Source organism: Streptomyces canus, assembly GCF_041435015.1.
Taxonomy (GTDB): Bacteria; Actinomycetota; Actinomycetes; order Streptomycetales; family Streptomycetaceae; genus Streptomyces; species Streptomyces canus_G.
Window position 1 is genome coordinate 7,301,479 of record NZ_CP107989.1, and the last position, 57,032, is coordinate 7,358,510.

The 57,032-nt window shown below is 69.2% G+C and carries 56 protein-coding genes and 1 pseudogene (2 of these 57 only partly in view); 34 read left to right on the top strand and 23 right to left on the bottom strand.

Features of this window, described 5'->3' with window-relative positions; translation table 11 throughout:
* From OG841_RS33330 to OG841_RS33370, 9 genes are all read left to right on the top strand, one after another.
* Positions 1-1,170, top strand: partial view of an extracellular solute-binding protein gene (locus OG841_RS33330; RefSeq protein WP_328637990.1) — the 3' portion only. Its footprint begins 99 nt before the window's first position; 1,170 of the gene's 1,269 nt are visible here — the last part of the coding sequence; the start codon falls outside the window, past its left edge; the stop codon is at positions 1,168-1,170.
* A gap of 133 nt (positions 1,171-1,303) precedes the next feature.
* A complete protein-coding gene (locus OG841_RS33335) occupies positions 1,304-2,308 on the top strand; it encodes a carbohydrate ABC transporter permease (RefSeq protein WP_328637989.1) in 1,005 nt (334 codons plus the stop codon).
* 13 nt (positions 2,309-2,321) lie between these two features.
* Positions 2,322-3,230, top strand: a complete 909-nt coding sequence (locus OG841_RS33340; protein ID WP_371567766.1) for a sugar ABC transporter permease — start codon at positions 2,322-2,324, stop codon at positions 3,228-3,230.
* A gap of 188 nt (positions 3,231-3,418) precedes the next feature.
* Entirely contained in the window at positions 3,419-5,080 is a 1,662-nt protein-coding gene (locus tag OG841_RS33345; RefSeq protein WP_371570895.1) for a glycoside hydrolase family 13 protein, read from the top strand.
* A gap of 128 nt (positions 5,081-5,208) precedes the next feature.
* A complete protein-coding gene (locus tag OG841_RS33350) occupies positions 5,209-5,775 on the top strand; it encodes a dihydrofolate reductase family protein (protein WP_328637986.1) in 567 nt (188 codons plus the stop codon).
* Positions 5,776-5,897: 122 nt separating this feature from the next.
* Complete coding sequence (locus OG841_RS33355; protein WP_328637985.1) at positions 5,898-7,283, top strand: alpha-amylase; 1,386 nt, start codon at positions 5,898-5,900, stop codon at positions 7,281-7,283.
* 125 nt (positions 7,284-7,408) lie between these two features.
* On the top strand, positions 7,409-12,808 hold the full coding sequence (gene pulA / locus OG841_RS33360) for a pullulanase-type alpha-1,6-glucosidase (protein WP_371567770.1): 5,400 nt from the start codon (positions 7,409-7,411) through the stop codon (positions 12,806-12,808).
* 73 nt (positions 12,809-12,881) lie between these two features.
* Positions 12,882-14,501, top strand: coding sequence for a SpoIIE family protein phosphatase (locus OG841_RS33365; protein WP_371567772.1), 1,620 nt, complete (start codon positions 12,882-12,884; stop codon positions 14,499-14,501).
* Positions 14,502-14,529: 28 nt separating this feature from the next.
* Positions 14,530-14,883, top strand: a complete 354-nt coding sequence (locus OG841_RS33370; RefSeq protein ID WP_328637982.1) for a 5-carboxymethyl-2-hydroxymuconate Delta-isomerase — start codon at positions 14,530-14,532, stop codon at positions 14,881-14,883.
* On the opposite strand, the gene OG841_RS33375 is transcribed toward OG841_RS33370, so the two are convergent.
* The 3 genes from OG841_RS33375 to OG841_RS33385 form a co-directional block, all read right to left on the bottom strand.
* On the bottom strand, positions 14,880-15,569 hold the full coding sequence (locus OG841_RS33375) for a TetR/AcrR family transcriptional regulator (protein WP_328637981.1): 690 nt from the start codon (positions 15,567-15,569) through the stop codon (positions 14,880-14,882). The two genes, OG841_RS33370 and OG841_RS33375, sit on opposite strands and share 4 nt — an antisense overlap.
* 64 nt (positions 15,570-15,633) lie before the next feature.
* Complete coding sequence (locus OG841_RS33380) at positions 15,634-17,574, bottom strand: hypothetical protein (RefSeq protein WP_328637980.1); 1,941 nt, start codon at positions 17,572-17,574, stop codon at positions 15,634-15,636.
* Between the two features lie 49 nt (positions 17,575-17,623).
* Entirely contained in the window at positions 17,624-18,133 is a 510-nt protein-coding gene (locus tag OG841_RS33385) for a tetratricopeptide repeat protein (RefSeq protein ID WP_328637979.1), read from the bottom strand.
* Positions 18,134-18,261: 128 nt separating this feature from the next.
* Between OG841_RS33385 and OG841_RS33390 the strand changes: the two genes are divergently transcribed.
* Positions 18,262-18,672: a hypothetical protein gene (locus tag OG841_RS33390; RefSeq protein WP_328637978.1), complete on the top strand. Its 411-nt coding sequence runs from the start codon at positions 18,262-18,264 to the stop codon at positions 18,670-18,672.
* 63 nt (positions 18,673-18,735) lie between these two features.
* Here OG841_RS33390 and OG841_RS33395 read toward each other — a convergent pair whose 3' ends face one another.
* The 3 genes from OG841_RS33395 to OG841_RS33405 form a co-directional block, all read right to left on the bottom strand.
* Positions 18,736-20,301, bottom strand: a complete 1,566-nt coding sequence (locus OG841_RS33395) for a DUF1996 domain-containing protein (RefSeq protein WP_371567779.1) — start codon at positions 20,299-20,301, stop codon at positions 18,736-18,738.
* Between the two features lie 182 nt (positions 20,302-20,483).
* Entirely contained in the window at positions 20,484-21,137 is a 654-nt protein-coding gene (locus OG841_RS33400; protein ID WP_365118259.1) for a response regulator transcription factor, read from the bottom strand.
* Positions 21,128-22,393 (bottom strand): sensor histidine kinase, encoded by a 1,266-nt coding sequence (locus OG841_RS33405; protein WP_328637975.1) that lies wholly within the window; start codon positions 22,391-22,393, stop codon positions 21,128-21,130. The genes OG841_RS33400 and OG841_RS33405 overlap by 10 nt, the downstream gene beginning before the upstream one ends.
* Positions 22,394-22,651: 258 nt before the next feature.
* On the opposite strand from OG841_RS33405, the gene glnII reads away from it, so the two are divergent.
* The 3 genes from glnII (at position 22,652) to OG841_RS33420 (ending at position 25,651) form a co-directional block, all read left to right on the top strand.
* Positions 22,652-23,680 carry a glutamine synthetase gene (gene glnII / locus OG841_RS33410; protein WP_371567783.1) on the top strand — a complete coding sequence of 343 codons (1,029 nt, stop codon included), beginning with the start codon at positions 22,652-22,654 and terminating at the stop codon, positions 23,678-23,680.
* Positions 23,681-24,022: 342 nt separating this feature from the next.
* Positions 24,023-24,583 (top strand): winged helix-turn-helix domain-containing protein, encoded by a 561-nt coding sequence (locus tag OG841_RS33415; protein WP_328637974.1) that lies wholly within the window; start codon positions 24,023-24,025, stop codon positions 24,581-24,583.
* Between the two features lie 60 nt (positions 24,584-24,643).
* Entirely contained in the window at positions 24,644-25,651 is a 1,008-nt protein-coding gene (locus OG841_RS33420; protein WP_371567787.1) for an SDR family oxidoreductase, read from the top strand.
* Between the two features lie 24 nt (positions 25,652-25,675).
* Here the strand turns inward: OG841_RS33420 and OG841_RS33425 are convergent, their stop codons facing one another.
* Positions 25,676-26,125 (bottom strand): MarR family winged helix-turn-helix transcriptional regulator, encoded by a 450-nt coding sequence (locus OG841_RS33425; RefSeq protein WP_328637972.1) that lies wholly within the window; start codon positions 26,123-26,125, stop codon positions 25,676-25,678.
* 66 nt (positions 26,126-26,191) lie between these two features.
* Here OG841_RS33425 and OG841_RS33430 point away from each other — a divergent pair, with 66 nt between their 5' ends.
* Positions 26,192-27,058 carry an alpha/beta fold hydrolase gene (locus tag OG841_RS33430; protein WP_371567791.1) on the top strand — a complete coding sequence of 289 codons (867 nt, stop codon included), beginning with the start codon at positions 26,192-26,194 and terminating at the stop codon, positions 27,056-27,058.
* 2 nt (positions 27,059-27,060) lie between these two features.
* Here OG841_RS33430 and OG841_RS33435 read toward each other — a convergent pair whose 3' ends face one another.
* Together OG841_RS33435 and OG841_RS33440 are read right to left on the bottom strand one after the other, a co-directional pair.
* Entirely contained in the window at positions 27,061-27,699 is a 639-nt protein-coding gene (locus tag OG841_RS33435) for a hypothetical protein (RefSeq protein WP_328637970.1), read from the bottom strand.
* A 107-nt stretch (positions 27,700-27,806) separates the two neighbouring features.
* Positions 27,807-28,169 carry an arsenate reductase family protein gene (locus OG841_RS33440; protein ID WP_328637969.1) on the bottom strand — a complete coding sequence of 121 codons (363 nt, stop codon included), beginning with the start codon at positions 28,167-28,169 and terminating at the stop codon, positions 27,807-27,809.
* Positions 28,170-28,333: 164 nt separating this feature from the next.
* Here OG841_RS33440 and OG841_RS33445 point away from each other — a divergent pair, with 164 nt between their 5' ends.
* Positions 28,334-28,648, top strand: coding sequence for a hypothetical protein (locus OG841_RS33445; RefSeq protein ID WP_057611735.1), 315 nt, complete (start codon positions 28,334-28,336; stop codon positions 28,646-28,648).
* 41 nt (positions 28,649-28,689) lie between these two features.
* Here OG841_RS33445 and OG841_RS33450 read toward each other — a convergent pair whose 3' ends face one another.
* Positions 28,690-29,889, bottom strand: coding sequence for a winged helix DNA-binding domain-containing protein (locus tag OG841_RS33450; RefSeq protein WP_328637968.1), 1,200 nt, complete (start codon positions 29,887-29,889; stop codon positions 28,690-28,692).
* A gap of 184 nt (positions 29,890-30,073) precedes the next feature.
* Between OG841_RS33450 and OG841_RS33455 the strand changes: the two genes are divergently transcribed.
* The gene (locus OG841_RS33455; RefSeq protein ID WP_371567795.1) at positions 30,074-31,414 is read left to right on the top strand and encodes a DUF2252 domain-containing protein; all 1,341 of its coding nucleotides are present in this window, start codon (positions 30,074-30,076) and stop codon (positions 31,412-31,414) included.
* A gap of 116 nt (positions 31,415-31,530) precedes the next feature.
* On the top strand, positions 31,531-31,818 hold the full coding sequence (locus tag OG841_RS33460; RefSeq protein WP_328637966.1) for a hypothetical protein: 288 nt from the start codon (positions 31,531-31,533) through the stop codon (positions 31,816-31,818).
* A 4-nt stretch (positions 31,819-31,822) separates the two neighbouring features.
* On the opposite strand, the gene pspAB is transcribed toward OG841_RS33460, so the two are convergent.
* The 8 genes from pspAB to OG841_RS33500 form a co-directional block, all read right to left on the bottom strand.
* A complete protein-coding gene (pspAB, locus tag OG841_RS33465; protein WP_328637965.1) occupies positions 31,823-32,407 on the bottom strand; it encodes a PspA-associated protein PspAB in 585 nt (194 codons plus the stop codon).
* A 2-nt stretch (positions 32,408-32,409) separates the two neighbouring features.
* The gene (gene htpX / locus OG841_RS33470; protein ID WP_328637964.1) at positions 32,410-33,333 is read right to left on the bottom strand and encodes a zinc metalloprotease HtpX; all 924 of its coding nucleotides are present in this window, start codon (positions 33,331-33,333) and stop codon (positions 32,410-32,412) included.
* 97 nt (positions 33,334-33,430) lie between these two features.
* Complete coding sequence (locus OG841_RS33475) at positions 33,431-34,846, bottom strand: hypothetical protein (RefSeq protein ID WP_365118272.1); 1,416 nt, start codon at positions 34,844-34,846, stop codon at positions 33,431-33,433.
* 25 nt (positions 34,847-34,871) lie between these two features.
* On the bottom strand, positions 34,872-35,129 hold the full coding sequence (locus OG841_RS33480; protein ID WP_328637963.1) for an SCO2583/SCO2584 N-terminal domain-containing protein: 258 nt from the start codon (positions 35,127-35,129) through the stop codon (positions 34,872-34,874).
* A gap of 277 nt (positions 35,130-35,406) precedes the next feature.
* On the bottom strand, positions 35,407-36,345 hold the full coding sequence (locus OG841_RS33485; RefSeq protein ID WP_371567801.1) for a reverse transcriptase family protein: 939 nt from the start codon (positions 36,343-36,345) through the stop codon (positions 35,407-35,409).
* A gap of 136 nt (positions 36,346-36,481) precedes the next feature.
* On the bottom strand, positions 36,482-37,183 hold the full coding sequence (locus OG841_RS33490; RefSeq protein ID WP_371567803.1) for a hypothetical protein: 702 nt from the start codon (positions 37,181-37,183) through the stop codon (positions 36,482-36,484).
* An 88-nt stretch (positions 37,184-37,271) separates the two neighbouring features.
* Positions 37,272-38,024, bottom strand: coding sequence for a hypothetical protein (locus OG841_RS33495; protein WP_371567806.1), 753 nt, complete (start codon positions 38,022-38,024; stop codon positions 37,272-37,274).
* A gap of 56 nt (positions 38,025-38,080) precedes the next feature.
* A complete protein-coding gene (locus OG841_RS33500; protein WP_371567809.1) occupies positions 38,081-38,926 on the bottom strand; it encodes a sigma factor-like helix-turn-helix DNA-binding protein in 846 nt (281 codons plus the stop codon).
* A gap of 471 nt (positions 38,927-39,397) precedes the next feature.
* Here OG841_RS33500 and OG841_RS33505 point away from each other — a divergent pair, with 471 nt between their 5' ends.
* The 14 genes from OG841_RS33505 to OG841_RS33570 all read left to right on the top strand — a co-directional run bounded on the left by OG841_RS33505 (position 39,398) and on the right by OG841_RS33570 (position 50,181).
* Positions 39,398-39,694 (top strand): DUF6284 family protein, encoded by a 297-nt coding sequence (locus OG841_RS33505; protein ID WP_371567812.1) that lies wholly within the window; start codon positions 39,398-39,400, stop codon positions 39,692-39,694.
* A complete protein-coding gene (locus OG841_RS33510) occupies positions 39,691-39,885 on the top strand; it encodes a hypothetical protein (RefSeq protein ID WP_371567815.1) in 195 nt (64 codons plus the stop codon). Before OG841_RS33505 ends, OG841_RS33510 begins: the two co-directional genes overlap by 4 nt.
* Positions 39,882-40,784, top strand: coding sequence for a DUF2637 domain-containing protein (locus OG841_RS33515; protein WP_371567818.1), 903 nt, complete (start codon positions 39,882-39,884; stop codon positions 40,782-40,784). The genes OG841_RS33510 and OG841_RS33515 overlap by 4 nt, the downstream gene beginning before the upstream one ends.
* Complete coding sequence (locus OG841_RS33520) at positions 40,784-41,173, top strand: RRQRL motif-containing zinc-binding protein (protein ID WP_371567820.1); 390 nt, start codon at positions 40,784-40,786, stop codon at positions 41,171-41,173. The genes OG841_RS33515 and OG841_RS33520 overlap by 1 nt, the downstream gene beginning before the upstream one ends.
* Before the next feature lies 1 nt (position 41,174).
* Positions 41,175-41,492 carry a hypothetical protein gene (locus tag OG841_RS33525; RefSeq protein WP_371567822.1) on the top strand — a complete coding sequence of 106 codons (318 nt, stop codon included), beginning with the start codon at positions 41,175-41,177 and terminating at the stop codon, positions 41,490-41,492.
* Positions 41,483-41,665, top strand: coding sequence for a pRL2-8 (locus OG841_RS33530; RefSeq protein ID WP_371570897.1), 183 nt, complete (start codon positions 41,483-41,485; stop codon positions 41,663-41,665). The genes OG841_RS33525 and OG841_RS33530 overlap by 10 nt, the downstream gene beginning before the upstream one ends.
* Before the next feature lie 147 nt (positions 41,666-41,812).
* Positions 41,813-43,939 carry an FtsK/SpoIIIE domain-containing protein gene (locus OG841_RS33535; RefSeq protein WP_371567825.1) on the top strand — a complete coding sequence of 709 codons (2,127 nt, stop codon included), beginning with the start codon at positions 41,813-41,815 and terminating at the stop codon, positions 43,937-43,939.
* Positions 43,940-44,146: 207 nt separating this feature from the next.
* Entirely contained in the window at positions 44,147-44,650 is a 504-nt protein-coding gene (locus OG841_RS33540) for a hypothetical protein (protein WP_371567827.1), read from the top strand.
* A 9-nt stretch (positions 44,651-44,659) separates the two neighbouring features.
* Positions 44,660-45,022 carry a hypothetical protein gene (locus OG841_RS33545; RefSeq protein ID WP_371567830.1) on the top strand — a complete coding sequence of 121 codons (363 nt, stop codon included), beginning with the start codon at positions 44,660-44,662 and terminating at the stop codon, positions 45,020-45,022.
* 91 nt (positions 45,023-45,113) lie between these two features.
* On the top strand, positions 45,114-45,851 hold the full coding sequence (locus tag OG841_RS33550; RefSeq protein ID WP_371567833.1) for a DNA methylase: 738 nt from the start codon (positions 45,114-45,116) through the stop codon (positions 45,849-45,851).
* Positions 45,848-46,696 carry a bifunctional DNA primase/polymerase gene (locus OG841_RS33555; RefSeq protein ID WP_371567836.1) on the top strand — a complete coding sequence of 283 codons (849 nt, stop codon included), beginning with the start codon at positions 45,848-45,850 and terminating at the stop codon, positions 46,694-46,696. Before OG841_RS33550 ends, OG841_RS33555 begins: the two co-directional genes overlap by 4 nt.
* Before the next feature lie 2 nt (positions 46,697-46,698).
* On the top strand, positions 46,699-48,174 hold the full coding sequence (locus tag OG841_RS33560; RefSeq protein WP_371567839.1) for an ATP-binding protein: 1,476 nt from the start codon (positions 46,699-46,701) through the stop codon (positions 48,172-48,174).
* Between the two features lie 430 nt (positions 48,175-48,604).
* A complete protein-coding gene (locus tag OG841_RS33565; protein WP_328783315.1) occupies positions 48,605-48,844 on the top strand; it encodes a helix-turn-helix domain-containing protein in 240 nt (79 codons plus the stop codon).
* A 71-nt stretch (positions 48,845-48,915) separates the two neighbouring features.
* On the top strand, positions 48,916-50,181 hold the full coding sequence (locus OG841_RS33570; protein WP_371567843.1) for a tyrosine-type recombinase/integrase: 1,266 nt from the start codon (positions 48,916-48,918) through the stop codon (positions 50,179-50,181).
* Positions 50,182-50,331: 150 nt separating this feature from the next.
* Here OG841_RS33570 and glnA read toward each other — a convergent pair whose 3' ends face one another.
* On the bottom strand, positions 50,332-51,741 hold the full coding sequence (gene glnA, locus OG841_RS33575) for a type I glutamate--ammonia ligase (protein WP_266565829.1): 1,410 nt from the start codon (positions 51,739-51,741) through the stop codon (positions 50,332-50,334).
* A gap of 200 nt (positions 51,742-51,941) precedes the next feature.
* Between glnA and OG841_RS33580 the strand changes: the two genes are divergently transcribed.
* Both OG841_RS33580 and OG841_RS48660 read left to right on the top strand, forming a co-directional pair.
* Positions 51,942-52,412, top strand: coding sequence for an RDD family protein (locus OG841_RS33580; protein WP_371567846.1), 471 nt, complete (start codon positions 51,942-51,944; stop codon positions 52,410-52,412).
* Between the two features lie 93 nt (positions 52,413-52,505).
* Positions 52,506-52,791, top strand: a pseudogene (locus OG841_RS48660) (lipase family protein); the annotation flags it as partial.
* Between the two features lie 63 nt (positions 52,792-52,854).
* Here OG841_RS48660 and OG841_RS33585 read toward each other — a convergent pair.
* From OG841_RS33585 to lipB, 4 genes are all read right to left on the bottom strand, one after another.
* Positions 52,855-53,556 (bottom strand): DUF4191 domain-containing protein, encoded by a 702-nt coding sequence (locus tag OG841_RS33585; RefSeq protein WP_266565835.1) that lies wholly within the window; start codon positions 53,554-53,556, stop codon positions 52,855-52,857.
* 65 nt (positions 53,557-53,621) lie between these two features.
* The gene (locus OG841_RS33590) at positions 53,622-53,834 is read right to left on the bottom strand and encodes an SCO2195 family GlnR-regulated protein (RefSeq protein ID WP_328637961.1); all 213 of its coding nucleotides are present in this window, start codon (positions 53,832-53,834) and stop codon (positions 53,622-53,624) included.
* Positions 53,835-54,124: 290 nt separating this feature from the next.
* A complete protein-coding gene (gene lipA, locus OG841_RS33595; protein ID WP_266525806.1) occupies positions 54,125-55,090 on the bottom strand; it encodes a lipoyl synthase in 966 nt (321 codons plus the stop codon).
* A gap of 74 nt (positions 55,091-55,164) precedes the next feature.
* Positions 55,165-55,965, bottom strand: coding sequence for a lipoyl(octanoyl) transferase LipB (lipB, locus tag OG841_RS33600; RefSeq protein WP_328637960.1), 801 nt, complete (start codon positions 55,963-55,965; stop codon positions 55,165-55,167).
* A gap of 243 nt (positions 55,966-56,208) precedes the next feature.
* On the opposite strand from lipB, the gene OG841_RS33605 reads away from it, so the two are divergent.
* Positions 56,209-57,032, top strand: partial view of a regulator gene (locus tag OG841_RS33605; protein ID WP_328637959.1) — the 5' portion only. Its footprint extends 610 nt past the window's final position; only the first 824 of its 1,434 coding nucleotides appear in the window; the start codon lies at positions 56,209-56,211; its stop codon lies off the right edge, out of view.

Consider the following 57,032-nt stretch of genomic DNA (forward strand, 5'->3'; position numbering starts at 1 on the left):
GTGACCATCACCTGGTGGGACACCTCCAACGCCACCAATGAGGCGCCGACGTACCAGGCCCTGATCAAGGACTTCGAGGCCGCCAACAAGGGCATCAAGGTCAAGTACGTCAACGTGCCCTTCGACCAGGCGCAGAACAAGTTCGACACCGCCGCCGGCGCGAGCGGGGCCCCCGACGTGCTGCGCTCCGACGTCGGCTGGACGCCCGCCTTCGCCAAGAAGGGCTACTTCCTGCCCCTCGACGGCACCGAGGCCCTCGCCGACCAGGCCAAGTTCAAGCCGAACCTGATCAAGCAGGCCCAGTACGACGGCAAGACCTACGGCGTGCCGTTCGTCACCGACACCCTCGCCCTGGTCTACAACAAGCAGCTCTTCGAGAAGGCCGGCGTCGAGGCCCCCAAGACCTGGGACGACCTGAAGGCCGCCGCCGCCACGATCAAGTCGAAGACCGGCGTCGACGGCTACTGGGGCTCCACCGCGGCCTACTACGCCCAGACCTTCCTCTACGGCGAGGGCACCGACACCGTCGACGCCTCCGCAAAGAAGATCACGGTGAACTCGGCCGCCGCCAAGAAGGGCTACGGCACCTGGCTGAGCCTCTTCTCCGGCAAGGGCCTGCACAAGGCCGACACCACCGCCGACGCCTACGCCCACATCCAGGACGCGTTCGTCAACGGCAAGGTCGCCGCGATCGTCCAGGGTCCGTGGGAGATCACCAACTTCTACAAGGGCACGGCCTTCAAGGACAAGAACAACCTCGGCATCGCCACCGTCCCGGCCGGCTCCAGCGGCAAGGCGGGCGCCCCGACCGGCGGCCACAACCTCTCGGTCTACGCCGGCTCGGACTCCGCGCACCAGAAGGCGGCCGAGAAGTTCGTGGGCTTCATGACCTCCGCGAAGTCGCAGACGCAGATCGCGCTGAAGAACTCCACGCTGCCCACCCGCGACGACGCCTACACCGCCGAGGTCAAGGCCGACCCGGGCATCGCCGGATACCAGTCGGTCCTCTCCTCCGCCCAGCCGCGCGTGGCCCTGCCGGAGTACAGCTCCCTGCTGACCCCGCTGGACACCGAGCTGCTCAAGATCGCCGGTGGCAAGGAGTCCCTGGACAAGGGCCTGAGCAACGCGGAGACCGCCCTCGCCAAGCTGGTGCCCGACTTCAGCAAGTGAGCCCGTGTGGCCGCCGGATCTCCCGGTCGTGGGGGGAGAGATCCGGCGGCCACCGGCCTGTGCCCGGCCACACCGGCCGGCCGCTCGGCCCAGCCACTTCTCAGAGCCGCAGAACTTTCAGAAGGTGTCGAACATGACAGTCGCCATCGACCGCGCCACCGGCAAACGGCACGGTGACCGCGCGCCGCGGTCCGGGCCGGGCCAACGCCTGAAGCAGAGCTACCAGAAGCACTGGTACGCCTACGCGATGATCGCCCCGGTGGCGATCGTCCTCGGTGTCCTCGTGCTCTACCCCCTGGTCTACGGCGTCTACCTCACGCTCACCGACGCCAACAGCCTCAACACGGCCCGCACGATCGGCGTCAACCACATCGACGCCACCTACAAGTTCATCGGCCTCGACAACTACGCCGACATCCTGTGGGGCGACACCGCCTATGACCGTTTCTGGTCGCACTTCATCTGGACGATCGTCTGGACGGCCCTGTGCGTCGCCCTCCACTACTGCATCGGCCTCGGCCTCGCGCTGCTGCTCAACCAGAAGCTGCGGGGGCGGACGCTGTACCGGCTGATCCTGGTGCTGCCCTGGGCCGTGCCGACCTTCGTCACCGTCTTCGGCTGGCGTTTCATGCTCGCCGACGGCGGCATCATCAACACCGCACTGGACGCGCTGCACCTGCCCTCGCCGGCATGGCTGGAGGACACGTTCTGGCAGCGGTTCGCCGCGATCATGGTCAACACCTGGTGCGGTGTGCCGTTCATGATGGTCTCGCTGCTCGGCGGACTCCAGTCCATCGACGCCTCCCTCTACGAGGCCGCCGAGATGGACGGCGCGAGCGCCTGGCAGCGGTTCCGGTACGTCACCCTGCCGGGACTCAGGAGCGTCAGCTCCACCGTCGTCCTGCTCGGCATCATCTGGACGTTCAACCAGTTCGCCGTGATCTTCCTGCTGTTCGGCAACACCGCGCCGGACGCGCAGATCCTCGTCACCTGGGCCTACTACCTGGGCTTCGGACAGCAGCCGCGTGACTTCGCCCAGTCCGCCGCGTACGGCATCCTGCTGCTGGCCATCCTGATCGTCTTCACCTCCTTCTACCGCCGCTGGCTGAACCGCAATGACCAGCAGCTCGCGATCTGAGGCAGGAGTTTCCATGAGTACGACCACAGTCGAGAGCTCCGCCGAGGCGTCCCGGACCGTCCCCACGCAGGCACCCGGACGGATCCGCCGCCGCGGCGACCAGAGCCTCGCCGGCTCCCTCGTCTCGCACGGCATCCTGACCGTCGCGAGCTTGATCGCGCTGTTCCCGATCCTCTGGCTGGTCTTCCTGTCCCTCGGCCCGGACAAGGACGACTACCTCCACCCGGGCGGCATCTGGAAGAAGATGACGTTCGGCAACTACTCGTTCGTCCTCCAGCACACGGCCTTCTTCGACTGGCTGAAGAGCTCGCTGATCGTCTCGCTCGGCACCACGGTGATCGGTGTGCTGATCGCCGCGACCACCGGGTACGCCGTGTCCCGGATGCGCTTTCCGGGCTACCGGAAGTTCATGTGGGTGCTCCTGGTCACGCAGATGTTCCCGGTGGCCGTACTCATGGTGCCGATGTACCAGATGCTCTCGGACCTCCAGCTCATCGACAGCTACCTTGGACTCGTCCTCGTGTACTGCTCGACGGCGGTCCCGTACTGTGCCTGGCTGCTGAAGGGCTACTTCGACACCATCCCGTTCGAGATCGACGAGGCCGGACGCGTCGACGGGCTGACCCCCTTCGGCACGTTCGCGCGGCTGATCCTGCCGCTCGCCAAGCCGGGACTCGCGGTCGCCGCGTTCTACAGCTTCCTCACGGCCTTCGGTGAGGTCGCGTTCGCCTCGACGTTCATGCTCTCCGACACGAAGTACACCTTCGCGGTCGGGCTCCAGAGCTTCGTCAGCGAGCACGACGCCCAGCGCAACCTGATGGCGGCGACGGCGGTACTGATCGCGATACCGGTGTCCGTGTTCTTCTACCTGGTGCAGAAGAATCTGGTGACCGGACTCACCGCGGGCGGCACCAAGGGCTGACGCCGGTTCGACAGCGCCCCTCAGGGGCGCGGGGAACTGCGCGACCAGCCACGACGGCGCCGCACGATACCAACCTGCCTCACCACCCTCAGACCCGAGGCGGCCGCAGTGTCCATCCGACCCCGCTGTCACTGCGGCCGCCTCGCCACTTGACGACCCCCATGACCCCCTTACGTTTCAAGGACGCCATGAGCCAGCAGTACTACGCCACCGCCCCGGCATCGACCCCCGCCAAAGCCCAGCGCAGCGACTGGTGGCGGGACGCGGTGATCTACCAGGTCTATCCGCGCAGCTTCGCCGACAGCAACGGTGACGGCATGGGCGACCTGGAGGGCATCCGCACCCGACTGCCGCACCTGCGCGACCTGGGCGTGGACGCCGTGTGGCTCAGCCCCTTCTACGCCTCCCCGCAGGCCGACGCCGGCTACGACGTGGCCGACTACCGGGCCGTTGACCCCATGTTCGGCAACCTCCTGGACGCCGACGCGCTGATCCGCGACGCCCGCGGACGGGGACTCAGGATCATCGTCGACCTGGTGCCCAACCACTCCTCCGACCAGCACGAGTGGTTCAAGCGGGCGGTCGCCGAGGGCCCGGGATCGCCGCTCCGGGACCGCTACCACTTCCGGCCCGGCAAGGGCGCGCACGGCGAACTCCCGCCCAACGACTGGGAGTCGATCTTCGGTGGGCCCGCCTGGACGCGCGTCGCGGACGGGGAGTGGTACCTGCACCTCTTCGCCCCCGAGCAGCCCGACTTCAACTGGGACCACCCGGCCGTCGGCGACGAGTTCCGCTCGATCCTGCGCTTCTGGCTCGACATGGGCGTGGACGGCTTCCGCATCGACGTGGCACACGGCCTGGTGAAGGCGGAGGGGCTGCCCGACCTGGGATCCCACGACCAGGTGAAGCTGCTGGGCAACGATGTCATGCCGTTCTTCGACCAGGACGGCGTCCACGAGATCTACCGCCAGTGGCGACTGATCCTCGACGAGTACTCCGGCGAGAGGATCTTCGTCGCCGAGGCCTGGACCCCGACCATCGAGCGCACCGCGAACTACGTTCGCTCCGACGAACTCCACCAGGCCTTCAACTTCCAGTACCTGGCCACCGAATGGGACGCAGAGGCACTGCGCGGGGTCATCGACCGCACGCTGGAGGCGATGCGTCCGGTCGGCGCCCCGGCCACCTGGGTGCTGTCCAACCACGACGTCACCCGCCACACCACCCGCTTCGCCAACCCACCCGGCCTCGGCACCCAGATCCGCACGGCGGGCGACCGCGACCTGGGCCTGCGCCGGGCGCGCGCCGCCACGCTGCTGATGCTGGCCCTGCCGGGATCGGCGTACCTCTACCAGGGCGAGGAGCTCGGCCTCCCGGACGTCGTCGACCTGTCCGACGAGGTCCGCCAGGATCCGGCGTACTTCCGCGGCGCCGGCCAGGACGGCTTCCGCGACGGCTGCCGGGTGCCGATCCCGTGGACGCGCGAGGGATCGTCGTACGGCTTCGGCGCGGGCGGCAGCTGGCTGCCCCAGCCGTCCGAGTGGGCGGACCTGAGTGTGGAGGCGCAGACCGGCGACCCCGACTCCACCCTGGAGCTGTACCGCTCGGCCCTCGCCGTCCGCCGCGCCCAGCCGGACCTGGGTGCCGGCGACGCGGTGGAGTGGCTCCGGGCCCCGGAGGGCGTTCTCGCCTTCCGGCGCGGTGAGTTCGTCTGCGTCGCGAACACCAGTGGTGAAGCGGTGACGACCCCGGCGTACGGCCGTCTGCTCCTCGCGAGCGGCGAGGTGGCCGAGGCCGACGGCGACGCGAAGGTGCCGGCCGACACGACGGTGTGGTGGACGACGGCCTGAGCACAGGCAGGGATCACCGGGCCCGCACGGGGGCCCGGTGATTTTTTGTCGGGCGTGTCGATCGGCGGGACGCGCGATCGACGCTTGGGTGGAAGGGCGAACAGCGCCCCCGCACCCGAGGAGAGACCATGCAGATCCGAGCCCGCCTGAGCATGAGTGCCGACGGCTATGTGACCACGCCGAACGGCTGGCCCGCACTGACCGCCGACCCCTCGTTCGTCTCCGGTCAGAGCCACGGCATCCGGGAGTTCCTGGCGGACTGCGAGGCAGCGCTCATGGGCCGTACGACCTTCGAGCCCGCGCTGACCAACAGCCGCTGGCCCTGGCCCGACCTCGACGTGTTCGTCCTCGGCTCGCACCGCCCGGAGGGCACCCCGGACCACGTCACCACCGACAGCGACCCGGCACGGCTGCTGGAGAAACTCCGCGCGGCCAACCGGGGCGGCGACGTCCACCTCATCGGCGGCCCGCGCACGATCGGCACCTTCCACGCCCTCGGCGCGCTGGACCGCCTCGAACTGGTCGTCCTGCCCCTGCTGTTCGGCGGCGGCATGCAGCTGACCCCCGCGCTCAGCCCTGAGACCGGACTGACCTTCCAGAGCCAACGCGCCCTGCCCGGAGGGTCGGTGGAGATCGTCTACTCCTGCCGGGGCAGCCGCGGCGACCTGCCGGGCAAGCCCGCCAGCCAGCGCTGAGCAGAGTAGGTGAAAGTTCTTTCTCTTGCTTTCAAGACTCTTGCTGTAAACATTTCGCCAGCGGTACGTTCTCGCCGGCGCCAGGCAAAGACGCCTGGCCGTCAGGCAAGGAGAACCCCCACGTGATATCGAGATGGACCGCATCCGCTGTCGCCACGGCCACCGCGTTCGCCGCCGCGGCGGCCGTGCTGGCCCCCCAGGCCGCCCACGCCTCCCCGCCCGGCACCAAGGACGTCACCGCCGTCCTCTTCGAGTGGAACTTCGCCTCCGTCGCCAAGGAGTGCACCAACACCCTCGGCCCCGCCGGATACGGCTCCGTGCAGGTCTCCCCGCCCGCCGAGCACATCCAGGGCTCGCAGTGGTGGACCTCGTACCAGCCGGTCAGCTACAGGATCGCGGGGCGCCTCGGTGACGCCACCGCCTTCAAGAACATGGTCGGCACCTGCCACGCGGCCGGGGTGAAGGTCGTCGTCGACACCGTCATCAACCACATGTCCGCGGGCAGCGGCACCGGTACCGGCGGATCGGCGTACACGAAGTACAACTACCCCGGCCTGTACTCCTCGTACGACATGGACGACTGCACGTCGACCATCACCGACTACACCAACCGCTCCAACGTCCAGAACTGCGAACTCGTCGGCCTCGCCGACCTGGACACCGGCGAGGAGTACGTCCGCGCCACCATCGCCGGCTACATGAACTCCCTGCTCGGCTACGGCGTCGACGGCTTCCGCATCGACGCGGCCAAGCACATCCCGGCCGCCGACCTCGCGAACATCAAGTCGCGTCTCTCGAACCCCTCCGTCTACTGGAAGCAGGAGGTCATCTACGGCAGCGGGGAGGCCGTCCAGCCCACCGAGTACACGGGCAACGGGGACGTCCAGGAGTTCCGCTACGCCTACGACCTCAAGCGCGTCTTCAACAACGAGAACCTCGCCTATCTGAAGAACTACGGCGAGGGCTGGGGCTACCTGAACGGCTCGGTGGCCGGCGTCTTCGTCGACAACCACGACACCGAGCGCAACGGCTCCACGCTCACCTACAAGGACGGCGCGAACTACACCCTCGCCAACGTCTTCATGCTCGCCTACCCGTACGGCGCCCCGGACATCAACTCCGGCTACGAATGGTCCGACACGGACGCGGGCCCGCCCAACAACGGTTCGGTGACCGCCTGTTGGCAGGACGGCTGGAAGTGCCAGCACGCCTGGCCGGAGATCCTGCGCATGGTCGCCTTCCGCAACGCCACCCGCGGTGAGTCGGTCAGCAACTGGTGGGACAACGGCGGCGACGCGATCGCCTTCGGGCGGGGCGCCAAGGGCTACGTCGCCATCAACCACGAGTCGAGCTCGCTGAGTCGTACGTACCAGACCTCGCTGCCCGCCGGGACGTACTGCAACGTGCAGAACAACACGAGCGTGACGGTCGGCTCCAACGGCCAGTTCACGGCCACGCTCGGGTCCAACACGGCACTGGCGATCTACGCGGGCAAGTCCGGCTGCTGAGCAACTCACGGGATCACTGAAAGTTCTTTCCATCTGTTTCAGGACTATTGCTGTAAGGCTTACGGCGGCGATACGGTCGCGCGGGGTCGGACCCACAGAGCCGTCATCGCAAGGAGTCCACGTCAGTGATACCGAGATGGCCGGTGCCGTCGAGGCGCCGTACCGCACACGCCGGACGGGTCGCCGCGGTCACCGTGACCGCGCTGGCCGCAGCGCTCGTCCAGCCGCTCTCCGCCCGGGCGGACACCCCGCCGCCACCGCCCACCGACGCGAAGCTCGCCGCGGAACCGGCCCGGCACGACGACACCCGTGAGCAGTTCTACTTCGTCCTGCCGGACCGTTTCGCCAACGGCGACACCTCCAACGACCGGGGCGGGCTCACCGGTTCACGGCTGAGCACCGGCTACGACCCCACCGACAAGGGCTTCTACCAGGGCGGCGACCTCAAGGGCCTGACCAGGAAGCTCGACTACATCAAGGGCCTCGGCACCACGTCCATCTGGATGGCCCCGATCTTCAAGAACCGGCCCGTACAGGGCACGGGTGCCAACGCCTCCGCCGGCTACCACGGCTACTGGATCACCGACTTCACCCAGGTCGACCCGCACTTCGGCACCAACAAGGACCTGGAGACCCTCATCTCCAAGGCCCACGCCAAGGGCATGAAGGTCTTCTTCGACGTCATCACCAACCACACCGCCGATGTCGTCGACGACGAGGAGAAGTCCTACGACTACCTCTCCAAGGGCGCCTTCCCGTATCTGACGAGGGACGGCGAGCCCTTCGACGACGCCGACTACGCCGACGGCTCCCGGGCCTTCCCGTCCGTGGACGCCGACTCCTTCCCGCGCACGCCCACGGTCACCGGCGCGGGCGCCAAGGTCCCGTCCTGGCTCAACGACCCGACGATGTACCACAACCGCGGCGACTCGACCTACGCCGGTGAGTCGACGACCTACGGCGACTTCTCCGGCCTCGACGACCTGTGGACCGAGCGCCCCGAGGTCGTCTCCGGCATGGAGAAGATCTACCGGCGCTGGGTCAGGGACTTCGACATCGACGGCTTCCGGATCGACACCGTGAAGCACGTGAACATGGAGTTCTGGACCCAGTGGGCCACGGCTCTCGACGCCTACGCGGCCAGGCAGGGCCGCAAGGACTTCTTCATGTTCGGCGAGGTGTACTCCGCCGACACGTCGATCACCTCGCCGTACGTCACCCAGGGCCGCCTCGACGCCACGCTGGACTTCCCCTTCCAGGAAGCCGCACGGCAGTACGCCTCCCAGGGCGGCAGCGCGCGGAAGCTCGCGAGCGTCTTCGGCGACGACTACAAGTACACGACCGACAAGGCCAACGCCTACGAGCAGGTCACCTTCCTCGGCAACCACGACATGGGCCGCATCGGATCCTTTCTGAACCAGGACAACCCGAAGGCCACCGACGCCGAACTCCTCGCCAAGGACAGGCTCGCCAACGAACTGATGTTCCTCAGTCGCGGCAACCCCGTCGTCTACTACGGCGACGAACAGGGCTTCACCGGCGCGGGCGGCGACAAGGACGCCCGCCAGACGATGTTCGCGTCCAGGACGGCCGACTACCTGGACGACGACGAGATCGGCACCGACCGCACGCACGCGAGCGACGCCTACGACACCAGCGCGCCAATGTACGAGCGGATCAGCGCTCTGTCCAAGCTCCGCAAGGCCAACCCGGCGCTCACCGACGGCGTCCAGGAGGAGCGGTACGCGGCCGACGGGGCGGGGGTCTACGCCTTCTCCCGTACGCAGGGGACCACCGAGTACGTCGTCGCCTTCAACAACGCGAGCGAGGCCAAGTCGGCGACGTTCGCGACCGGTTCGGCGAACATGGCGTTCAAGGGGATCTACGGCGGTGCCTCAGGCGTCACCTCCGACGCCGACAAGAAGATCACCGTCACCGTCCCCGCCGGCTCCGCGATCGTCCTAAAGGCGGCCGGCAAGCTCGCCCCGCCCGCCACCAAGCCGACGATCACCCTCAAGGCCCCGGCCACCGGAGCCACCGGCACCGTCGAGCTCACCGCCGACGTGGACGGCGGACAGCTCAACCGGGTCGTCTTCGCCGCCCAGATCGGCGGCGGCACGTGGCGGACACTCGGCTCAGCCGACCACGCGCCGTACAAGGTCACCCAGACCGTCGGCAAGGCCGTACCGGCCGGAACGGCCCTGCGCTACAAGGCTGTTGTCGTCGACTCGACGGGACGCATCGCTTCAGCGACGGCGGAGTCCGTCACCGGTGCCCCGCCCGCCGAGGAGCCCCCCACCGTCTCCTCCCGCGACTACGCGGTCGTCCACTACCAGCGCGCCGACGGCGACTACGCCGACTGGGGTCTGTACGCCTGGGGCGACCTCGCCGACGGCGAGTCCACCACCTGGCCCGACAGCCACCCCTTCACCGGCCGGGACGCGTACGGCGCCTTCGCCTACGTCAAGCTGAAGCCCGGCGCCTCGAACGTCGGCTTCCTCGTCATCGACAAGGACGGCGACAAGGACGTCTCCGCCGACCGCACGATCGACGTCACCAGGACCGGCGAGGTGTGGATCGAGCAGGGCAAGGACGCCGTACAGACGCAGCGGCCCGACTACCCGGCGCAGGACAGGACCAAGGCCGTCCTCCACTACCACCGCACCGACGGGAACTACTCCGGCTGGGGTCTGCACGCCTGGACGGGTGCCGCGAACCCCACGGACTGGTCGAAGCCACTGGAGCCGGTGCGGACCGACGCCTATGGCGCGGTCTTCGAGGTACCGCTGACCGACGGGGCCACGAGCCTGAGCTACATCATCCACAAGGGCGACGAGAAGGACCTGCCCACCGACCAGTCCCTGGACCTCACGGCGAACGGCCACGAGGTGTGGCTGCTGAACGGCCAGGAGAAGTATCTGCTCCCGCAGCCCGCAGGGTCCGCCGCCGCGCTCGACCCGACCACCTCCAAGGCCGTCTGGATCGACCGGAACACGGTCGCCTGGAACGGCTCCGAGGCGGCCGCCTCCACCCAGCTGCTGTACTCCCACGACGGCTCGATCGCCGTCGACCGAGGAGCCCTGACCAGCGACGACGAGAGGTGGCTGCGGCTCACCAGGACGACCCTCACGGACGCCCAGAAGGCCAGGTTCCCGCACCTGAAGGACTACGCGGCCTGGTCCGTCGACCCACGTGATCGCGACCGCGTGAGGGAGGCCCTCGACGGTCAGCTCGTCGCCTCCCAACGGGCCGCCAACGGCGCCGTGCTGACCGCGACCGGCGTCCAGATCGCCGGTGTGCTCGACGACCTGTATCCCGCCGCCACGAAGGCGGAACTGGGCCCGGCCTTCCACAACGGCCGCCCCACACTGTCCGTCTGGGCGCCCACCGCGCAGTCGGTGAGGCTGGAGCTCGACGGGTCCCTGAAGGACATGCGACGCGACCCCACCACCGGCGTGTGGTCCGTCACCGGTCCCCGGTCCTGGAAGGGCAAGCCCTATCGGTACGTCGTGAAGGTCTGGGCGCCCGGCGTCCGGAAGGTCGTCACCAACAAGGTGACCGACCCCTACTCGGTCGCCCTCACCACGGACTCCGCGCGCAGCCTCGTCGTCGACCTGGACGACAGGTCCCTGGCGCCGCGCGGCTGGTCGACGTACACCAAGCCGAAGGCCGTGCCCCTCAAGGACGCCGAGATCCAGGAGCTGCACGTCCGGGACTTCTCGGTGGCGGACAAGTCTGTGCCGTCCAAGGACCGGGGCACCTACCTCGCCTTCACCGACAAGAACGGCGACGGCTCCGAGCACCTGCGGGAGCTCGCGAAGTCCGGGACGAGCTACGTCCACCTGCTGCCGGTCTTCGACATCGCGACCGTCCCCGAGAAGAAGTCCGATCAGGCGACCCCCGCCTGCGACCTCGTGTCCTACCCGGCCGACTCCGACAAGCAGCAGGAGTGCGTCTCCGCGGCCGCCGCGAAGGACGCCTACAACTGGGGCTACGACCCGTACCACTACACGGTCCCCGAGGGCTCGTACGCCACCGACCCGGACGGCACCGGCCGTACGGTCGAGTTCCGCGAGATGGTCAAGTCCCTCAACGACGACGGTCTGAGGGTCGTCATGGACGTCGTCTACAACCACACCGCGGCGAGCGGGCAGGCCGCCACGAGCGTCCTCGACCGGATCGTCCCCGGGTACTACCAGCGGCTCCTCGCCGACGGTTCGGTGGCCAACAGCACCTGCTGCGCCAACACGGCCACCGAGAACGCCATGATGGGCAAGCTGGTCGTCGACTCGGTCGTCACCTGGGCCAAGGAGTACAAGGTCGACGGCTTCCGCTTCGACCTCATGGGCCACCACCCCAAGGCCAACATCCTGGCCGTGCGCAAGGCCCTCGACGCGCTGACCCTCAAGAAGGACGGCGTCGACGGCAAGAAGATCATTCTCTACGGCGAGGGCTGGAACTTCGGCGAGGTCGCCGACGACGCCCGGTTCGTGCAGGCCACGCAGAAGAACATGGCCGGCACCGGCATCGCGACCTTCTCCGACCGCGCCCGTGACGCCGTCCGCGGCGGCGGGCCCTTCGACGACGACCCCGGCGTCCAGGGCTTCGCGTCCGGACTGTACACCGACCCCAACTCGTCCACGGCGAACGGGACTGCGCAGGAGCAGAAGGCCCGCCTGCTCCACTACCAGGACCTCATCAAGGTGGGCCTGTCCGGCAACCTCAAGCAGTTCACCTTCACCGACACCGACGGCAAGGAGGTCACCGGCGCCCAGGTCGACTACAACGGTCAGCCCGCCGGATACGCGGACGCCCCCGGCGACGCCCTCGCCTACGCCGACGCGCACGACAACGAGTCACTGTTCGACGCGCTGACGTACAAGCTGCCCGCCGGCACCGGCGCCGCCGACCGGGCCCGGATGCAGGTCCTCGCCCTGGCCACGGCCGCCCTGTCCCAGGGCCCGTCGCTCTCCCAGGCGGGCACCGACCTGCTGCGCTCCAAGTCCCTCGACCGCAACTCCTTCGACAGCGGCGACTGGTTCAACGCGATCCACTGGAACTGCCAGGACGGCAACGGGTTCGGCCGCGGACTGCCCATGGCGGCCGACAACGCGTCCAAGTGGCCGTACGCCAAGCCGCTGTTGGGCTCGGTGACGGTCGGCTGCGCGCAGATCCAGGGGGCCTCGGCCGCCTACCAGGACCTGCTGCGGATCCGTACGACGGAGAAGGCGTTCTCGCTCGGCACGGCGGAGCAGGTGCAGTCGAAGCTGTCCTTCCCGCTGTCCGGGAAGGACGAGACGCCCGGTGTGATCACGATGGAACTGGGTGATCTCGTCGTCGTGTTCAACGCGACGCCGAAGGCGCGGAGCCAGCGGGTCGAGGCCCTTGCCGGGAGCACGTACCAGCTGCATCCGCTGCAGGTGGAAGGCGCGGACTCTACCGTCAAGGGGGCGTCCTACGAGCGGAAATCAGGCACCTTCGCCGTTCCGGCTCGGACCGTGGCCGTTTTCATCCGCCATCCGTAGCTGAAGGCATTACCTTGGTGGAGCAGAGCCCGAACCCCGCTCTGCTCCACCGGTGTTGCCCGAGGGCGGACAGATGGATGCAAAAGGCAAACTGACAGGCACGACCGTGATGGTCGTGGACGACGTGGAGGCCAGCCGGTATGCCATGAGCACCGTGCTGAGCCGGGCAGGGCATCGCGTCGTACCGGTCGCCACCGGCGGCGAGGCCCTCGCGGAACTCGACACACGGCTGCGCAAGGGCACCCTGCCGGATGTGGCCCTCGTCGATGTGGGGCTGCCCGACATGAGCGGCTTCGACCTGTGCCGGCTGTTCAAGGAACGCCCGCACACGGCCGGGATGCCCGTGGTGCACTTCTCGGCCTCCGCGGTGCCCCCGGCCGTGCACTGCGCGGGCATGGACATGGGTGTCGAGGCCTATCTGAAGGTGCCCGCCGAGCCCCTGGAGATCGAGGCGGTCGTCCGGGCCGCCGTCCGCAACGCCCAACTGCGGGCCGGTGACCGGGCGTTGGTGCGACGGCTCACCCTGCTGTCCGAGACGATCGTCACCATCCAGTCGGCACGCACCCTGCAGGAGCTCTCCGACGCGGCCGCCGAGGGTCTCTCGCGGCTCACCGGCACTCCCGGTGCCGTCTTCGTCCTCGACCAGGAGGACGTGCTCTACCGCGGTCTGTCCCGCGACCGCATTCCCGTCGCCCTGCCCGACGAGGGCGCCGACCGGGCCGTGGCCGCCCTGCTGCGCCGGCTCACCCGGGGGCAGGCCGGAGTGCAGCTCACCACCGTGCACGCGCCGCTGTGGCCCGCCGGGTTCTTCCGGCCCGGCGTCGAGCACGACGCCCGGCTCGCGCTCGTCGTCACCCAGGACGGCCGGGCACCGGTGTGCCTGGCCGCGCCCGCGCGCGGGATGCGCAGGGTGGGCCTGGAGGGCGAGACCCTGCTGGCCCAGCTCGCGCAGGCCACCGCGCTCGCCGCCCAGCCGCTGCTCATGTACAAGGTCGAGCGGCATGTCGCCCTCACCCTCCAGCACAGCTTCCTGCCCCAGCCGCACCGGCTGCCGGAACTGCCGGGCATCGACGTCGTGGTCCGTTACGTCCCGGCCTCCCGGCAGACCGAGATCGGCGGCGACTTCTACGCCGCCCTGCGCGTGGACGAGGGGGTGCTCACCGCGGTCGGCGACGTCGTCGGGCACTCGCTGGACGCGGCGACCGTCATGGTCGAGCTCCGGCACGCGCTGCGCGCCTACGCCGTGGACGAGAGCGATCCCGCCGTGCTCGCCGGGCGCCTCGACCGGACGCTCCAGCGCTACCACCCCGACACCACGGCCACCGTCTGCCTGGCCCTGATCGACCCGGACACCGGGCGCGCCCGGATCGCCAACGCCGGCCACATCCCGCCGCTGATCGTCCGCGACACCGGCACCGCCGACTACGTCAAGGCGGCAGGACCGCTGCTCGGCGTCGGCCTGCCCCATCCGCCGGCCACCGAGCTGTTCCTCGAACCCACCGACCGGCTCCTCATGGTCACCGACGGCCTCATCGAGACCCGGGGGACCGACCTCTCTGCCTCCCTGGAACACCTCCGCGCGGCCTCCTCCGGCGCCCTGCCCGGCCTGGACGCCCTGTGCGACACCCTCCTGGACACCTTCGGCCAGGACCGGGAGGACGACATCGCCATGCTGGCGCTGCGGCTAGGGTGACCCGTGCCGTCGTAGAACAGGAGTCCTCATGCCGCAGATCACCGTCGAACACTCCCCGTATCTCGACCATGTCGACTGGGAGGAGTTCGCCCTGGCGCTGCACCCGGTCGTCGTCGAGACGGCGGCCGCGAAGCTCGAGGCGTGCAAGACCCGGGTCCTGCGCACCGAGGACGAGGCGGTCGGCGGCGAGATCAGGAACCACGCGATCGTGAACGTCACGCTCGCCCTGCTCGCCGGACGGTCCGAGGAGACCAAAGCGAAGCTCACCGAGGCCGTCGTGGAACTGCTGCGTAAGCACGTCGGACCTGTGGACGGCCTCACCGTGCACCTCTCCGCCGAGGTGCGCGACCTGGACGCCTCCTACACCAAGACCGTGCTCTAGGAGGCCAGCGCGATCAGCCGGGCCGCCAGGTCGGTGAACGGGCCGTCGTTCGGCTCGTCCTTGAGCATGTGGCGCAGCAGCGCGGTCATCTCCTCGTCGTAGGCCGCGCTCACCGCGGCCAGCGCGGCGAAACTGTGCACGAGCTGCGTCTCCAATTCGGCGCGCGGGATGCGCCGGCCGTCCAGCCAGATCAGGGCGGTCGACTCGACGAGCGAGATCCAGGAGCGGATGAGCAGTTCCAGCCGGGCGGGCGGGTCCGTCACCCGCAGATGCGACAGGATCTGCTCATAGGCGACCTGCCGTACGGAGTCGATGAGCGCGTTCGTCGCCGAGGAGCCGACCGCGGGCCCTCCGCGCATCAACGCCGAGAAACCCGGGCCGTGTTCGTCCACGAAGTCGAAGAACCGGCGCATCACCCGCAGCAGCCGGCCGCCCAGCGACCCCTCGTGCGGTTCCTCGAACCGGCTCGCCAGGTCCTGCGCCGCGCGCTGCAACGCGGCCTCGTACAGGCTGAGTTTGCCGGGGAAGTAGTGATAGACCAGCGGCCGCGAGATACCCGCCGCCGCCGCTATCTCGTCGATGGAGACCTCGTCGGGCGAGCGGCGGGCGAACAGTTCGAGGGCGACGCCGATCAACTGCTGACGCCGTTCCTCGACGCCCATTCTTCGACGGACCCCGGTAGTCATGCGAACACCTTACCGATCGGATCCGGCCTGGAACGGGCTGGATCGACCAGCGGTGTTCACAGCTCTACCGGAGCCCGCTGACCGCCCGCCCGTCCTCCAGGGTCCCCTTCAGCTCGGCCTGGGCCCCCTGCTTCGCCTTCGCGGCCAGCAGATTGCCGTTCGCCATCGCCCGGACCCCGCCCGACGCGCTGATCGAGGACGTCCCCCGGCTCCCCGCCGCCAGCAGGTACCAGGTACCGGCCCCCGACTTCCACAGCACCCCGGCCAGCACCTGCGGATCCTTCGCCCCGCACGCCGGCACGTTCTCGGCCTTCGCCGCGACCGCCCCGTACCGTCCGCCCGGTGTGTGGAACTGGGCCAGCACCCGCTCCCCGCCGCCCTGCCAGGTCTCGGCCCGGGTGCAGACCCACTCGGCCGTCCCGCTCGCGTCGGGCAGCGGCTGCGCCGCGTAGGACCAGGCGTTCACACTGCGCACGCCCGCGGAGCGCATCGCGCCCAGCGAGCAGGCGTACGGCGCCCAGGCGCGCAGCGCGCCCGCCCCGGACGCGTCCTTCACGGACCCGGGGCGGCCGGTGGTGAGGCGGGCCGGGACCAGTTCGCCGAGGTCGGTCAGCAGCCGGGTGCCGGAGGCGTCCGTCAGCTGGAGCACGTTCCAGGAGGTGCAGGGGCCGCTCTGCGCGGGGCCGGCCATCGGCGCGGTGGCGCCGCCGGTCAGCGCGAGGTCCGTGGCATCGGAGCCCGGCTTCAGCAGGTCCCGATCGGCGGCCTTGGTCACCCAAGGGGCCGTCAGATAGCGGACGTTGCCGTCGGCCCGGCCCAGGACGACCGCGCTCGCCTCCGCCCGGCCGGCGCCGTCGACCCGCGCGAAGTCGAGGGCGGCACCCTTGGTGCTGTCCCGCGGCTCGGCGTAGCGGACGATGCGCAGACCGTCGTAGAGGATCACCACGCGCGCGTTGTCGACGGTCCCGGCGTACAGCAGCTGCGGCGGGCCGGAGGGGCCGCCCGAGGGGGTGCCGGGGGTCGCGAAGACCTGGACGGTCTCGCCGGGGCGGGCCCAGACGGCGAGGGCGCGGCGCAGGAGGGCCGAGTCGCCGGTGAGGTCACCGCGCGCGGGCCACACGGAGAAGTCGGTGCGGGCGGAGGACTCCCACGCGGCGGCCGGGACCTTCAGCAGCAGGGCCGGGTCCAGGGCTGCCCGGGCGGCGGGGTTCTGCGCGTAGGAGGGCGCGGCGGCGCCGTCGGGGCCCCAGCCGTCGCCCGGCATGCCGAGCAGAGCCCCGCACACGGCCACGGCCGCCGCGGCGGCGAGCGCGGCCTTCATGTGCTGCCTGCGCCGCATCAGGTCGGTGGGCCGGGCCTGGAGCGAGCAGGGGTCGAACTCGGGGGAGTCGAGGAGGGCGTACTCGGCCTGCGCGGAGTCGGCCTGCGCGGAGTCGGCCTCGTCGAGAGCCGCGTCCACGTCCGCCACGCCCGCCGCCGTCAGCAGACCGCGTACGTCGCTGTCGGGGAGCTTCTCCAGGCCGCGCAGGACGTAGGCGGCACGGGCCGGGCCGGACAGGGCCGACAGGCGCTGGTCCAGGGCCAGTTCGTCGGCGCCGCCGGAGCGCGGGAAGAGCCTCAGGCCCCACACCTGGGGGAGCAGCGGCGGCAGCTGGGAGCGCTTGGGCCACGCCTTGCGCCGGAGCGGCAGGCCCGCCTCCAGTGCCGTACGCACCACCTGGAGGCGGACGAAGGCGTAGCCGGGGTCGACCTCGCGGCCGTCCGACTGGGCCGGGATCACGGGCGTCGCCGTGCGGCCCCGGGGCAGGGCGCGCTGGGTGAGGGCGTGCGCGGTCAGGACCCGCCGGTTGCGGCCGAGGCCCGGCGGCAGCACCAGATAGGCGAGCCGGACCAGCCGGGGGTAGTGCTCGACGAGCGCGGCCTCGGCCTGTTCGACGTCGACGACGGGGTCGGAGGCGGAGCCGGAAGCGGGTGCGGGGCGCGGGGCGACATCCTGTGACTGCACGTTCAGCAGAACGAGCGAATCGTTGGTTGGTCACCGCCCCCCGGGTGAATCAGTCCTGCGGGGCGACCAGCGCGCGGGCGTAGTGGGCCATCGAGCGCTGGTAGCGCGGCAGATGGGGGGCGAGCGCACCCAGAACCAGCGACAGCCCCTCGCGATCCCGGCCGAGGCTGGACAGGCACAGCGCCAGGGTGGCCCGTACGGCATCGTCCAACTCGTCGGACGGGCCGTCCAGTTCGGGAGTGAGCAGCTTGACGCCCTCCTCCGCCTGCCCCGTGTTCCGAAGGGAACTGGACAGCTGGATCTTGGCGCGCCGTCCCTTGTAGCCGCTCTCCCGGCTGAGCCCCCTCGCGAGCGCCTCCCGGTACAGCGGGACCGCCTTGTCCGAGTGCCCCGTCGAGTCCCAGGCGGAGGCCTGCTCGAACAGACCGAGCGGGCTGCCGTCGGGCAGCTCGGCCACGAGCGCGTCGATCACGGCCCGGAACTCGGCCGCCCGTTCTTCCGGATAGTCGTCCAACGTCGCCCAGGCGGCGATCACGCGCTTTTCCCAGTCCTCGTTCACCGGCACACTTTCGCACAGCCGTACCCCTGGCGACACCAGGATTTGAGCGTCCCGCGCCTCGCAGCCGTATGGGAGGAGACGGACCCCCGCCGGGGCCCGTCCGAGGTGACCCGTGACCGGAGGAACAGATGAGGTTGACCCGACCGATGCTCGCGCTGACCGGCGCGGCCGCGGTGCTGGCGCTGGCGGGCTGCGGATCCGGCGGTGACGCGAAGGCCGCCGCGGTGCCCTCCGCGGCCACCGGCAGCCTGGAGCACCTGGCCGCCGAGGTGAAGTGCACGCCCAACATCCAGATCGACGCCGACGAGCTGCGCCAGGCCATCTGCAAGAAGGACAAGGAGAAGTACATCCTGGCCACGTTCTCCACCGACCGCGGCCAGCGTGAGTGGATCAACACGGCCAAGGACTACGGCGGCTACTACCTCGTCGGCCGCAAGTGGATCGCCGTCGGTCACCAGGACGTGGTCGCGAGCCTGCGCCGCACGCTGGGCGGAGACCTCGAGGTGGGCGCCGACCATTCCGCGCACTCGGCTCACTAGCACCACGACGGACAGACGAAAGCCGGCGGTGGGAATCCCCACCGCCGGCTTTCTAGTGGTGTGTCACTGGCACTTCTTGCCGGTGTTGATGCAGTTGACCACCTTGTTCATCAGCTGAGTGCTCATGACGTTGATGAAGTCGTTGTGGTCGGTGATCGGCTTGTGCAGCTGCTCGGGGAAACCGTCCACGGCGTACGGGCTCTTCACCTGACCGTTCTGGATGGTCGGAGCGGGAACGTCGTACACCAGACGGACCTGGAGCTGCGGGATCGCCTGGAAGCCGTTCGGGCAGCTGCCGTCGGCCCCGACGAACGCCACCTGGTCACGGTGGTTGGCGCTGTCGATGTTCTTGCCGTCCCAGCAGCTCTGGAAGTTGGACGTGCGGACCACCGAGCTGCCCTGCGGGCAGATCACGTACTTGTCCGTCACCTGCCGGTTCTCGAAGCCGGTGCAGCTGAACGAGGTGTTGGCGTTCTTGAGACCGTTCGTGAAGGCCTTGGCGTCGCCGGTGATGATGCGCAGGAACTGCGGCATCGCGACGACGGGACCCTTCTTGTTGCCGACGAACTTGATCTCCGCCTGCTTGGCCTTCAGGATCTTGCCGACGTTGCCCTCGGCTCCACCGCCGAGGTCGGCCGCGTCGAACTCCTTGGTGCCGTCCTGGAGACGCAGCACCGGCCAGTAGTAGGTGGACTTGTCACCCTGGTTCTGGCAGCTGGTACCGGCGTTCCCCAGGTCCTGGTCGCTGGAGAAGGCGTTGTTGTCCTGGTTGCCGACGTAGTCGTGCGTGTGGTGCGCGCCGTTGTCGACACCCGGGGCCACGATCAGGTTGTCACTGTTGAAGAGATTGTTCTCGTTGACACCGCACTTCGTGGTGAAGGAACCCTTGGAGCCGGTGTTCCCGTTGGCGGCCAGTCCGTTCTGAAGGCCCCGGGAGTTGGGCTGGACGTTCTGGATGTTGACGAAGTCCGCGGCCACCGGGCCCGCGGCGCCGTTGCCGTTGTTGTCGGCGTTCTGCTGGCCGCCCTGCTGCTGGCCGCCGTTCTGCTGACCACCGTTCTGCTGGCCGCCCTGCTGCTGGCCACCGTTTTGCTGCTGACCGCCGTTGTTCTGCTGGCCGCCGTTCTGCTGCTGGCCGCCGGCGTTGGTCTGCGCGTTCTGTGTCGTGCAGGCGGCCAACTGGCTGAGCGACGTGTTGAACTGGCCACCGACCCGCTGGACGTCGATGCGGATCCGGTCGATCGTGGCCGCCCGCTTCTCCTTCAGGGGGCCGACGATGGCGTTCTGGACGAAGCCCGAGTCACCCGCCTGAGCCTGCCGTGTCGAGGCGAGCCTGGCGTAGGCCTCGGTGATCTGCTTGTCCAGGTTGGCCAGCTCCGTGGCCACACCCTGACGCGCCGACTGAGGCACGTTCGTCAGCTTCTGGCCGACATCGGGGCAGGAGATGGTCGCCACCTGCGCGGCGGCGGCCTTCGTCTGGTTCTGAGACCAGCCGTTGTTGTTGGACTCGTGCGCCGAGGCGTAGAAGTTCGCCCAGATCAGCCCGCCCCCACCGAGCGCTAGGGCCGCCGACGCGGCTATGGCCTTGTTGGCCATCGACGAGCGGCGTTTACGTGTATTGCGTCCCATGGAACTCCTCTGACTTCCTTTTCCGGGCCATCGAGGCGCCCGACAGGAGTGAAGCGGCTCCCTCACTTACGGACGCCGTCCCAGGGGTGTTCAGCCGCCCCACAAACAAATCAGAGGTTTGCCGGGCACCGGGCCGACAACAGCCCGTTGAGCAGCAGGAGTTACAGAGAATGAGGGGTTGCTTACCGGCCCTGGTCGAGATACGCGAGCACCGCCAGCACGCGCCGATTGTCGTCGTCCGACACCTCAAGTCCCAGTTTGGTGAAGATGTTGGCGGTGTGCTTGGCGATCGCCCGTTCCGTGACGACGAGCTTGGCGGCGATCGCCGCGTTCGACCGCCCCTGCGCCATCAGTTCCAGCACCTCCCGCTCGCGGGGCGTGATCCGGGCGAGCGGGAGGTCGCCCGCCGCCCGCCGGGTCAGCAGCTGCTGGATCACCTGCGGGTCCATCGCCGTACCGCCCGCCGCGACCCGTCGTACGGCATCCACGAACTGCTCCGCGTCGAACACCCGGTCCTTGAGCAGATAGCCCACCCCGCCGGTGCCGTCGGCCAGCAACTCGCGCGCGTACAGCTGCTCCACGTGCTGCGACAGCACCAGCACCGGCAGCCCGGGTCTGTCCCGCCGGGCGTTCAGTGCGCACTGCAGACCCTCGTCGGTGTGCGTCGGCGGCAGTCGGACGTCGACCACGGCGACGTCCGGTTCCAGTTCGGCCAGTGCGCGGGCCAGTTCGGGTCCGCTCTCGACGGCCGCGGCGATCTCGAAGTCGTGCGCATCGAGGAGCCGCACGAGACCGTCGCGCAGCAGGAAGAGGTCTTCGGCCAGGACTACGCGCAAGGGATCTCCATGGTGACCATGGTGGGGCCGCCCGCGGGTGAGCCGACGGCCAGGACGCCGTCGAATGTACCCAGCCGCCGCTCGACTCCGGCCAGTCCCGAACCGGCCGTGATCAGCGCGCCGCCCCGGCCGTTGTCGGTGACGCTGATCCGCAGCATCCCCTCGGTCTGATGCAGGTCGATCCAGATCCGGTCGGCGCCGGAGTGCTTGACCGCGTTGGTGAGGACCTCGCTGACCGCGAAGTAGGCGGCCGACTCCACGGGCGCGTCCGGCCGGCCTTCGAGCTCCACGGTCACCTCGGTGGCGACCGGCAGCCGCAGCGCCAACGCCCGTACGGCGTCGCCCAGTCCGCGCTCTGCCAGCACCGGCGGATGGATGCCGCGCACCAGGTCGCGCAGTTCGGTGAGGGCGTCCACCGAGGACTGACGTGCCTGCGCCAGGAGTCGCTTCGCCTGCGCGGGGTCCTTGTCGAGGAGCATCTCGATGGTGCCGAGATCCATGCCCATGGCGACCAGACGGGCCTGCGCCCCGTCGTGCAGGTCCCGCTCGATGCGCCGCAGTTCGGCCGCGGAGGTGTCCACGGCGTCCCGCCGGGTCTCGGTCAGGACGCGGACGCGTTCGGCCAACTCGCCCTGACCGGCGCCGAGTACGGCGCGGGTGAGCCGGAAGTGGGCGGTCAGCAGCCGCGGGGCGAGTGGGGCGAGGGACAGCAGGACGACACCCAGGGCACCGGCGGCGAGCGCGGAAGGCTGGTCGGTGACATGCACGAAGCCGTACCAGTAGCCGCCGCCCAGCTCCGCGAGCGGCCGCCACAGCCCGGCCGCGACCGCGAGCCCTTCCAGCGGGTAGAGGACGAACACCGCCGGCAGCAGCGCCGTCACGAACCCCGCCGTCATGTCCACCTGCAACCATGCCAGATCCCGCCAGGTCGCCGGGTCGCGCAGCATCACGTAGGTGCGGGCCCAGGCGTGGGCGTTGTCCGGTATCGGCCGGTACGCCGACGGGATCCGCACCTCGCTCCACTCGGCCGCGAGCACCCGCCGCCAGTCCGCGAAGGCACGCACGCCCGTCAGCACCCAGGGGGTCGTGAAGACCCCGATCCCGACCGGGACGAGGGCGATGGACACCAGGCCGAGCGTGAGTCCGAGCAGCGCCCCCGGCAGTGTCACCAACGTCAGTGCGAGCCCCCGCGCGGCCGCGAGTCCGATGCCCCGCGCCCTCGTACCCCAACTGCCGTTCCGCGTCTCGATGGTCATACGGTCAGTCTGGTGGAGAGCGCGACGCGGGTCACTGGGCCTGGCCGCCGGGTCGGGAGGTGGTGCCAGGTACACCCTTCATCGCGCTCACACCGTGAATCGCGCCACAGCATCACCCGGTAACACGGGGTTCACATTCGAGCAATGACCGGGAAATCGCCTGTTGACAGGCTCGCGGGCATCAAATGAGGCGGCGTTTCAGTGCCGCAGCGCCGCAGCACCCGCAGTGCGTAGACACATCCCCGAAGGAAGTGGCCCGTGACCTTCAAGGCTGAGTACATCTGGATCGACGGCACCCAGCCGACTGCCAAGCTCCGTTCCAAGACGAAGATCATGGCGGACGACGCCAAGGGCGCGGAGCTGCCGATCTGGGGCTTCGACGGGTCCTCCACGAACCAGGCCGAGGGCCACTCCTCGGACCGTGTCCTCAAGCCGGTCTTCTCCTGCCCGGACCCGATCCGCGGCGGCGACGACATCCTCGTCCTGTGCGAGGTCCTCAACATCGGCATGACGCCGCACGAGTCCAACACCCGTGCCGCGCTCACCGAGGTCGCCGAGAAGTTCGCCTCCCAGGAGCCGATCTTCGGCATCGAGCAGGAGTACACGTTCTTCAAGGACGGCTACCCCCTCGGCTTCCCCAAGGGCGGCTTCCCCGCCCCGCAGGGCGGCTACTACTGCGGTGTCGGCGCGGACGAGATCTTCGGCCGTGACGTCGTCGAGGCGCACCTGGAGAACTGCCTCAAGGCGGGCCTCGCGATCTCCGGCATCAACGCCGAGGTCATGCCCGGCCAGTGGGAGTTCCAGGTCGGCCCGGTCTCCCCGCTGGAGGTCTCCGATCACCTGTGGGTGGCCCGCTGGCTGCTCTACCGCACCGCCGAGGACTTCGGCATCGCCGCGACCCTGGACCCGAAGCCGGTGAAGGGCGACTGGAACGGCGCGGGTGCGCACACCAACTTCTCCACCAAGGCGATGCGCGAGGGCTACGACGCGATCATCACCGCCTGCGAGTCGCTCGGTGAGGGCTCCAAGCCCCTCGACCACGTCAAGAACTACGGCGCCGGCATCGACGACCGCCTGACCGGTCTGCACGAGACCGCCCCGTGGAACGAGTACTCCTACGGTGTCTCCAACCGTGGCGCCTCGGTGCGTATCCCGTGGCAGGTCGAGAAGGACGGCAAGGGCTACATCGAGGACCGCCGCCCGAACGCCAACGTCGACCCGTACCTGGTGACGCGTCTGATCGTCGACACCTGCTGCTCCGCGCTGGAGAAGGCCGGCCAGGTCTGATCCCCGCCTCAGCCTCCCGAGGGGCGCTCACCGGCCACGGTGGGCGCCCCTCGGCGTGTCTCGGTGGAGCGGGCACGCCGGGAAGTGTCCGAGCAGTGAGAGAAGGCTCCTTTCGCGGGCCCGCGTCTGCTTCAATGGGTTCATGGCCAGCTTCCGGAAGTGCAGCGCGACAGGTCGCCATGACCTCGAGCCCTTCTGGCCTTCCCGTCAGCACCACGACTTCGACCGGGTGTGTTGCCGCGCGAGGAACGCGCAGGCCCTCTAAAGCCGTATACCCCGGCCTTCGGCCAGCGCGCAGACGTACGTCTCCCGACGACCCTCTCGCGCGAAAGAGCTGATCTCATGGCGACCACCCGTACTCTCTCCACCGCCCCCCTCACCGCCCCGTCCGAGAACGGCGTACGGCACCGGCTCCGAGCCGTCCGCCCCGACGAGGTTCCCGAAGCGCCGGAGTTCCTTCCTCCAGGAGCCACCTGGCTGCCCGCTCCCCAGCACACCCTGCCCATCCTGCCGGGCCAGCCCCCGATGATCGGCTACCTCGTGCTCGTCCCGGCCGACCAGCACCAGCCCTTCCGGCCGGAACCGACGGTCCCGGACGCGGACGCCGGCGCCCCCCTCGTACGGATCGACACCGTGCAGCGCACCGCGGAGGTGAACGGCAGGGAACTCGACCTCACCTACCTGGAGTTCGAGCTCCTCGCCCACCTCGTCCAGAACCCCCACCGGGTGCACACCCGCGACCAGCTGGTCACCACGGTCTGGGGTTACGGCCACGTGGGCGACGGCCGTACCGTCGACGTCCACATCGCCCGGCTGCGCCGCAAGCTGGGCGCGGAATTCCGGGGCGCGATCCAGACCGTGCGCCGGGTCGGCTACAAGTACACCCCGCCGACCGGCGGCTGACCGTCTGCCCAGGGCAGATCCGGGTTCCCTCGCGGCGCTCCGGCGGGCACAGTCACCGGCATGAGACTTCTTCTGCTGGGTGGTACGGAGTTCGTCGGCCGGGCCGTCGCCGAGGCGGCCCTGGAACGCGGCTGGGACGTGACCGTCTTCCACCGGGGACGGCACGCGCCCGTGGCCGGGGTGCGGCCGCTGCACGGTGACCGCACCGCGCCCGGCGGTCTCACGGCCCTGGCCCAAGGGGGCCCTTGGGACCTGGTCGTCGACACCTGGTCGGCGGCACCCCGCGCGGTCCGGGACGCGGCGCGGCTGCTGCGGGGCCGCGCCGACCGGTATGCGTACGTGTCGAGTCGCTCGGTGTACGCCTGGCCGCAGCCGGCCGGATACACCGAGGACGCGCCCCTGGTCGAGGGCGCCGCGGCCGACGCGGAGCAGACCGACTACGCCCGGGACAAACGGGGCGGTGAACTCGCCGCCGTCGACGCGTTCGGCACGGACCGCTCCCTGCTCGTACGGGCCGGGCTGATCCTCGGCCCGTACGAGAACATCGGCCGCCTGCCGTGGTGGCTGGGCCGTATCGCCCGGGGTGGCCCGGTCCTCGCGCCCGGGCCACGGGACCTCCCTCTCCAGTACGTCGACGTCCGCGACCTGGCGCAGTGGACGCTGAGCGCCGCGGAAGCGGAGCTGAACGGCCCGTACAACCTGGTCAGCCCACGCGGCCACACCACCATGGCCGAACTCCTCGACGCCTGTGTGGCCGTGACCGGGTCGAACGCCGAACTGCGCTGGACCGAGCCGGACATCGTCCTCGACGCGGGCATCGCGCCATGGACCGGCCTGCCGGTGTGGGTCCCGCCGGACACCGACCTGCACACCACCCTCCACAGCGGGGACACCTCCCGGGCCGTCGCGGCGGGTCTGCGCTGCCGTCCGGTCGCCGAGACGGTGTCCGACACCTGGCACTGGCTGCGGGAGAGCGGCGGGGTGGCGCCGCAGCGCCCGGACCGGCCGGTACTGGGTGTCGACGAGGAGACGGAGGCGAAGGCACTCGCGGCCGGCGAACGCGACTGAGCGGAGCGGCCGGTCCGTGCGAGGTCAGGCCTCCTCGGCCGCCGCGTCCCGTACCCCCGCCAAGAACCCCCGGATCGCCGCCCGTTCCCCCTCGTCGTACCCCTGGAGCAACTCCACCGCCCGCCCGATCAGCGGTCCGAAGAAGGCCTGCCCCAGCTCCACCGCGCGTTCGTCCACCTCGACGACCACCTTGCGCCGGTCCTCCCGTCCCCGTACCCGCCGCACATGACCGGCCCGCTCCAGCCGGTCGAGCAGCGAGGTCGTCCCCGCCGAATTGAGCCCGAGCTCAGCGCCGAGCCGCCCCGCCGTCATCTCCTCGCCCGCGCGTGAGGCGTCCATCAGGGCGATCAGGGCACGGACGTCCGTCGGATGCATGGCGTTGCGCTGGGCGAACCGGGCACTGTGCAGGCCGAGTTCGACGGTCACCGCGCGCAGGAGATGGACGATCTCCATCTCCGGTCCCGGGGACGTCATGTGCACCCTCTCGTATTATCTCGCTCATCGAGTATCTTGCCGAGCGAGATAATACGGGAGGGATCGATGAGTAGGTACGACGACGACGCGTTCCAGGCCGGCTACGACAAGGTGCTGGCCAAGTGGCCCGCCGACCGGGAGGCGCTACGGGTGCCCACCCCGTTCGGCACCACCCACGTCAACGCGTGCGGGCCGGCCGACGCGCCCCCGCTCGTCCTGCTGCCGGGCGGCGGGGGAACGACCTCCACGTGCTGGTACGCCCAGGCCGCCCCCCTCGCCCGCACCCACCGGGTCCTCGCCGTCGACCTGATCGGAGCCCCGGGCCGCAGCGAACCGGCTGCCGACCGTCACCCCCGTACGGTCGCCGACCTGACCGCCTGGCTGGACGCCCTCCTCGACGGACTCGGCATCACGGAGGCCGACTTCGGCGGACACTCGTACGGCGCCTGGATCGCCCTGCATCACGCCGTGCACGCCCCCCACCGGATGCGCCGCCTGTTCCTCCTGGACCCGACCCAGTGCTTCGCCGGGTTCAAGGCGGCGTATCTGCTGCACGCCCTGCCGATGCTGCTGCGCCCCACGCCCGCCCGGGTCCGCGCCTTCCTGGACTGGGAGACCGGGGGAGCGGCCCGCCTGGACCCCGACTGGCTCCGCCTCCAGGAGGCCGCCGCCGGTTTCCCCGCCGTGAGACCGGTCACCGGTCCCCGCCCCGCCCCGGACGCACTGCGCGTCCTGAACCCGCCGGTCCTGCTGCTCGTGGCCGCGAACAGCAGGACCCATGACCCCTACGAGGTGACGGCCCAGGCCGGCGAACTGCTGCCGCGGGCGGAGATCGACGTCGTCCCCGGCGTCTCCCACCACGCGCTTCCGCAGTCCGCACCTCCCGAACTGGCCCGCCGCCTCAGTGAGTTCCTAGGCGAACGTCCCGAATGACCTCACCCCACCTTCTCGATCAGGGCCCGGCGGATGAGGAACTTGCCCGGCTCCCGCACCTGTTCGAAGGCCGCGTTGTTGAGCAGGGCGCAGCTGCCGGAGACCGACGTGACCTCCACTGTCGTGGACTTGTTGTTGTCCAGGTTGGTGACCTTCAGCTTCGTGCCGGCCGGGAACTGGTTGCTGGACGCGGCGGGCGCACCGGCCTCACCGGAGAGCGTGACGGTCGAGCCGTTGCACACCTGCTGCCCGGAGGCGGCGTTCCCCGCGGGGGGAGCCTGAGAAGCGGACGCGGCCTGTGAGGGCTGCCCCGCGGCGGCCTGGGAGTCCTGAGCCGACTCCCCGACCGCGCAACCGGACGCCTCCTGCTGCACCTTGATCTGCGCGATCACCGCTTCCCGGTTGGCGATCCGGGCCGCCGACTGTGCGTCGGGAGCGGAGCGTTGCCCCTCGATGAACCGCTGGTTGTTGCCGAGCGCGGTGGCGAGCCCCTGGCAGACCGTCGATTCCGCCGCCGTCTGCGGACTCTGCGCGGCGTTCGAGGTGCCGGCCATCACAAAGGCCCCACCACCCGCCACCGCCGCCGCGCTCACCAGCAGCGCGACCTTCTTCTTCGTACCGAGTGTTCTCCTGCGCGACATCCGCGCCTCCTGGGAGCTAGGGGAGCGTACGCCGCTATGTACGAGATACCGAACGAGGTTACTCAGCGGTTACAGGAGTCATCAGACGTAACCTGCGTCACACTCCGCTATTTCCTGGCCAGGGCATCCCGTACGGCGTCCTCGGTGCGGCCGACCACCGCGGAGCCGTCGTCCGCCGTGATGATCGGCCGCTGGATCAGCTTCGGGTGGTCGGCGAGCGCGGTGATCCAACGGTCGCGCGAACTGTCGTCCCGGGCCCACTCCTTGAGGCCGAGCTCCTTGGCGGCGGCCTCCTGGGTGCGGGTGATGTCCCACGGTTCGAGCCCGAGCCGGTCGAGCACCTCGCGGATCTCGTCCTCGCTCGGGACGTCCTCCAGATAGCGGCGGACGGTGTACTCGGCACCCTCCGCGTCGAGCAGGCTGATCGCGCTGCGGCACTTCGAACAGGCCGGATTGATCCAGATCTCCATGGCGTCCACGGTACGCGAAAACCCGTCTTCCCCCTGCGTCACAGCACCCCCGAAAGCCCTTGTGGCCAGGGGCTTTTGTCAGTGGCGGACGGTAGAATAAAACCAGTGTTCGAGGGCGTCGCCGGGTCCCCGGTGGCCGCCCTTACCGCGACAGGAGGATGCCTGTGCCCGCTGCCGCACTGAAGCAGAAGCCGTTCCCGACCCAGTCCACCGCGAAGCACCCCGTGCTGCTCGACCTGCCGTACACCCCCGTGGAGAAGCGCCCGTTGCCGCCGGGCCGCCCCCGCGAGTGGTATGTCACCCACAACCGCCGCCTCAAGGCGATGCGGCTCGCGATCGCCCTGCTCGACTCCGGCGTCTTCGTGCCGAACCAGGCCCGCAACGAGACGATCCGGGACACGGCGGAGATGATCGGCGTCCACCCACCGTCGGACACGACGTGCCACATGGTGCGGGCGCTGATGCGCTACTCGCGATAAGCCCTGGCGCCGGGCGCCCTCCTGGGCGTCCGGCGTTCCGGTCAGCCCGTGCCCGTGGCCAACTCCTTCTCCAGCGGCACCCGGAACCGTGGTGTCACGCGCGTCGCCCCCACCCACCCCCGCAGTCGCTCCGCCTCCACCGCGATGGCCACCTCCGCCTCGCTCCCCACGCCCTCCGTGTCCAGCAACCGCCAGACGATCTCCCCGTCGGGCCGCTGTCCCCAACCCCCCACCACCCGCCCGTTCCACCACACCGTCGGTCCCACATTGCCGCTGCGGTCGAACAGGGCGGGCCGCAGCGACGGCGCCAGGTACCAGTCCCGCTGCTGCCAGCCCATCGCCGTCGGATCGAGGCCGGGAAGCAAGGCAGCCCAGGGCTCTACCGGTCCCGCGACCGGGTCGGCGTCGCCGTCGACGACGTAGGCCGGGCCCTCGTCGACGGACACCCGGACCGCGCGGATCGTCGTGAGCGCGCGGCGGACGTCGGTCACCTTCCAGCCCGTCCACCACTTCAGGTCGGCCTCGGTGGCGGGGCCGCACACGGTGAGCCAGCGCCGCAGCAACTCGGCCTGGGCCTCGGCCACGTCGAGTTCGGGATGCGGGGGTGCCACCGCCCAGCGGAACTGCGTGGAGATCCAGGAGCCGAGCGGCCGGCCGCGGACCACCTTGCCCTCCACGCCGAGCACCTTCAGCAGGCGGCTCGAGACGGAGTGGACGCCCTCGTAGCTCTTCCCGGCCGCGTACACGAACTGCTCCCGCAGCCGCGGCTCGTCCTGGGCGAGCTCCGTCGCCGTCGCCTCGCCGCGCCGGGCGAGCGCGGCCAGCGTCGCCTCCTCGACCTCCTTCAGCCAGGTCGCGTCCGGGGCGCCGGCCTTCGCCATGTCCTTGAGGAGCTTGGCCCGTTCCCGCGCGGCGACCGTGAGGCCGGTCGAGGCGTGCACGACCGCGGTGAGCTCGGTCGGGAACGCGAACACGGTGTGCCGCATCCCGTGCATGCGCACCAACGACCGGTCCTCGTACAACGCCCGCTCGGTCTCGGTGACGGTCCCCGAGGGATCCACGAGCCGCGCGCCGACCGCCAGATACACGGTCGCGGGGTCGGACCCGTGCAGCGCGACCAGAGCACCGGCCACCTCCTCGGGACTCCCCACCCGAGCCGTCCCGGCAAGCTGCTGCCGCGACGCCAGCCGAGCGCGCCGCTCCTCCACCCCGATGTACCGCACTTCGTCACCCACACCCATGCGGCCCATCTTGACGCAGGGCACTGACAACGCGCCCCAAGGGGGGCGGGGCTGTAGCAGGCCTGCCCCCGTCACCCGTTCGCCGTACCCGGCATGCGCACCTTCCCCCTCCGGCCCTTCACTGCGATGAGGAGGTGAAGGACACCGGCGACCAGGAGGCGAGCGTGACGCAGAGACAGGGCACATGAACACCCCCGCCACCCGCGCGGAGCGCGGCCGCACCGCCCGCAACCGCGTCCCTCGTTCCTCCCACGCCGTCTGGATCCCGTCCGTCGACCGCCCCGACCCCGTCGCCGTACTGGAACGGCAGGGCCGCGACCTGCTCCCGGAGCTGCTGCCGATCCGGTACGGCAGGATGTCCGCCTCCCCCTTCGCCTTCCTGCGCGGCGCGGCCGCCGTGATGGCCGCCGACCTCTCCGCCCAGCCCCACACGGGCCTCACCGTGCAGCTCTGCGGCGACGCCCACCTGCTCAACTTCGGCCTGTACGCCTCCCCGGAACGCTCCCTCCTCTTCGACATCAACGACTTCGACGAGACCTTCCCCGGCCCCTTCGAGTGGGACGTCAAACGGCTCGCCGCGAGCGTCGCCGTGGCCGCCCGCGAGAACGGGCATGACGAGGCCAAGGCCCACCGGGCGGCGGGGGAGGCCGTCACCGCGTACCGCACGGGCATGCGCCGGCTGGCCCGCATGGGCGAGCTGGAGGTCTGGTACGCGAGCGCCGACGCCGACAGCCTGCTGCCCCTGGTGCGTTCCCGCCGTCGCGGCCGGCACGTGGACCACAGCCTCACCCGGGCCCGCCGCCGCACCAGCATCCAGGCCCTCGGCAAACTCACGGAGGTCGTCGACGGCCGCCGCCGCATCGTCCACGACCCGCCACTCCTCGAACCGGCCGGCGCGTCCGACATGGCCAGCCTGCGCAAGATCTTCAGCGACTACCGCTCCACGCTCTCCGAGGAACGACGGCTGCTCCTGGACCGCTACCGCTTCGTCGACGCGGCCCGCAAGGTCGTCGGTGTCGGGAGCGTCGGCGTGCGCTGCTTCATCGTGCTGCTGGAGGGGCGGGATGTCGACGACCCGCTGTTCCTGCAGATCAAGGAGGCGCGGACGGCCGTACTGGAGGAGTATCTGCCGCTCGGTCCGTACGATCATCCCGGCCGCCGCGTGGTCGTGGGCCAGCGGCTGCTCCAGGCGGCGGGCGACATCTTCCTGGGCTGGATGAGCGGACCGCAGGGGCGCGCCTTCTACTGGCGTCGGCTGCGTGAGACGAAGGGCCCCGCGGACGTCGCGGGCATGCCCCCGGCCGACCTCAGGGCCTACGCCCGCCTGTGCGGCACCACCCTGGCCCGCGCCCACGCCCGCTCCGGCGACCGCATCGCCATCGCCGCGTACCTGGGCAGCGCCGACACCTTCGACCAGTCGGTCGCCGACTTCGCGCTCACCTACGCCGACCGGACCACCACCGACCACGCGACCCTGTCCGCCGCCATCGCGGCAGGTGTCGTCACGGCCGCCCCGGGCGAGTGAGACAGGGCCTGCCGTCAACTCCGGAGTGCGGGGAAAGAGCTTCGCGCAGGGCAGGCATCACCCCGCCCCTCCGGGGCTACTCTTCTACACCACACCCACGCACACGGAGGCCCGTCATGGGCACCATGGTCATTTCCGGGACCGTCGTCCTGGTCATCCTGGGCTTCGGGAACCACACCTGGTGGCTCGTCGCCGTCGCCCTGCTCTTCCTGTACCTGCAGTACGGCCGGGGCGGCACCTCGGCGCCCTCGTCGGGCGGCTCGTCCGGCGGCGCTTCGGGGGCCGCGCCCGGCAGCTACCGGGCGTACCGCGACCGCCGTGACAAGCAGGCCAGGTGGGACCGCCGTTACCGCCGCGAACGCCCCATGGAGTCCCGTCGGCAGGCGCGCGAGAGAAAGGGCTAGGGCCTCAGAGACCGGGGGCGCCCCACAGAGGGAACCAGCGGTTCAGGTCCTGCTCGATCCGCAGATCGTTCGTGAGCGCGGCCTTCACCCGCAGCTCCAGCGGGTTGTCGCGCCGCTGTCCCTCGCCGGGGAGCGGCGCGAAGGGGTAGAAGCTGCCGCGCTTGTAGAGGTACACCAGTGCGAGGGAGCGCCCCTCGGTGTCCTGGAACCCGGCGAGCGAGCACAGCAGTTGCGGCCCGAAGCCGTTGACCTCCATCGAACTGTTCACCGCGTGCAGGTCGTTGACCAGCTGCGGCAACTGGTCCGGGGTGCGCTCGGAGACCAGCCAGGAGTATCCGAAGTCGTCCCGCCGCAGGGCCACCGGCGGGCCGTCCCGGTCGGCGTCCGCGTCCAGCAGGGCCTGGACCTCGCGGTGCGTCTGCTCGAAGGCCGCCCCCTCGACCGTGGCGAAGCACACCGCCCCGCGTCCGGTCGGCGTGAAGGAGGCGGCCGCCTCCAGCGTGACGGCCGCCGACGGCAGCGCGAAGAGCTGGTCGAGATCGGGCGCGACGGGCTTCGTGCGCCCGAGCAGGATGTCCAGCAGCCCCATCCTCAGCCCGCCTCACCTTTCCCGGGCGTCGCCGCCTCACCCAACTCCGTCGAGATCCGCCCCAGTTGCTCCAGCCGCTGTTCCAGGGACGGGTGGGTCGAGAAGATCCGCTCGATGCCGGGCTCCTTGCCGGTGGCGGGAGTGAAGTAGAAGGCGTTGAAGGCCTGGGCGGTGCGCAGGTCCTTGGTGGGGATGCGGGCGATCTCGCCCGACACCTTGGTCAGCGCGGAGGCGAGTACCGAAGGCCGGCCGGTGAGGAGGGCCGCGGCCCGGTCCGCCGCCAGTTCCCGGTACCGGGACAGTGCCCTGATCAGCAGGAAGCTGAGCGCGTACACGGCCGCCGAGACACCCATCACGGCGGCGAAGATCACGGCGGTGTTCTGGTCCTTCCGCCCGCCGAACAGCTGGCTGTAGAAGGCGAACCGCACGATCAGCCCGGCGATCACGCCCAGGAACGAGGCGATGGTGATCACGGCGACGTCCTTGTGCGCCACGTGAGACAGCTCGTGCGCGAGCACACCCTCCAGCTCGGCGGGATCCAGCCGCCGCAGCAGCCCCGTGGTCACACACACCACGGCGTTGTCGGGATTCCGGCCGGTGGCGAACGCGTTGGGCATGTCCATGGTGGACACCGCGATCACGGGCTTGGGCATGTCCGCGATGGCGCACAGCCGGTCGACCACCGCGTGCAGCTCGGGATACTCCTCGCGCCCCACGACCTTCCCGCGCATCGCGAACATCGCGATCTTGTCGGAGAACCAGAACTGCGCCACGAACATCACGGCGATCAGCGCCACGACCAGCAGCCAGGACTTCAGCAACACGATCAACGCGGCGAAGAAGGCCACGTACAGCAGTCCGAGCAGGAACATGGTGACCGTCATCCGCACGGTCAGCCCCCGGTCGCCCCGGAAACGACTCCGCATCTGCACCACCCCGCAGTCAGGCACTCGTCCCACCGTCCAGTGTGCACCCGGCCCTGCCCATGAAGAGGTCGCGATCAGCCCTGGGGCCGGCAAAGGCTCAGGCCTTGAGCCCGGCCTCCCACTTGAGCCTCTTCAACCCGTACGCGTCGAACAGCCCCGCCCGCTCCAGCAGCTCGCCCACCTCCGCCGACCCGCGCGGCACCTCCGCCGTCGGATGCCAGCGCAGCACGGACTGCCGGGCCCAGTGCCGCAGCTTGTCGTCCGGATCGTCGACCAGCGCGACGGCGGCCCGCAGCCGTACGAGCCCGCCGTGCGCGTTGACCAGCCGGAACGCGGAGATCCGTGTCTCCCGGGCCCGCTCCACCGCCAGCCGCTCCAGCAGCCACCCGTCGTCCAGCATCCGCGCGGACGGCACCAGCGCCAGGGTCGCCTCCCGCACCACACCGGGCGCGGGATCGTCGAGCAGCGTCCGCAGCCGCGGTACGTCCAGCACGTCCAGCGCCCGCAACCCGCCCACGGCGCGAGCCCTGACCACCGGATCCGGATGCGAGGTCAACGCCCACAGCACCTCGGCGTCGCTCCGGTCCCCGCACTCCGCGAGTCCGCTCACCACCCCCGGCGACAGCGCGGCATCGCCGGCCTCGGCACACCGGCGCCGGTACCACTCCAAGGGGTCGCCCCCGGACTGCCGTACGACATAGCGCGCACAGGCCCGCACCACCCCGGCCCGGTCGCCGAGGAACGCGACAGCCCGCTCCCCGCGCCCGGCCCGCCGCAACGCGGTCACCCCGGCCGACCGCGCCCGCGGATTACGGGCGGCGAGCAGCGGTTCGAGTACGTCGTCGTCCGCGTCGCCCTCCGCCACCGAGGTCAGGGCGGCCTCCGCGCAGAGGCCCTGGACGACCGTGTCCTCGTCCCGGGCGGCGCTGCGGGCCAGCTCGGCGGGGGAGAGGAAACCCTCCTCGACGGCGAGCCGGTGGGCGAAGCGGCGCACGGTGCGGTCGGCATGGGTGAGGAGCGGAAGCAGCGCCTCGCGGTCCGCAGAGCGCAGCACCTTGTCGATCAGGCCGAGGGCGAAGTCACCCCGGTACCGGATGCCGATCCGCAGGGCGAGCGGGGCCAGCGCGGTCGCGGTCTCCACGGTGATCGCCTCGGCCCACCGCGTCCGGGCCCGGTCCCGCACCGGTTCGGCCCAGTCCGCGCACCGGATCACGACCAGCGGCAGCAACTCCGGCCGCCCGGCGATCTCCCCCAGCGCCCACGCGCGGATCCTCCCGTCCCGTTGGCACAGGGCGAGCGCGAGCTGGGCGTCGGTCAGCGTCCACCCCTGTTCGGTCCGCTGCCAGGCCGGCAGCCAGGTGCCGTCGGTTGAGGACCGGACACTGTGCCGCACCGCCTCGTCCAGCGCGATCCAGACTGCCGGGTCGGCCACGTCGAACATGGCCTCCCGCAGTACGGCCCCCTTCGCGAGGCGTACCGCCGCCTGCGCCCCGTTCCAGATACTGCCCCGCACGTCCGCCCCTTACCTGCTCAGCGCGCTAGTACGGACGGAAGTCCGCATACCCCAGCACCAGGATGATCACTGCCACGGCCCCGAGAACGAGGGCCGTCGACCTCCAGGACGAGCGGCGCGGTGCCCGCGGCTCCGGGTCGGCACGGAACGGCTGTGGCTTCGGCGGGTTCTCCTTCCAACGGGCGGCGAGCATCCGGGCCCGGGCAGAGGGCTCCTTGAGCTCGGCCCCGTCGGCCCACTTGATGTCGAACTCCCGCTCGCCGTCCTCGTCCTGCGCGGACATCCCCGTATCCCCCGTCGTCTCCGGTCGAACAACTGTGCAGGAAACGATACGACGGCGTCCCCGTCCCGGGAAACGGGAACGGGGACGCCGCAAAGCCGCCGTAGGACTGGCCTACGCTTCGATCACACGTCGAAGAAGTGATGATGCAGAGCTGCTACCTCGGGGCCCTGTTCAGGGGGCCACTGTGACCAGCGAGGACGCTGTCGTTGTTCGTCGTTGTTGGTAGTCGTTGGCCACCCTCGGACGGCCCACAGACGGCCCGGTGATGGGTGCAGACCTAGAGGAGGTCGTATATATCCTCATCCGGATCCGGAACCAGCTCATCGACTGCCCGCAGTAGTGGATAACCTACGTCTGGCTCGACCGCGGCGATATAGCATGCCCAGCCCAACAGGCGATTCCGAAGCATCACCTCGCCCGCGCCGCCGAATTCTTTCATATAGGTGTAGTAACCGAATTTCGATATCACGTGCAAGATCCATCGCATCTTACGCTTTACCTGACGCGGGATCCGCGGCCCGTCCGATTCGCCGACGTACAAGCCGGTCACGTATTGTGGACCACCGCGGCGCATGAAAGCGGTTTTGCGCGTGTTCACCGACCAGCCAGCGTCGTCGAGGATTTGAGCGATATCCACTGAATGGCGGTCAGTGACATCGCCAGAGAATGTGAGATCGTCCACATAGCGCGTAAACGACAAGCCCTCTGACTGTGCGTACTCGGCGAGGGACCGGTCTGTGCCCAGGAAAGCCAAATTAGACAAGAGGGGTGAAGTACTAAGTCCGATTGGTAGTTTGCCGCCGATGGTGACGAGATTGACGGCAATGTCCGCGGCCTTCTCTTCGTAACCTTGCTCTCGCAACGTAGTCTTTATTGTTGCGGCGCCAATTGACGGAAAGAAATCCTCAAGATCCATGCGCAAAACGCACGGTTTTGCTAGGTGCTGACTGGCGTTGCTGACCGTAGAACGTCCGCGAACAAATCCGTGAACATGATTGGGCGGATCATACGAGAACAGGTGTAGAAAGCTTCGATGCAAATTCTTGCTAATGGTAGCGAAGGGTTGCCTCGGATTAAATACTTCTCGTATTCCGCCGTGCTTCTTGCGGTATGTCCGCTGATCGTAGAGCCGTCCGGCACCGGCAGGAAGAGCCAATGATAGCGCTTCTAGAATTTCGACCGACACGCCGGCTTGCTCCGCCAGGTCATCAACCAAGTATGGCACTGCCCCCCCTGTGATGGGACAAAGCGAGGTAGGGTCGCACTCCCATGCAAGGACTATCATGCAACGCACGCGAACTCGCGCACAACGTTGACCGCGGCCCTACCTCGCTTCGCGATCATATCATGCTTCAATGAAGTGGGTCCTTCCGGCTAGAGATGCGACCGTGCTCGAATGAATAGAGCATGGAAATGGTCGGCTCGATCTCGCGGAATGCCCTATAGGCCCAGTCTTTCGGTTTTGTGGTGCAGCCCGCTTGGATCCATCTACTTACTGCTGCCATGACATAGTCGATGATGGCCGTAGACATGTAGTCACTCTTGGCGACCATTGTGATCTTCAACTGCGGCAATGGTGCGGATTTGCCGATCGTTTTATAGGCCTGCCTGGCGACGTTACCGGGAAGTCGGCGAATAATTGCCGCCATACCCTCGCTTTGCTCTATGTAGCAAAGCAACTCAGATTCGCGGCGATGACGGATCAATAGATCACTCAGCAATTTCACATACATGGACTCGATCGCCCCGGATTCCGTGTCGCTGGGGACACCCGTTCGATCGGTTACGACCATGTATGACCTAAAGAAAGTGGTCCGCATGAGCTCTAGGAATGGGCCGGAGACCTCTAGCGGATTGGTCGAGCTGTGAAAACCGTTCTTGCGAAATTCTTCGAAGCTGGTAAGTCCGGCCAGGCTGCTCTTCGCAGATAGCCTTTTATGCAAATCCCGAATTTTTTCCTCTATGTCATCTGCATCTTCGCCCAGTTCAACCGCGCCGACGATCAGCGGCTGGGAGGTATTTCCGTTTCCTGACTCGTCCATAAATAGCTTCACCGCAAAGAACCTTTCGTGAGGCCTGCCCCAACGCCGCCAAACCGTCCGCGTGGCATCTGCCGGACGAGAGCCCTCGGGCCCTCCACGTTCACCACTGGCAGTAAGCCACAGTTGCATCGTCCCCAGACTTGTAGCGCGGCCATCGGAGACCCGTCGGATCTGTGGCCTCGACCTTCCGCACGGCCTCAACCAGCTTGCGCGGCCCTCCGGTCTGAAGCGTGGCGAAGACATCGGACCAGGTCGCCATGCCGTACTCCGTGACCAGCCTCGACACGCCGTCCGACATAACGGCGGCCGACCGTACGCCCTTCATTGGTGTAGTACCAGTCAGGGCGTGTTGTGCCGCATCTGGGTGGGCAGCGGCCACCCAGTAGCCCCCCGGCGTGTTTCGGAGTTGCCGCTGAGCAAGTATGAAGCGCTGTAGCGCCTCCCTGTGCCCTGGGGTGTGAGTCTGGTGACTCTCGACCTCGGCCCGCAGTTCAGGCAATACATCGTCCACTCGTAGGTCACTGATCACGTTGTAGTCCTCGGGGCCGTCGAAGACGATCGGTGAATCGGCCAGCACTAGGTGCTCAAGAACCCCGTATTTGTGCCGCAGGATCGCAACCGTGGCCGATGGCGTCCCAGGGTCACTGAGGTCGCAGTTCGGATGCATCGCCGCTACGCGTTCGAGGGCATCGGCGAAGCCCTCCGAAAGGGGCCGGTCGAGGTCTGCGAGAGCGGCTAGAAGGGACCCCCCGAGGTGGGCGACGTACCACGGGACGCCATGGCGGCATCCTGTGGACAGTCCAGCCGTACTGAGGCCATCTAGCACCACGGCGAGTGTGGGAGTGCCGGCCACCCAATCTTCGTTGGCATTGGCTCCCCCACCTTGCGTTTCAAAGCAGACGCGCATGATCAGCCCTCGTGTCGGTACAGCGGGGTGACGCGGCGGCTCTCCAGCACTTCCAGCGTCTCGGGGTTGTAGCGGCACGAGATCAGCGTTGAGAAGCGCCGCGTACGGACCTCCCTGTACAGCTCTGCCAGGTTGTGCTCCAAGTAGTGCACGACTCCGTTCGCGCCTATGGCGTGGATACCGGCGATGTACAAGAACGTCCCACGCCCGTCCAGACGCGGAAGGCGTCCGAGGTAACCGAAATCGCCGGCGGATCCGTCCTCATCCATAGGGGACCGGAACTCCTCGCCGGTCCTTTGGTCCAGCAGGTGCCAGGCACGGTCCTTCTCAAACCGCAGGTTGTCGTCCCCCTCGAGCACCTGGGCAACGATGGGCGACAACCGAGGTCCGCAGATGACCACGTGGTTGTCCCGGTTGAGGTTGACGATGCCGGTCGGTGGGATCACCTCGTACTGAGCCTCAAGCTTCATGCCGCCGAGAAGCTTGCGCAGATGCTCGAAGTTGTCGAGGTCTTCCTGCACCACGACCGCACTCGGGTTCTCGTCGGGCCCCTTGCCCGCCTCGGGCTTCCCGCCGAGGGAAACAGTGACCAGGTCCGTACCGAAGAACGCCCTCTCCGGGGGCGGCCCAGCGGACGCCAGCTGCCCGACCCGCCCTCGACTCACACCCAGCTTCGCGGCGATTTCCGCTTGCGTCATGCCTGACGCCTGCGCCTCTTCGATGGCCTCGCGGCGGATGCGGGAAAGCTCCAGCACCCACCCCTGATAGGTCGCCATCAGGTCAATCGCAGCCTTGGCCCGCTCGACCGGGACCGCAGTCTCAGCCACCCGCTTCATGTCGTCGTGCACAGTGCTCCAATCTCCGCCTAGGGGGGCTAGCGAACTGTATCGCGAGAGGGGGTTGCGCGCAGCCTTGGGTTTGCCTACGGTACCTAACAAGCGAGATGGCAACCCCCCCTAAGCAGCGCTCGGGGAAGCCCTCTTGTGTCGCTTGACCTGCACGAATAGTGCCCGGAGGAAAGCCCGCAGGGGTGAGTACAAAGTGAGCGCGCATTGGTTGAGAACTCAACAGAGTGTCTGAGGGAAGCCCGTCCCACCTCCGCAAGCAAGCGGACGGGCGCGCATGGGTCTTGTCCCCGTGCGCGGTACAGCGCGACTCAACTTCGCAGCACTACTGCGACCGGTTGCCTCCGCCGCTCGTCTCGTACGAGCGGCGCTGAGGGGAGCCGGATGTTCCGACTTCAACGGCGCGCGGCCCCGGGTGGCTAGACCCGGGGCCGCTGTTCGGGCCGTTCCCCTGCTGAGAGGAACCACGACCCAATGGAACACATCGTCACTGTTCAGGGCATTGTTACGGCGTCTGATGACTGGACGCCGTTCGCCGACTTCGCCAACTTCATGGAGCCGACGGATGCGGAGCTGGACGCGATCGAGCAGGAGATGCCGCTGATCCTGGCGCGCGTCGACCTGCTCGACGCGCAGATCATCACCCTCGACCGCACCCCGACCGAACTGGACACCCGACGCATCCGCCGCGCACGCAACCGGGTGCTGAGCGAGCGGCGGGCCCTGGCCAACCGCAGCGCTGGCGTCACACTGCCCGGGGGTGCGGCATGATGTCGACTCTTTCCCCGCGTCGCGGGTGGCTCCTGCTCGTTATGGCGGGGGCGCTGGCGTCGATGGCCGGTACGACGGCCGTGTTCGTCACCCACGAGGACGCCTGGCGCTATCTGGTGGCGGCCGGTTGCTTCGTGCAGGTGATCGGCTGGGTGCGGCACGGGCGGCGCCTGAGGGGTGGTGCCCGATGAACCGCACGGGCCGTATCGCTCTCGTCCTCGCCCTGGTGGTCGTGGTCGGCATGGCGTTCCGGGTCTCCTGGAACGCGCTGCGGGACATCGCCAACGCGGTGGGCGCGGACCAGACCGCCGCCACCCTCTACCCGTTCGTGGTCGACGGCCTGATGGCGCTCGCGCTGGTCGCCACGCTCGTTCTGGTCGGCCGTGATCGGACGTTCGCGCTGCGGGTGCTGGGCACCTACACCGGCGCCTCGCTGGTCCTCAACTACGTTCACGGTCTGGTCCCCGCCCTGCACGGCCGGACGGTCGACTGGGGGCGGCTCGCCGACTGGGACCCCGCCAACTGGGCGCTGGTCCTGCTCGCCACGTCGCTTCCGGTCGGGTCGATCTACTTCGGTTCCGATCTGGTCGCCAAGGTGCTGCACCACCGCCCCGCCCCGATTCCGACCGCAGACACGAATGCGGAGGAATCTACCGAGACCGAGAGGAATCGGTCTACTGCTGACCTGCCGGAATCGACCCCCGCGCCGATCACCGCGACGGTGGTGCGGGTGCCCGATCCGGTCCCGGTCGACTTCCTGAAGTCGGCCGTGGCGCTCAAGCCCGTTCCCGCGAATGCCCCGTCGATCGTCGCGACCCCGGTCACGCCGACCGTGCGCCGGGTATCGGCTGCCGCGTCGACGCGATCGCGTCGGGCGACCGGTCGGGTCCCTGCGGCGGCCCGAGCGGCGCGGCCCAAGCGCACCCCCGAGCAGCTGCTCGCTGAGGCGCGCACCGTGACGGCCGGTTGGCCGGACGCGCAGATCACCGCTGAGGGCATCCGCCGCGAGGTGCACACCTCGCCCGCGAACGCGCGGACGCTGCGGGACACGCTCCTTGCCGAGCGTGCCGCCACGGTCGGGACGCCGTGATGTCCGCCGCGTGGGGCAAGTGCTTCGACCCCGACGGCGCCCGCTACGGGATACCGACCTACCCGTGGCGCCTGGCCCCGGACGGACTGGCCACGCGCCGGCAGTTACGGGCCCGGGGCCTGCGTCCGGGCGGTCAGCCGATCGCGGCGCAGGCCATGCGCATCAACCGCCGTACCAGCACACCGCGCGTCGCCTACCTGTACCGCGTCGACCTCGCGCTGCCGGTACGGCCGATGACCTCGCGCAAGTGGGGCGCCCTCGCCCTGGCCATGCTCGCCCGCCGCACCTGCCCGGCCTGCCGGATCACCTACAGCTACTGCATTTCGCGCCGCTACGGCCTGTGCGGGATCTGCATCGACGCCAACCACGCTGCTCAGACAGGGAGTTGACATGGGTAAGCCCGATACCCGTCGCCTGGACAAGGAGATCAGGCTGACGGAGCGCAAGCTGGAAGCGGTCCGCAACGGTGAGATGTGGCCGCTGACCGGACAGGAGCGCCGCCAGGTGCTGCGGGCGCTGGCCGGCGGCTCCTACAAGGTTGCGCGGGGCAAGAGTGCCGCCCGTGCCGAACAGCAGATGGACAGGGTCTCGACGTCTGCTGAGACCCGGCTGATCGCCGAACTCACCGCGCTTCAGGGCGAGCGGCAGCGCATCGTGACCGAGGCCGCCAAGGACAAGGCCGCCAAGAAGTCCTCCGGCTGGTGGTGAGCGTGGCCCCCAAGGCCACGCCGCCGGGTGAGTGCCCGCAGTGCTGGCAGCACGCCCACGACCGGAGCATTCACCGCCGCCTGCGGGCGCGCGAGGACTGCCCGCAGTGCGTAGACCACATGCGCAACGGCTGCCCGAACCTCGTGCCCAAGAAGCCGTCCCGCTGGTGGTGACCGCGCCCACCAGCACTCTTCCCGCCGCCTGACGCGCGGCCCGTACGCCCTCGAACGCCGGGGTGACCGTCCCTGCCACGGACCCGGCCACCCCGGCACCCTCCCGCAACTCCCGCCCCGAACGGGGCAGTCAGGAGTACTTCCAGCATGTCCGAGAACGTCGTCAGCCTCCACAAAACCCCCGACCCCGAACCGTCCGCCGACGCGTCCGTGACCACCTTGACGGTGGTCCCCGACGCCCCGCCCGCGCCGATCGTGCCGCTGTGGGTGCGCTCCGGGCGGAACCTCAAGCGGATCGCCACCGATGAGCGCACCAGGTCCACCGGCCGTGCGATCGTCCGCCACGGCCTCTACACCGTCAACGGGGGCCGGATCGTGGCCCGCCGTACCTGGGACGGCAAGACCGGTGCCCGCTACGAGCGCATGCTCCGTGCGGCGGAAGCCGCGGGCAACTACGAGGTTGCCGAGGAGTGGGAGGAGCGTCTTCAGCGCTTCCGTGAGGCCCGCCACCGCCGCCGCATGGACCTGCTCCACTCCCCGGTCGACGTGGCCAAGGGTGTCGGGGTCGGCGTCGGCATGAGCATCGGTGTGCTGGTCGCGCTCGGGGTCGTGATGGCCATCAACAACCACGACGTCACCGACGTCATCACCCCGCTCGCGGCCACGATCGAGTTCATCGGGCTGCTGATCCGGATCGTGCAGGTCGTGTGGGGTCCCGCCCTCGTGATCGGCCCGTTGCTGGCCCTGCTGGGCATGTGGGCGGTCGGCAGCAAGCAGCAGGCCGCACCCGCTTGGGTCATGCCGGCCAACGTCCGCAACGGCGAGGGTGAGCCGATCACCCCGTCCATCGTCGTCAAGGCCCTGCGGGATCTCGGCATCCCCGCCATGCGCAACGCCATCAAGGAAATGGGCGACGCCGGCGCGAGCATGCTGGGACCGATCCGGATCGCCGGATGCGGAGTCGAGGTCGACGTCACCCTGCCCTCGGGAGTGGCCACGAACGAGGTGCAGGCCAAGCGGCGCAAGCTCGCTGAGAACCTGACCCGGCACGAACACGAGGTGTTCATCACCATCCCCGAAGCGGCCCGCACCGTGCGGCTATGGATCGCCGACTCCGGCGCGCTGGACGAGCCGATCGGCCCGTCCCCGCTGGTCACCGACGAGACCATGACCGCCAACTACCAGACCGGCAAGGCGCCATGGGGCCAGGACCTGCGCGGCGACGCCGCGATGATCAGCCTGTATCAGCGGCACCTGCTGGTCACGGGTCTGTCCAACCAGGGCAAGACCGCCGCCCTGCGCGCGCTCGCCCTGTGGCTGTCCCTGGACCGGACGGTGCAGTTCTGGATCGCCGACCTGAAGGGCATCGGCGACTGGGCCGTGTTCGAGGGCATCGCGAAGGTGCTGATCGAGGGCCCCTCCGATGACCACTGCATCCAGGCGACCGAGATGGTCGAGGACGCGGTGGAGGAGATGAACCGGCGGATCGAAGCGCAACGCCGGGACCCGAGCATCGTGTTCCCGCCGCTGATCGTGCTGGTGGACGAAGCGCAGAAGGCGTTCATGTGCCCGGCCAAGGGTGAGGACAAGCGACCCTACGGCGGCTCCAAGGCCACATCCCGCTACTTCATGGCCGTCCGTGAGATCCACAACCAGGGCCGTGCGGTCGACGTGCTGATGTGGCAGGGCACGCAGGACCCCACCGACCAGAACCTTCCCAAGCTGGTCCGCGAGGGTGCCCACACCCGCGCCTCCCTCGTGGTGGGCACCGAGTCACAGGCTGAGATGGCGCTCGGTGCCAAGGCCGTCAACGCCGGCGCTGCCCCGCACCTGCTGCGTCAGGGGTTGGACAAGGGAACCCTGGTGGTCGCCTCCGACGGCATCACCATCCCGGCCGGGCAGCCGTCCATCACGGTGCGGACCCACTTCATCGACGACGAGCCGGCCGCCGAGATCGCCGCACGGGCCAAGGCCCTGCGCGACGGAGTCACCACCCTGCGCGCGGTCGAGCGCGGCGAGGAGCGGGATGCGCTCGCCGACATCCTGACCGTGCTCGCCGACGAGAAGCGGATGCTCACCCAGGACGTCATAAGGAAGCTCGGCGCCCTCGACGCGGACGCCTACGGGCGGTGGTCGTTCGGCGATCTCACCCGCGTCCTGGAGGCGGCCGGTACCGAGGCGAAGAAGTCCCACGGCCGCATGGTCGTGCGTGCCGAGGACATCACCCGCGCCCTCTCCGACCGCGACACGGACGGTTCCGCTTCCGCCTCCTGACCCCGGGGAGGCACACCCTGCTGACGCGGGGAGGCGGGGAGAACTCCCCAACCGCCTCCCCGCACCGCCTCCCCCGCCTTGATCAGCGAAGACACCGTTTCGGGGAGGCGGGGAGGCACCCCAGGTCACCCCCCTGAAACCCCCTCCAGAACGCCCCCGGCAGGGGGTGTCCCTGCCTCCCCAAACCACCCCTCGAAGGGATTCCGCATGCACTCCGAACACGCCCCCGACACCGCTCGCTCCGACGTCCGGATGAGCGAGGACGTGGCCGATGCCGAGGCCCGACGGATCATCGCCGACGCCTACCGACCCGCCCTCAGCGTGCCGACCTCCTACCGCGACACCAGTCCTCTGCCCGCCCACGGCGACACGCCCCCGGTCGTCCAGCCGGGTGTGCCGCCGATGTCCCAGCGGGCCGTGGACGCGAGCCGCCTCATGCTCACCGCCGGACTCGCCACCGTCCCCCCGGGCCTGATCGCCATCGGGGTCCTGATCGCCTCTCGACAGGCGGACCCGACCGTCATCGGCATGATCTGCGCCGCCCCGGCCGCTGTCGCCGTGCCCATCCTCGCCCTGGCCCGCCTGTTCACCCGCGTCGCCGAGGCCGCCCCCGACGAGCACCACCACCACTACAGCGGGCCGATCCACCAGGAGCACACCACCACCCATACGCGCGGGATCTTCGCCCGTACCCACAACGACCACCGCTAAAGGAGAGCCGTGTTCGAGATCCGTGCCATCTGCGACCCCGACGACACCGACCGCCCCACCCCGGCAGCCTGGCCCACCCCGGAGCAGGCCTACGCCAAAGCCCCGAGCATCCTCGACGAAATCGGATGGACGGCCCGCACCCTCGCCGCCCTGAAGTGCTTCACCGAGCTGGGCCGCGACTTCTACCTCCGCAAGGCCGCCCTGCTGGACCGCATCGCCCTGCTCGACGAGCCCGACACCCCCGGCGACGTCACCGAGACGGCCGTTGCGGCGGCCCTGTACCTGCTCGACCTCGACCAGCCCGGCGTGATCTGCGACCCGCGCGCCTACGTCCGACAGCAGTACGCCCGCTCACTCTCCCCCGACCTGTAGCTATGCCAAGGGCGGCCCCCCTCATCTCGCCAAAGATCACGGGGCCGCCCTTGTCCAGCCAGTCACCATCAAGGAACTGGAGACATCCAGGATGACCCAACCCACCGAGATCCGGCGAGTGCCGGATACCTTCCGACCCTTCCGGGTCCTGGACGCCTACGCGTGCATCGGCGGCGCCACCAAGGGCTTCAAGCGCGCGCTGCCCGGCTGCCACGTCACCGGCGTGGACATCCAGGCGCAGCCGGATTACTGCGGTGATGTCTTCCACCAGGGCGACGCGATTGAGTTCATCCGCGCCCACGGCCACACCTTCGACTTCATCCACGCCTCCCCGCCGTGCCAGGGTGAGGGCGCCCCGACCAAGGGCACCAACCGGGCCAGGAACGCGGCGATCGGCCGCACCTACCCCCGGCTCATCGTCCCGACCCGGGCCGCCCTGGAAGCCACCGGCCGGCCGTTCGTGATGGAGAACGTGGCCGGCTCCGAGGTTCGCAAAGACCTGCGGCTGTGCGGTGAGATGTTCGGCCTGGGGGTGCTCATGCACCGCTACTTCGAACTCGGAGGCTGGACCACCACACAACCCGCGCACCCCAAGCACCGCGGCTACGTGCGGGGTTGGCGCCACGGCATCTACCGCGAGGGCCCGTACGTCGCCGCGTACGGCGAGGGAGGCGGCAAAGCCACCGTGGACGAGATCCGCGCCGCCAAGCACATCGACTGGTCCACCGACCACCTGAGGTTGCGCGAGGCCCTACCGCCCGCCTACACGCAATGGATCGGCGCCGCGTTCCTCGCCTCGCTCGCTCCGACGCTGGGGGTGGCCGCATGAACACCGTCGACAGCCATCTGCGGGCCGCGTTGGACCTCGCCGCCGCTGGCGTGCCGGTCCTGCCGCTGCGGGCGGGAAAGGTGCCGTTCGGCAACTGCCCGGCCTGCGCCAAGAACGCGTGCGGCGGCCGGCCGAACATGAAAACCTCCGGGCCCTGCACCTGCCCGCGCCCGTGCCACGCCTGGGCCGCCGCCACCACCGACCCCACGGTCCTGCGCTCCCCGGAATGGGCGCGAGCGTGGGGAGAGGCGGCGGCGGTGGCCTACCACCCCGGCGGCACCGGGCTGACCATCGTCGATCTCGACAACGCGGCGGCCGTCGGCTGGGCTCACGCGACGCTGCCCGCAACCAGGAGGGTGCAGACCACGCGTGGTGAGCACTGGCTCTACCAGGGCATCATGCGGTCCGTGAACGGCGTCCGCGAGGGCGTGGACGTCAAGTCCCTTATGGCGTACGCCCGTTGGCTCGGTCCCGGCATCGGCGCCATGGCCTCTCTTCCGGACGCTGTGCGTGCTCTGGCAGTAAAGGAGCCGTCTCCTTCCCGCAGGGCGCCACAGGCGTTCTCAGCGCCTCTCACGGGCGGACAGAGGGAGTGCCGCCACCGCACACCCACCTATCTGGATCGCGGCATCACCATGGCGGAGCAGCGCATCACCGAGGCCCGCAGCGCGGTACACGCGACCGTCTACCGCACGTTTCTCGCCGTGCTGTCGACGCATGGCGGGTGCGGGTGTCTGACCGATGCCCATGTCGCGCGGCTGTTCGCCGCCGCGCAGGCCAAGGGCGAATCGGTCCGGCACTGCACCGATGCGTGGACCAACGCCCGTACCGCACTGGGGATGTGACCGTGTCCGAGGACGAGAAGACTCCGGCCCGCCAGATCATCACCGACTACGCGCAAGCGCACTTCCGGTACTTCCGCACCATCGACGGCACCGTGTACGCGCAGCGCAACGGCCACCCAGTGGCCCGGCCTATCCGTTCCCAGGGCACCACCGGCAGCCACCGGCAGGAACTCATGGTCGGCCTCTATAAGGACGGGGTCGGCGTGTTCAACGGCACGGCACTCAAGGAGGCGTTGGACTTGATCGAAGCACTCGCGCTGACCGAGGACGTACAGCCCACCCACATCCGCGTCGCACCCGGATTCGACGGCGCGACCTGGCTCGACCTGGGCCGCAACGACGGCAGGTCCGTCCGTATCCACCCCACCGGCTGGGACATCCTCACCCCCGACCCGCAGGAAGTCTGCTGGAGGCGCACCCAGCTCACCGGGGAACTACCCCTGCCCGCCAAGGACACCAACGGCAAGGGCATCGACCTCCTGCTGCGCCTGTGCAACTTCGCCGGCGCCGAGACCGAATGCCTGGCAATCGCCTGGCTGATCGGCTGCCTGGAACCCTCCGTGCCCGTCCCCGCACCGTTCCTCACCGGCCCCCAGGGGGCGGGCAAGTCCACCGGAGGCCGGATGCTCGTCCGGATCATCGAGGGAATGAGCGGCGACCTGCGCCGGGCCCCGAAGGACGAAGAGAACATGATCACGGCCGTGGCTGCCGGATGGGTCACCGCCCTGGACAACCTCTCCCACCTGCCCCCGGACCTGTCCGACCTCATGTGCTGCATCGTCACCGGAGCCGAGAGCATCAAGCGCGCGCTGTTCACCGATGGAGACGTCGTGCGCTCCCGCTACCGGCGCCCCATGCTGCTGACCGGTATCGACGTCGGCGTCATCCGACCCGACCTCGCAGAACGCCTCCTGCCGCTGCGTCTGGTGCGGCCCCGGGTGCGGCGGACCGAGGCAGAGCTGTGGGCGGAGTACGCGGAGATCCTCCCCGTCGTTCTCGGCTCCCTGCTGGACCTGACGGTCAAGGTGCGGGCCGCTCACGCGGACACCCCCACCGACCTGCGGATGGCCGACTTCGCCCACCTGTGCGCACAACTCGACGCGGCCACCGGCTTCGGCTCACTGGCCGCGTACCGGGCCAGCCTCGACGACCTCAACGACGACGTCATCGAAGGAGACCTGCTGGCACAGACGGTCCTGAAGCACGCGGCCGGACTCGACGCCGGCGCCGAAATCCGTATGACGTCCTCGGAGTGGCTGCACTGCCTCACCACCCTCTACAGCGGTGAGGACTGCCGTCCCCTGCCCAAGGGCTGGCCCACCACCGGCAAGGTTCTCTCCGACCGCCTCAAGCGGCTGCAACCGACCCTTGCCGCACGCGGCGTGCTCATCGACTGGGGACGCACCAGCGCCGCCCGCTACATCGAGATGACCCGGGCCGCCGCGCTCGCCCTCAACCAGCAGGAAGCGGCTTTCTGACCGCACCGGCCAACAAGCAAGAGGAGCACCCCGCCCGGCGGCTGGTGCTCCTCTTGTTGTTCCGGCGGCGTGCCGCCGCTGCACAGGCGTGCCGCTGCGCGGCTCCGCATTCGCGTTCTGCGCCGCGCCACACCACCACAGACACCACCCCCTTTTTTTCCTAAGAGAAGAGACCCTGCGTCACCCACGTCACCAGCCACCCCAACCCGGTCGCTGGCCAGCAGTTACGACCGTGACGCAGACGGCCCGACCCAGCGTCACGGCCCGTCATCCGCGTCACAGGTGACAGAACCCCGCCCCGCCCTGTGACACGTCCCGAACTGCCCGCGTCACCGCATAACCGCAGGTCGGAGCCGCAAATGACGGGCGTGACGCGATGACGCAGAAATCCGAACCTCGGACAGAAGCGCCATGTCCCCCTGGAGTCCCGATGGAAAAGCCGACGGCCCCTGGGCCCCTCGCCTCTCTCCGAGGCGGCCTCCCGGACCGGTACCTCACCCCTGACGACATCGCCGAGATGTTCGGCGTGCCACTCGAAACCGTCTACCAGTGGCGCAGGAAGCGCACTGGACCGCCCGGCTTCCGGATCGGCAAGCACCTTCGCTACGACCCGGCCGACGTGCGCACCTACGTCAGCCAGCGCAAGAGCGCATGCCAGGGCGCCGCATAGCCAACCACCCCACAGCAGGGAGAGCCGCGCTGGCGGCTCTCCCTGCTGCATGTCGAAAGGACCGCCGCCGTATGGCTGGCCACATCCAAGACCGTTGGTACAAGACCGAGACGGCACCCAATGGCAAGACGATCAGGGAAAGGACAGACCGATACGGGACGGGCTTGCGCTACCGCGCCCGCTACGTCGCGCCGGATGGGACCGAACGCAGCAAGTCTTTCCCGGACAAGCAGAAGCGACTTGCGGAAGCATGGCTGAGCCAGATTGCGGCTGACATGACCCGTGGTCAGTACGTTGACCCATCTTCCGGCAAGGTCACGTTCAAGGAGTTCGCCACTCAGTGGCTGGCATCCCAGACCACGGACCCTTCGACCATCGTGAACATGGAGCTGAGGTTCCGGCTGCACGCCTTCCCCTACATCGGCTCACGCTCTCTGAGCGCATTCCAACCTGCCCATATCCGCACGTGGGCTCGGGCCCTCGCGGATTCCGGGATGGCAGCGTCGTATCAGCGGACGGTCTTCGCGAATGTCTCCGCTGTGTTCGGTGCAGCCGTGGACGACGGCATTCTGGCCCGGAACCCCTGCCGCGCAGGTTCTGTGCGGGCCCCCAAGCTGGATCGGCGGAAGCTCAAGCCGTGGACGCGGGATCGGGTGGTTGCTGTCCGGGGCGGACTTCCGAGTCAGTACGCGCCGGTTGTCGACCTCGGTGCCGGATGCGGCTTGCGGCAAGGCGAGATCTTCGGGCTCGCGGTCGACGAAGTCGACTTCGTCGGGGGAGCGGTGCACGTCATGCGGCAGGTCAAGCTGATCGGTCCACAGATGGTGTTCGCCCCGCCCAAGGGCGGCAAGTTGCGAGACGTGCCGCTGCCCGACGTGGTGTCGGATGCGCTTGCCGCCCACATCACCTGCCGGCCCCCTATCGACGTCACTCTGCCGTGGAAGACCCCGGACGGCCCGCCGGTCACAGCGAAATTGTTGTTCTACTCCCGGGAGCGTAAGGCGCTGAACAGGAACTACTTCAACATGTACCTGTGGAAGCCCGCCCTGATTGCTGCCGGCGTCATCCCGGAACGGGTGCCGGGGGAGCGATTCAAACCGTCGCGTGAGCACGGCATGCACGCCTTGCGGCACTACTACGCGTCGGTCCTGCTGGACTCGGGAGAGAACATCAAGGCCTTGGCCGAGTACCTCGGTCACTCCGACCCGGGATTCACGCTCCGGACGTACACGCACCTGATGCCGAACAGTCAGGACCGTGCCCGTAGGGCCATCAACGCCGCGTTCGACGTACCGGATGCGGACACCGGTCGGCGGCGAGCCGATGCGCTGACCTGAGCGGCCGGCGGGGGCCGTAGCTGTCGACAGCCGCTCGCGGTGGGGGCCCGAAACAGGCCGTCGGCCGTGCCCTTCCACTGGAGGAAGAACACGGCCGACGGCCCACACACGGCCCAGGGGAGCGGAAAACCGCTCTGACCTGGGGCGATATCACACGTCGAAGTACAGCTCGAACTCGTGCGGGTGCGGACGCAGCTGGAGCGGGGCGATCTCGTTCGTCCGCTTGAAGTCGATCCACGTCTCGATCAGGTCCGGCGTGAAGACGTCGCCCTGGAGGAGGAACTCGTGGTCGGCCTCGAGGCGGTCGAGGACGGCCGGGAGGGAGGTCGGGACCTGGGCGACGTTCGCGTGCTCCTCGGGAGCCAGCTCGTAGAGGTCCTTGTCGATCGGCTCGGCCGGCTCGATCTTGTTCTTGATGCCGTCCAGGCCCGCGAGGAGCAGGGCCGAGAAGGCGAGGTACGGGTTGCCGGAGGAGTCGGGCGCGCGGAACTCGACGCGCTTGGCCTTCGGGTTGGAGCCCGTGATCGGGATACGCATGGCCGCGGAGCGGTTGCGCTGCGAGTACACCAGGTTGATCGGCGCCTCGAAGCCCGGCACCAGACGGTGGTAGGAGTTCACCGTCGGGTTGGTGAAGGCCAGCAGCGACGGGGCGTGCTTGAGGATGCCGCCGATGTAGTAGCGGGCGGTGTCCGACAGGCCCGCGTAACCGGCCTCGTCGTAGAAGAGCGGCTGGCCGCCCGTCCACAGCGACTGGTGGACGTGCATGCCCGAGCCGTTGTCACCGAAGATCGGCTTCGGCATGAAGGTCGCGGTCTTGCCGTTGCGCCAGGCGACGTTCTTCACGATGTACTTGAAGAGCTGGAGGTCGTCGGCCGCGGCGAGCAGCGTGTTGAACTTGTAGTTGATCTCGGCCTGGCCGGCGGTGCCCACCTCGTGGTGCTGGCGCTCCACCTGGAGGCCGGACTTGGCCAGCTCGAGGGAGATCTCGGCACGCAGGTCGGCGAAGTGGTCGACCGGCGGGACCGGGAAGTAGCCGCCCTTGTAGCGGACCTTGTAACCGCGGTTGTCCTCCACCGCACCGGTGTTCCAGGCGCCCGCCTCGGAGTCGATGTGGTAGAAGGACTCGTTCGACGAGGTGGCGAAGCGCACGCTGTCGAACACGTAGAACTCGGCCTCGGGGCCGAAGTACGCGGTGTCGGCGATACCGGTGGAGGCGAGGTAGGCCTCGGCCTTCTTCGCCACGTTCCGCGGGTCACGGCTGTACTGCTCGCCGGTGATCGGGTCGTGGATGAAGAAGTTGATGTTCAGCGTCTTGTCGCGGCGGAAGGAGTCGACCCGGGCGGTCGACAGGTCCGCGCGCAGCGCCATGTCGGACTCGTGGATGGCCTGGAAGCCACGGATCGACGAGCCGTCGAACGCGAGCTCCTCGTCCGGGTCGAACGCCTCGACGGGCAGCGTGAAGTGCTGCATGACGCCCGGCAGGTCGCAGAAGCGGACGTCGACGAACTTGACGTCCTCGTCCGCGATGAACTTCTTGGCCTCGTCGGCGTTCTGGAACATCCAGCTCCTCCTACTCCCGACCGTTCCTGGACCGGGGTGGTAGTTCGTTCGTGCGGCCAGTGCGGTGGCACACGCTGTCCACGACCCTAGGGACGGGTGGTTTCTCGGGCGTGACCCATTTGTTTCGCACAAGTTAACCGGACATCGTGGGTCCCGCCCCACCTGTCCGTATCCCGAAACGCTGGCAGTACCGTGGACGCGTGGACAAGAGGGATGCAATCGGATCGTGGCTCTCGGGCCCCCGCGCGGCCGCCGAGGACGCCGGTGTCGACTTCGGATACCGCGGACAACAGCTCGGCCTGCCGGAGGAGGGGCCGGGCTCGATCGCCCGCCCCGGACGGCGGCTGGGCGCACTCGCCGTGGACTGGGCGATGAGTGTCCTGATTGCATCCCAGTTGATCACTCAGAGCTACGGCGGCCCCTCGACCTCGAACTGGGCGCTGCTGGTCTTCTTCGTGATGGGCCTTCTCACCGTCGGCACCATCGGCTTCACCCCGGGCAAGCGACTCTTCGGCCTGCGGGTGATCGCCCTCGACACCGGTCGCGTGAACCCGGCGCGCGCCCTCCTGCGCACGTTCCTGCTCTGCCTCGCCGTCCCGGCCCTGATCTGGGACCGCGACGGCAGGGGCCTGCACGACCGGTTGGCGAAGACCGTGGAAGTACGTATCTGAAGACCTTGGACGTACGTATGCGACGAGGTCCCTCTCTGAAGAGAGGCCTCGTCTTTGTCGCGTCCTGACGCTGCCCTTGTCTGGCCGGCACCGTCACCGCGCCGCAGCTGGGGTCAGGTGCTGGACGCCCAGAAGCTCGACGTGAACCTCGGGACCTACGGCATCACTTTCCCCGTCCTGCAGTACCGCGGGCCCTCGACGAGGTCATCCCCACCGCCACCGAGGACGCCGTCCGCACCGCCTACTGCGCCGCGGGCGTGCGGACCGGCTGGAAGATCTACGCCGGCGACCATCCCTCGCCGACAACCAGGCCGTCGGCGACGTCGTCTCCTGGCTCGGCGACCGGTTCGCGGGCAGGCCCGTCCGGAGCGACTGCTGATCCACTACGAGGAGGGGGGCGCCCGGTGTCACACCGGGCGCCCCCCTCCTCGTACGAGAGGATTCAGCGGGCCTTGGGCCCGCCCTTCGGGAGCTTCATGCCCTTGGGCATGGGGCCCTTCGGCAACGGCATGTTGCTCATCAGGTCGCCCATCGCCCGCAAGCGGTCGGTCGTGGCCGTCACCTGGGGGCCGGTCAGCACGCGCGGCAGCTTGAGCATGGTGGTCCGCACCTTCTTGAGGGGGACCTGGCCCTCGCCCGTGCCGACGAGGATGTCGTGCACCGGCACATCCGCGACGATACGGTTCATCTTCTTCTTCTCGGCGGCCAGCAGGCCCTTGACCCGGTTCGGGTTGCCCTCGGCGACCAGGACGATGCCGGCCTTGCCGACAGCCCGGTGCACCACGTCCTGACTGCGGTTCATCGCCACCGCGGGGGTCGTCGTCCAGCCCCGGCCGATGTTGTCCAGCACGGCCGCCGCGGCGCCCGGCTGACCCTCCATCTGCCCGAACGCGGCCCGCTCGGCCCGGCGTCCGAAGATGATCGCCGTCCCGAGGAAGGCGAGCAGGAAGCCCAGGATGCCGAGGTAGACCGGATGACCGATCAGGAAACCGATCGCGAGAAAGACACCGAGGATGAGGATGAAGACACCCGCGAGTACCAGGCCGATCTTCTTGTCGGCCTTGCGGGTCATCTTGTACGTCAGGGCGATCTGCTTCAGTCGCCCGGGGTTCGCGGCATCCGCCGCACTGTCACTTCTCGCCATGCCCCGAAGTCTACGTGGCCCCGCAGGCGCCTACGACGGCAGTGTCCACCGTCGAAGGGAAGGATTCAGGAGCGGGCGGTGACCGTCCCGGTGAGCGTCTGCTCCAGGACACGCTGCGCCTCGACCCTGTCCTTGGCGCGGCGGCGGTCCTCCAGGACGGACGTCCAGGCGTTACGGCGGGCGGTCCGCTGACCGCTGCTCATGAGCACGGACTCGACGGCACGGAGTGCATCGGTGAACGACGGGATGGCGGTGGCGCGAACCGGCGCGGCCTGCATGATGGGGGTCCCCCTCGGGAGTGGGCGCTCTGGTGAGTGGTGCACGGGCTGTACAGCCAGGGTCACTGAATGGTGTTACCAGGGCGTGACCGACCGGTCAAACACCCATGAAGCCTGGATGTGCCGCCCGAAAACACGGACGCGGCCCCGATGACCCCCCTATCTGCGGGGATGTCCGGGACCGCGTCAATCGGCCACTACCGAGGGGTAGTTGCTTGTGCTCGGATTCACACGTTTGGGGTGGCACTCCGTGCCATCCAGAGATGCTCAGGGCAGAGCTCAGGCAGTGCTCAGACGGCCTGCGAAGCGACGTAGGAACCGCGCTTCTCGACCGCCATCTGGTAGAGCCGGCCCGCCCGGTAGGAGGACCGGACGAGGGGTCCGGACATCACACCGGAGAAGCCGATCTGCTCGGCCTCGTCCTTCAGCTCCACGAACTCCTGCGGCTTGACCCAGCGTTCCACGGGGTGGTGGCGCACGGACGGGCGCAGGTACTGGGTGATGGTGACGAGCTCGCAGCCGGCGTCGTGCAGCTGCTGGAGCGCCTCGCTGACCTCCTCGCGGGTCTCGCCCATGCCGAGGATCAGGTTGGACTTGGTCACCAGGCCGAAGTCGCGGGCCTCGGTGATGACCTTCAGGGAGCGCTCGTAGCGGAAGCCGGGGCGGATGCGCTTGAAGATCCGGGGGACCGTCTCGACATTGTGCGCGAAGACCTCGGGGCGGGACTCGAAGACCTGCTGGAGCAGCTCCGGCACGGCGTTGAAGTCCGGGGCCAGCAGCTCGACCTTGGTGCGGCCGGCCTCACGGCCCGCGGTCTGCTCGTGGATCTGCCGGACCGTCTCCGCGTACAGCCACGCGCCGCCGTCCTCCAGGTCGTCACGGGCGACGCCGGTGATGGTGGCGTAGTTCAGGTCCATGGTGACCACGGACTCGCCGACGCGGCGCGGCTCGTCACGGTCCAGCGCCTCGGGCTTGCCGGTGTCGATCTGGCAGAAGTCGCAACGCCGGGTGCACTGGTCGCCGCCGATGAGGAAGGTCGCCTCGCGGTCCTCCCAGCACTCGTAGATGTTGGGACAGCCGGCTTCTTGGCAGACCGTGTGCAGGCCCTCGCTCTTCACGAGTTTCTGCATCGCGGTGTACTCGGGACCCATTTTCGCCCGGGTCTTGATCCACTCGGGCTTGCGCTCGATGGGGGTCTGAGCGTTGCGGACCTCCAGGCGCAGCATCTTGCGTCCGTCGGGGGCGACTGCGGACACGACCGGCTCCCTAGCGTTTGATTCTTCGGCGTGCTCAAGGGTACGCCCGTGGATTTGAAAGCCCGAGGCGGTGTTCAGGCTGCCGGTGTCTTCTCGATCACTCTCGGCTTCAGTTCCGCGTTCTCGAGTACGTCCTTCAGATGCCGCTCGACGACCGGCAGGACCTCGTCGATGGTCACGTCCCGGCCGAGCTCGCCCGCGAGGGAGGCGACCCCCGCGTCACGGATGCCGCAGGGGATGATCCGGTCGAACCACTTGTTGTCCGGGTTCACGTTGAACGAGAAGCCGTGCATGGTGACGCCCTTGGCGACGCGGATGCCGATCGCCGCGATCTTGCGGTCCTCGCGCCGCTGGCCCGCGTTGGACGGGGCGTACTCCGGGCCGTTCATGCGCGGGTCGAACTCCTCGTCCGTGAGCCGGGGGTCGAAGTCCAGGGAGAGGCCCCCGATCTTCGGACGCCGCTCGACCGGATCGCCGAGCACCCATACGCCGCTGCGGCCCTCGACCCGGGTCGTCTCGAGCCCGTACTCCGCGCACGTGCGGATCAGGGCCTCCTCCAGGCGCCGTACATGCGCCACCACGTCCACCGGACGCGGGAGCTTCTGGATCGGGTAGCCCACCAGCTGGCCCGGACCGTGCCAGGTGATCTTGCCGCCGCGATCGACGTCGATCACCGGGGTGCCGTCGAGCGGCCGCTCGTTGTCCGCGGTGCGCCGGCCCGCCGTATACACAGGGGGGTGTTCGAGCAGCAGGACGGTGTCGGGGATCTCGTCCTCGAACCGCGCCGCGTGCACCCGGCGCTGCTCGTCCCACGCCTCCTGGTACTCGACCGCGTCCGTACCGAAGCCCATACGGACGAACCGCAACCCACTCACGGCAAGCGCCTCCCTAGAAGGTCGTAAGGCACGAAGGGTGCCCACGCCACTGTACGTCCGGCCCGCGGGCGTCAGCTCCGGGGTCAATCCTCACACGATCGGATGAACGAACGTCGAAGTGTGCGATCGTCTGCTCACTCTCCGCTACATTCGCCGTTCGCACAGGCCATAAGGGCTGCTCACAGGCAATCCGGGCACCACGTGACCACGTGACAGCCCGAAAGGCAGGAGACCGCACCGCAGATGACGGAACGACCCGCGCAGCGCACTCCCAACCGACAGCTCGCCGCGCTCATCGCAGAAGCGGGGTTCTCCAACGCGGGTCTCGCCCGACGCGTGGACCAGCTCGGTCTCGAACACGGGCTGGACCTCAGATACGACAAGACGTCCGTGACCCGGTGGCTGCGCGGGCAACAGCCCCGGGGCACCACGCCCGCCCTCATCGCCGAGGTCTTCACCCGGCGCCTCGGCCGCCGGCTCTCCGCGCAGGACCTGGGCCTCGACGCCTGCGCGCCCGTCTACGCCGGCCTGGAGTTCGCCGCGGGTCCCGAGGAGGCCGTCGACATCGTCAGCGGGCTGTGGCGCAAGGACTCCGGCAGCCACGCCGAACTGCGCAAGATCGCCTTCACCCCCGCCGGACTGGTCGTGCCGAGCCGTGACTGGCTGATCGGCCGCCCCGACGACAGGGTCGCCCGCGGCGAGCCGGTCCGGATCCCTCCCCAGGGACGCCCGGTGGTGCCGCGGCAGCGCGGCCAGGCCGAGCGCGCGCCCGGGCAGAAGGTCACCGGGGGCGACATCGCCGCGCTCGGTTCGGTCGGCGACCTCTTCCGCACCCTCGACGACCAGTACGGCGGCGGCCACGCCCGGCAGGCCCTGGTGCGCTATCTGGAGCACGAGTGCGAGCCGATGCTGCGCGGCACCTACGGCGAGACGACCGGCCGCAGGCTGTTCGCCGCGGCGGCGGACCTGACCCGGCTCGCGGGCTGGACGTCGTACGACATCGCGGCGCACGGCCTCGCACAGCGCTACTTCGTGCAGGCGCTGCGGCTCGCGCAGGCCGCCGGGGA

Excerpts from the sequence above, each read along its gene's own strand:
- OG841_RS33440 (WP_328637969.1), bottom strand. The coding sequence starts at position 28,169 with ATGGAGATCTGGATCAATCCGGCCTGTTCGAAGTGCCGCAGCGCGATC.
- OG841_RS33435 (WP_328637970.1), bottom strand. The coding sequence starts at position 27,699 with ATGTCGCGCAGGAGAACACTCGGTACGAAGAAGAAGGTCGCGCTGCTG.
- OG841_RS33425 (WP_328637972.1), bottom strand. The coding sequence starts at position 26,125 with ATGACGTCCCCGGGACCGGAGATGGAGATCGTCCATCTCCTGCGCGCG.
- OG841_RS33565 (WP_328783315.1), top strand. The coding sequence starts at position 48,605 with ATGGAAAAGCCGACGGCCCCTGGGCCCCTCGCCTCTCTCCGAGGCGGC.
- OG841_RS33365 (WP_371567772.1), top strand. The coding sequence starts at position 12,882 with ATGGATGCAAAAGGCAAACTGACAGGCACGACCGTGATGGTCGTGGAC.
- OG841_RS33525 (WP_371567822.1), top strand. The coding sequence starts at position 41,175 with ATGGGTAAGCCCGATACCCGTCGCCTGGACAAGGAGATCAGGCTGACG.
- OG841_RS33570 (WP_371567843.1), top strand. The coding sequence starts at position 48,916 with ATGGCTGGCCACATCCAAGACCGTTGGTACAAGACCGAGACGGCACCC.
- OG841_RS33460 (WP_328637966.1), top strand. The coding sequence starts at position 31,531 with ATGGGCACCATGGTCATTTCCGGGACCGTCGTCCTGGTCATCCTGGGC.
- OG841_RS33350 (WP_328637986.1), top strand. The coding sequence starts at position 5,209 with ATGCAGATCCGAGCCCGCCTGAGCATGAGTGCCGACGGCTATGTGACC.
- OG841_RS33555 (WP_371567836.1), top strand. The coding sequence starts at position 45,848 with ATGAACACCGTCGACAGCCATCTGCGGGCCGCGTTGGACCTCGCCGCC.
- OG841_RS33395 (WP_371567779.1), bottom strand. The coding sequence starts at position 20,301 with ATGGGACGCAATACACGTAAACGCCGCTCGTCGATGGCCAACAAGGCC.
- OG841_RS33540 (WP_371567827.1), top strand. The coding sequence starts at position 44,147 with ATGCACTCCGAACACGCCCCCGACACCGCTCGCTCCGACGTCCGGATG.
- OG841_RS33450 (WP_328637968.1), bottom strand. The coding sequence starts at position 29,889 with ATGGGTGTGGGTGACGAAGTGCGGTACATCGGGGTGGAGGAGCGGCGC.
- OG841_RS33590 (WP_328637961.1), bottom strand. The coding sequence starts at position 53,834 with ATGCAGGCCGCGCCGGTTCGCGCCACCGCCATCCCGTCGTTCACCGAT.
- htpX (WP_328637964.1), bottom strand. The coding sequence starts at position 33,333 with ATGCGGAGTCGTTTCCGGGGCGACCGGGGGCTGACCGTGCGGATGACG.
- OG841_RS33510 (WP_371567815.1), top strand. The coding sequence starts at position 39,691 with ATGATGTCGACTCTTTCCCCGCGTCGCGGGTGGCTCCTGCTCGTTATG.
- OG841_RS33375 (WP_328637981.1), bottom strand. The coding sequence starts at position 15,569 with ATGACTACCGGGGTCCGTCGAAGAATGGGCGTCGAGGAACGGCGTCAG.
- OG841_RS33370 (WP_328637982.1), top strand. The coding sequence starts at position 14,530 with ATGCCGCAGATCACCGTCGAACACTCCCCGTATCTCGACCATGTCGAC.
- pspAB (WP_328637965.1), bottom strand. The coding sequence starts at position 32,407 with ATGGGGCTGCTGGACATCCTGCTCGGGCGCACGAAGCCCGTCGCGCCC.
- OG841_RS33405 (WP_328637975.1), bottom strand. The coding sequence starts at position 22,393 with ATGACCATCGAGACGCGGAACGGCAGTTGGGGTACGAGGGCGCGGGGC.
- OG841_RS33515 (WP_371567818.1), top strand. The coding sequence starts at position 39,882 with ATGAACCGCACGGGCCGTATCGCTCTCGTCCTCGCCCTGGTGGTCGTG.
- OG841_RS33505 (WP_371567812.1), top strand. The coding sequence starts at position 39,398 with ATGGAACACATCGTCACTGTTCAGGGCATTGTTACGGCGTCTGATGAC.
- OG841_RS33335 (WP_328637989.1), top strand. The coding sequence starts at position 1,304 with ATGACAGTCGCCATCGACCGCGCCACCGGCAAACGGCACGGTGACCGC.
- OG841_RS33455 (WP_371567795.1), top strand. The coding sequence starts at position 30,074 with ATGAACACCCCCGCCACCCGCGCGGAGCGCGGCCGCACCGCCCGCAAC.
- OG841_RS33415 (WP_328637974.1), top strand. The coding sequence starts at position 24,023 with ATGGCGACCACCCGTACTCTCTCCACCGCCCCCCTCACCGCCCCGTCC.
- OG841_RS33430 (WP_371567791.1), top strand. The coding sequence starts at position 26,192 with ATGAGTAGGTACGACGACGACGCGTTCCAGGCCGGCTACGACAAGGTG.
- OG841_RS33340 (WP_371567766.1), top strand. The coding sequence starts at position 2,322 with ATGAGTACGACCACAGTCGAGAGCTCCGCCGAGGCGTCCCGGACCGTC.
- OG841_RS33480 (WP_328637963.1), bottom strand. The coding sequence starts at position 35,129 with ATGTCCGCGCAGGACGAGGACGGCGAGCGGGAGTTCGACATCAAGTGG.
- OG841_RS33390 (WP_328637978.1), top strand. The coding sequence starts at position 18,262 with ATGAGGTTGACCCGACCGATGCTCGCGCTGACCGGCGCGGCCGCGGTG.
- OG841_RS33550 (WP_371567833.1), top strand. The coding sequence starts at position 45,114 with ATGACCCAACCCACCGAGATCCGGCGAGTGCCGGATACCTTCCGACCC.
- OG841_RS33345 (WP_371570895.1), top strand. The coding sequence starts at position 3,419 with ATGAGCCAGCAGTACTACGCCACCGCCCCGGCATCGACCCCCGCCAAA.
- glnA (WP_266565829.1), bottom strand. The coding sequence starts at position 51,741 with ATGTTCCAGAACGCCGACGAGGCCAAGAAGTTCATCGCGGACGAGGAC.
- OG841_RS33535 (WP_371567825.1), top strand. The coding sequence starts at position 41,813 with ATGTCCGAGAACGTCGTCAGCCTCCACAAAACCCCCGACCCCGAACCG.
- OG841_RS33520 (WP_371567820.1), top strand. The coding sequence starts at position 40,784 with ATGTCCGCCGCGTGGGGCAAGTGCTTCGACCCCGACGGCGCCCGCTAC.
- OG841_RS33585 (WP_266565835.1), bottom strand. The coding sequence starts at position 53,556 with ATGGCGAGAAGTGACAGTGCGGCGGATGCCGCGAACCCCGGGCGACTG.
- OG841_RS33420 (WP_371567787.1), top strand. The coding sequence starts at position 24,644 with ATGAGACTTCTTCTGCTGGGTGGTACGGAGTTCGTCGGCCGGGCCGTC.